This is a genomic window from Pseudomonas sp. 8Z, assembly GCF_902506535.1.
Taxonomy (GTDB): domain Bacteria; phylum Pseudomonadota; class Gammaproteobacteria; order Pseudomonadales; family Pseudomonadaceae; genus Aquipseudomonas.
Window position 1 is genome coordinate 1,466,575 of record NZ_LR733827.1, and the last position, 57,671, is coordinate 1,524,245.

Here is a 57,671-nt window from a genome sequence, read left to right on the forward strand (position 1 = left end):
ACGGCGAGAAACAACTGGGCATCAGCCACGGCCTGATCCTCAGCTTCCTGCGTCACCTGCCCGAAGAAGAGGCGTTCAAGACCCTGGAACAGGCCATGCCGTTCCGTGATTCCTTTATCGGCGTCGGCCTCGACAGCTCGGAAAAGGGCTTCCCGCCTCGCCTGTTCGAGCGCGTGTTCGCCAAGGCGCGCAGCGAAGGCCTGCACGCGGTGGCACATGCCGGCGAAGAAGGCCCGCCCGAGTACATCTGGGAAGCGCTGGATCTGCTCAAGATCAAGCGCATCGACCACGGTGTGCGCGCCATCGAGGACGAGCGCCTGATGCAGCGCATCATCGACGAACAGATCCCGCTGACCGTCTGCCCGCTGTCCAACATCAAGCTGTGCGTGTTCGAGCACATGGGCCAGCACAACATCCTCGAAATGCTCGAACGCGGCGTGAAGGTGACGGTGAACTCGGATGACCCGGCCTACTTCGGCGGCTACGTCGGCGAGAACTTCGAAGCCCTGCACCAGCACCTGGGCATGACCGAAGCACAGGCCAAGCGCCTGGCACAGAACAGCCTGGACGCCCGCCTGGTATGACCCTGCAATCATTCCGGTAATTACAGGCGCGCAAGGCGGTGGCACAATACTGGCTAGGAATACGAAATAACCGTTACCTGCCACCGCCGAGCTGCTGCATGTACTCAGCCTTCTTACGCCGCACCCTCTTCTGCTTATTTCTACTGCCTTGGCCACTGTATGGCTCTGAGCCACTGCGCATCGTGACCGAAGAGCTACCGCCCTACAGCATGACCGTCAACGGCAAGCTAGGCGGCATGGCGACCGAATTGGTGCAAGCCGTGCTCGATGAAATCGGCGAGAGCACCCACATTCAGGTGATGCCCTGGGCGCGTGCCTATGACACCGCGCTCAACGGCCACAACGTGCTGATCTACTCCATCGCCCGCACGCCAGCGCGCGAAGCCCTGTTCACCTGGGTAGAACCCATCGCGGCAGGCAACTGGAAGCTTTACAGCCTCAATCCGAACCTGCGCCTGAACAGCCTTGACGAGGCGCGCCACTACCAGATCGCCACGGTCAAGGACGATGTCGCCGAACAGTTCCTGCTTGATCACGGCTTCGAAATCGGCAAGAACCTGCAGTCGAGCAACCGCTACGACCTCAACTACGAAAAACTGCTCATGGGCCGGGTCGATCTATGGATCGTCAATGAAACCAACGCCAACTATATCGTCCGACAAGTGGGGCAGAATCCCGCGCAGACACTATACCCAGTGCTTGACCTCGATAACCTCGGGGGCAGCGGACTGAACATGGCCTTCAGCCGCAATACCAGCGCCGAGACCATCTCGCGCTTCCGCCAAGGCCTGGAAAAGGCTCGTGCCAACGGCAAACTTCAAGCGATCTACGCAAAATGGCAATAAACGCCAGGCAAGCGGCTCCGGTGCAACACTCATTGGGCCGACGCCTGGTACTGGCAACGCTGTTGTTTTGCGTGCTGTTTATCCTGATCAGTACTTCGCTACGCACTTACCTGGCCTGGAACAGCAACCTGGACAACATGCGTAGCGAGCTGCAATTGATCGATCAGGTACTGAGCGCCACGCTGTCCAAGGCGGTCTGGGAAATGGATCGCGACACGCTGCAAACCCAACTCGACAGCGTGACCCAAGCAGAAGCCGTGGGTCTGATCGAATTACGCATCCTGCGCGAGGGGCGTAAAGCTGAAATCATCCACTATCGAGCACCGGGCTATGAAGCCAACACCCATGCCCCTGAGCTGCGCCAGTTACTGACCTACGAGCCCTACCCCGGCGCCCAGGAACACATCGGCGAGCTGCGCCTGGTGGGGCGTGAGTCGCGGCTGTGGCAAGAATTGATCGACGATGTCGCGTCGATTCTGCTGGCCCAGGTGCTGCAGAGCCTGATGATCGCCGGGCTGATCATGTGGCTGTTCAATCGCTCGGTCACCGTGCATGTCCGTCATATCGCCCAACACCTGAGCCAAGTGTCGCCCACCACGCTGACCAAGCACCTGCGGCTGCTGCGCTCACCCCGCCATGAAGATGAGTTGAACATGCTGGAGAGCGGGATCAACGCGCTGCAGGACAAGCTCGCCACCTACCTGGAACGGCAGAATCACGCCGAACAGGCGCTGGCCGCGCACCGCGACAGCCTCGCCGAGCAGGTCGAGGAGCGCACCGCCGAGCTGCGCGCCGCCAACGAACGCCTGAACGACCTCAATCGCCGCGACCCGCTGACCGGCCTAGCCAACCGTCGTCATTTCGACGAAACCAAGGAGTTGGAGTTGCGCCGCGCCCGCCGCCAGAGCCAGCCGCTGGCGGTCATGATGTGTGACGTCGACCACTTCAAGCTCTACAACGACACCTACGGCCATGGCGCGGGGGATCGTTGCCTGTGCCAGATCGCCGATCTGCTCAGCAGCCTGTTCAATCGCAGTGGTGAGCTGGTCACCCGTCTGGGCGGTGAAGAATTTGCCATCCTGCTGCCTGGCATCACCGCCGAACAGGCACTGGAGAGTGCTCAACGCCTACAGGAGGCGCTGCGCGCCCTGAACATCAGCCACCGCGCCTCCGAAACCGCATCTCAGGTGACCATGAGCATCGGCATCGCCCAGCTCGAAGACGAACCGGATGACTTCGAAGCGCTCATGCAGCGCGCCGATGACGCCCTCTACCGGGCCAAGCGCCTGGGCCGCAACCGCATCATCTACTTCTGACCAAGGAGGCTGCCATGAATCTAAATCGCGCCATCTGGCTGATGATTCTGTTATCGAGTATCGCCACTGCGCAGGCGCAGAGCATAAGAGCAGTGACCGAAGACAGCCGCTATGCCCACATCATTGATGGCAAGGTCGCAGGCCCGGCAACAGCCGTGGTGGAGGCAACGCTCAAAGAAGCCGGGCTGGAGTATCAGCTCTCCCTTTACCCCTGGGCCCGCGCCTATGACCTGGCGCAGCAGCAACCCAACGTACTGATCTACCTCATCGCCCGCACGCCGGAGCGCGAAGCGCAGTTCAAATGGGTCGGTGAGGTCATCGACTACCAGTTCAGTTTCTACAAAATGCGTAGCCGCCAGGACATTCAGGTCAACTCGATAGAAGATGCCAAGCGCTACCTAATCGGCGTGGTGCGTGACGACGTACGCCACTCCTACCTGATGTCTAAGGGCTTCACCAAGCTCGCACTGGCCTCGCAGAATCTCGACAGCATGCGCCGCCTTGTCAACGGGCAGATCGAACTGCTGCCGTTGATCGAAGCCGACGCCCGGCGCCTGAGCGTGGAAGTCGGCAAACAGTTCAGTGATCTGGAAAGAGTCGCCACGCTGGAGGTCGGCAGCGGCGGGCTTTACCTGGCCTACAGCCTGGCGACAGACGATGCCATCGTCGAACGCACCCGCCAGGCCTTCGCGCGGATTCGTGACAGCGGCCAACTGCAACGCCTGATGAACGCCCCGGTTGAGTAACCGAGGCGTCAGTGAGGCAGGCGCCGCCGTTTACCGGTGATCATCGACAACGGCAGGTTCTCACGCAGCCGGTGACTCTCGTACAGGGCTGCGGCGATATGCAGGCCCACCAGCGCCATCAAGGCATTGGCGCAAAATTCGTGAATTTCCAGCGGCAGATCAGCGCCCCAGAAGTAGTCGACCTCCTCCATCAAGAAGCCGGTCAGCCCCAAGCCGAGCATCAGCGTCATCATCAGGATCATCACCAAAGCGCCCAGCGGGGAATGGCCGAGGCGATGGTGGGGCTGCCCAGCGATCAGCGCACGAATGTGCGCGCCCAGGCGCGCAGGCGTCGGCCAGAAGTCCGCCCAGCGCGCCGCAGGTGCACCGATGAAGCCCCACACCAGACGAATCGCCAGCCAGGCCACGGCGTAGTAGCCGAACCAGCGATGCCAGTTTTCTCCCTCTTCGGTGAAGAAGTAATTGGCCAGGAAAGCGCCGGCCAGGGACCAGTGAAACAAGCGCACCACGGGGTCCCACAAGCGCACGGTCGAGGCGCTCATCAGCTTTCCACGTTGCTTTTGACCGGCTTGCCGCTGACCGGATCGAAGTAGATCTCGACCTTCTTGCCAGCCTTATCATGGCCGTAGATTTCGTAGCAGTTGCCGCTGGTGACCTTGAACTTCTTGATTTCGTAGCCCTGGCCCTTGAGGTCAGCCTGGAACGTGTCCTGATCCTGCCACTGGGCCTTGTCGGCGGTGGTGCATTCGGTGGCAGCGAAGGTCAGTGGGCTGGCCAGAATCAGAGACAGCAAAAGCAGTTTACGCATGGTGGAGTCCTCGTCGGTGCAGGGGAAAGTGGGTCTACGGGGACCACTTTCGCGCCACAACCTTAAGGCCGTATTAGCGCGTGAAAAATCGTAGCCGGATGCAATCTGGGGAGGTCGGCAGAACACTCCCGGATTGCATCTGGGCTACAAGCCCGTCGCCAACACCTGTTCTACGCAAGGCGCCAGGGCAATGAGGGTGTACCCGGCGCCAGAGTATCGCCATAGATCATCAGTGCTTGTGCGCGCCGTCGTCGTGCTCCATGCCCTGCTCATGCCCGGCTGGCGCCTCTTTCTGCACGGCCACCTGCACCTCGACGCTGCCGGCTTTCTCGAAGTTCAGGGTCATCGGGAAGCGCTCACCGTCCTTGGCCTGCTGCTTCAGGTTGAACAGCATGACGTGATAGCCCATGGGCTCGAACTTGACCTCGCCACCGGCGGGGATCGCCACGTCCTGCACCTGCTGCATCTTCATCACGCCACTTTCATGCAGGTGCTGGTGCAACTCGGCCTTGCCGGCCACCGGGGTGCTGACACTGAGCAGACGATCCGCCTCGCTGCCCTTGTTGTGCACCACGAAGTACGCGGCAGCGGTCGGCGCCACCGGAGGCATCTCGCGCGACCAGGGGTGGTCGATATGCAGTTGGCCAACTTCGTATTCATGCGCCTGGGCCAGCAGTGTCGGCAGCAGTATGGTCAGGCCTAGCAGGGTTTTCTTCAGGGTCATGGGGGTTACCTCCTTTGGGGAAACGAAAATTCAGAAATCCAGGGTCAAACCGGCATATAACGCACGACCATCGCCGGGTGCATGCAGCGAATCCTGGGCGCCGTCCGGGTCGTACCACACATATTCGTAGTAGCGGTTGGTGACGTTCTTCATCTGCACGTCGACGCTGACCGTCTCGCTGATGCGGTATTCGGCGCCGAGGTTGAGCAGGGTGTAACCACCATACTTGCCTTGAGTATTTTCTCGCTCCAGGTAGTAATCGCTCTGACCGTTGACCCAGGCGCTCAGTTTGAGCTTGTCGCTGGCCTGGTAATCGGCGCCCAGAGCATAGAGATGGTGCGGTACGTGATCCATCTCCTTGCCCTTGCTGGTGGGTAAGCGTGGCCCTGGCGTGAGGATTTCCGAGAACTGCCGCGAGTATGACAACCAGATGCGCGCTGGATCGCTCGGATACAGGTTGAGCTGCACGTCATACCCACGGCGCAGGGTTTCGCCGACGTTCTCGGTATCCCCGGACGGCGCATTGAGTCGGCGCTGCACTTCATCGGTCGCATGCTGCTCCCAGTACGCCACACGACCGTCGAGCCAGGTTACCGGGTTGAACTTGATACCGGTTTCCCAGCCTTCGTTGATCGAGGGCTTGAGGTCATCCTGCAGGCTGGCCAGTCGATAAGCCCCCGAGCCGACGCCAATCTGGAAGGTACGCCCCCAGTTGGCGTAGAAGCTGGCTTCTTTCCAAGGTGAGTAGACCAGGCTGAATTTCGGCTGCTTGATGGTGCCGAAATCGTTCACGGTGGCGCGCTCACCGGAAAGCTGATCGTGGTAGTCGCCCTCGATACGGTCGACGCGATAGGCCGGGATCAACTTGAGGCTTTCCCAGGGCTGAATCACGGTCTGCACATAAACACCGGTGGTGGTCAGGTCGAACACCTGATCGCGGGTCTGCGCAGCACGTACGCGATTGACGGTGCGATAACGCTCGCTGACCACTTCCTGACGCTGGATATCGGCGCCGCCTTCCAGGGCGAAGTCATACAGGCCCTGCACTTCGGGGCGCCAGGTCAGGCTGCTGATGGCGCCGTACTGGTCTTCATCGTTGAAGCGCTCCTGCTGCGACGAGGTAATCCAGTATTGAGTCCAGCGGCGATCATTGAAGCGGTTGTAGTAGGCCTTGCTCGACCAGGCCAGATCCTCGGCCACGTCCGTATCCAGGTGCAGACTGAGCTGATCCATGCTGCGCTCGCCCTTGTCGGTGGCGTTGTTGGCGTAGGACTGACGTGGATCGTCATGGGCATCGTCGCGAGTCAGATAACCGGCCTCATCGGCATCGCTCTCGTAGTGACGGGCGATCAGCCCGGCGCGCCAGCCGGCATCGGAGGTGTAGAACCATTTGCCAGCGAAGCTTTGGCGCTCAGCATCGGCGTGATCGCGATAGCCGCCGCTCTTCTGATAGGCGACGAAGTAGTTCTGCGACCAGTTGCCTGACTCGATGCCCTTGACCGCCTGCAGCTCCTGGGTGTCGAAGCTGCCGCTGCGCAGGCGCAGCTTGCCCTCGTTGCCGCCGATGCGGGTGTTGATGCTGGCGTTACCGGCAATGTTGTGCAGGCCGTAGCGCGGATCGTTGGTGCCGCGCACCACTTCGATGTCCTCGATATCCAGCGGGAACATCATGTCGATAAACGGCATGTTGCCGTCGTTGGTGTTGCTCGGGATGCCGTCGATCAACAGTTTCACCGCGTTGACCTCGCCCTCGCCGTTGAAGCCGCGAAACGACAACTTGCCGGAGGTGGTGCCCTGGTTGAACTGGGTCAGCATCACCCCTGGAACACGGTTGAACAGCTCCCAACTGTACTGCACGGGTTGTTTTTCCAGCACGTCGCTGCCGACGTAATCCACCGAACTGAGGATGCTCTGGCTGGACAGCGGGCCTGTTTCCTCACCGGAGATGGTGACGGTGCCCAGGGCCAGAGAGCTGTCGGCCAGGGCAGGAATGGCCTGCAGGCCGAGGGCCAGTGCGGCCAGGTGAATCGAGTGTTGCAGCGTTTTTTTCGTCACTTGCATATGTTGAATTCCAGTTGCGGCCGCCCGCCTCGGCAGGCGCCGCTAAAATCGGTCACGGCCAGGTATCCGAGTCGCACCCGGCCATATAAGGAGGTCAGGCCGACGGTGCGCTGGCTGTCGACTGCCGACGCCACAGGCCAAGCAGCCCATCCAACGCCCAGACCAGCAGCAGCGAGGCGCCGACCAGGGGGAAGATCACGCCGAGCACGACCATCAGGCTGATGGCGGTCTTCCAGCGCAGCTGGTCGTGGCGCAGCGGCGGCACGCCTAAGCGGCCAGCCGGGCGGCGTTTCCACCACAGCACCAGGCCACTGATCGAGCTGAACAGGATCAACAAACAGATCGCCGCCATCAGCAACTGGTTGGGCAGGCCGAACATGCGCCCTTCATGGATCATCACGCCGGTCTCCACGGTTCTGGCGACTGGGCCGTAGTGCCGCCAGCGCACGTCGGCGAGCACTTCGCCGCTGTACTGGTCGACATGCAGGGTGGCGTCGTTGCGTGGGTCGCTGGCGAACAGAGCGACGGTGTACACGCCCTGCTCACCCTTGGGCAGGGTGATGCTGTAACCGGGCTGCACGCCACGTGCCTCGGCGGTATCGACCACGTGCTGCAGCAAGTGCCCGGTGCTGTTCATCGGCATGCCATGGTCGCCATGACCAAGATGCGCAGCATGCGCGTCGGAGGTCGGTAGCGGCGCCGTTTCCACCGCCCAGGCCACGGTCTGCCGCGCGCTGTTGTTGAGGCTGCCGGTCAGTTGCCCTGACTTGGGCACGTCGTTCCACATGGCATCGGGAAACTTGTTCCAGACAGCAGCGAACTGCGCGCCCCAGAAGCCGGTCCAGGTCATGCCGGTCATCAGCATCACCAGCAGAATCGCACTGCCCCAGAAGCCGGTCACCGCGTGCATATCGCGCCACCACAGGCGCCCCCGCGCACTCAGGCGCGGCCAGAGAATGCCCGCGCCGCTGCTGACGCGCGGCCACCACAGGTACAGGCCGGAAATCACCAGGACGATGCCCCAGCCCGCCGCCAGCTCGATCAGACGGTCGCCGACAGTGCCGATCAGCAGGTCGCCGTGCAGCTTGCGCGTCGCCGCCTGCAGGTTCCACAGGGCATCCTGGGTGCCGAGCACGCTGCCGCTGTAGGGGTCGAGGAACAGGTTGAGGTCGCGGCCTGCCTCGGTGAGAACGAACTGCGCACTGCGATCAGCTCCCTCCGGCGGCAGGTACTGCTTGATCGCTGCCTGCGGGTAAAGCTCGCGCACCCGCGCCAGTTGCTGGTCGGCGCTCAGGCGCTGCTCGGCCACTGGCACCTGCAACAAATCGGCGTACAAGAGCTGATCGAGCTGCGGCTTGAACAGGTAGATCAGCCCGGTGATCGACAACAGGATCAGGAACGGGATGACGAACAGCCCGGCATAGAAATGCCAGCGCCAGGCCAGGTTGTAGAACGAAGGTTGCGGGCGCACGGCTGCACCTGCGGGGGTGTCGAAACGCGACGACATGAAGCATCTCCCAAGTCGGCTGCGAATATGCAGACGACGACTGCGCATGATGGAAACGCCCAGTTGCGGGCGAACGGATCAGGCAGTCAGCGGGGAGGCGCGAGGGTTGGCCGGCGGCCAGCGATAGCGGGTAAGGCGGGGAATGTGCAGCGTCGGCAGGGGCCGTACGCTGTCGCTGCTGAGCAGCCCCAGCAGGCCGAAGAAGGCGGCGAAGATGATGGCGCTGAACAGGCTGCCCAAGGCGCAGCCGGTGCCGGTGGCCGGGTTCGGCGGGACAATGCCGGAGCCATCGAGATCAGCGCCAGCACCGAAGTTGCCATCGAAGGAGCAGTATTGGCTATCCAGCCCACTGAGCTGCATGCCGGCCATCTGGCCGTGGCTGATCGCACAGACGAGCGCACTGAACAGGATGCTGAAGTACAGCAACCAGGCAGTCAGCGAGCGATGTGTGCGAGCCAGTTTCATGGGGCGCGACTCTAAACAGACGGTGGCGGCGCGACACTGCGGTCAATTGCCGCAGCCGGTCGAAAGCCAGTCAGGCAGAACCCAGGCGAACTATCCGACCAACGGCAATGACCTTATCGAACAACCTTTTACAAGCCGTGCACGCTTCACGGTGACAGCTAAAGCACCATGCGCTTGATACAAGTCAGGAAAGAGTCATCAACCCGTTCTACCATGGCGTCTCTTCCAGCAAGCGTCAGTTCGCCTAGGGGGGTTGCCCACATGAAGATTGTCATTGAGCAAGGTAACAAAGGCGGCGAATGCCGTTGGCAGGTCAAGCTTGATCAGCACTGCGTGAGTTTCCGCAGCGAGACTGACGCGCAAGCGTTCGTCGCCACCCTGCAGACTCGCTTACAGGCGCCGCACTCCCTGCCCTGGCACACGTCACAACGTCAGGCTGGCTGATCGCCCAAGGCGCAGCGCCGGACTGTTGCGCAGCATGTCCAGCATGGCATCGACCAATGCCGGAGCCTGAGCGGCCAAGTCGTAGTTCGGCACCAGCAGCCAGTTGGCCTCAAGGCCCTCAAGGTAGGCATGCAGGCCTATGGCGGCCCGCGAGCAATCCAGGTCGATAGGTAGCTGCCCCTTGTTCACCGCGTTGCCAAGCGCCTTGGCGATGCGCTGATCGCACTCGATGCTCAGCGCCTGCATGCGCTCACGCAGCCCCAGCAGTTCGCCAGTGTGTTCGCACTTGTAGCGCAGAATGTCGTGCATGCGCCGGGTCTGCGGATCATCAGCCAGTCGAGTGAGTGCAATGATCAGCAACTCGCGCATACAACCGAGCGGATCCGGCTCATCCTCGTGCTCGCTGGCACGCGCCAGCTCTTCAAGCGGTAGGCGCAGGCGTTCGAGCATCGCCTGAAACAGATCGATCTTGTTCTCGAAGTGCCAATAAATGGCGCCACGGCTAACACCGGCGGCCTTGGCCACCTCTGCCAGCGAGGCACGAGACACGCCATGAGTCTGGAACACGTGCTCAGCTGCATCGAGAATCTGCAACCGCGTCGTTTCCGCGTCCTCTTTGGTTCGTCTGGCCATCTCGTAACTCCGTGTTGCATGAAACCCAATGGTCAAGCGGCCATCTAAAGCGGATCATGCCGCCTAGATGCCCCCGCACCCTCGCTGAAGCGGCTGGATACGCCGCTATCGTCCAACTACGCCCGGTCATGCATTGATACCTGCGCATGCCCAAAACTGTGGAACGGGCGAGAGTATGAGGGCAGCTTTAGGCATTTACAAACATTCACGCATGTAAGTATATTTCACCATCGTTTTTCCCTGCCTGCGTCCCCCCTTCGCCCTTCGGGTATAGATTCAATTAGAACGAGGTTCCTTCAGATGCACACGAAGCCAGCCTTCGCCGTCTTGGTTTCCGCCGTCACTCTGGCTCTGGTTAGCCTGAGCGGATGCAAGGAAGACAGCGCCCCTCCACCTCAACAAGCGCCTCAAGTTGGCGTGGTCACGCTCAAGGCTCAACCTTTCGCCCTCACCACCCAACTGCCCGGCCGTACCGCTGCCTATCGCATTGCTGAAGTGCGCCCACAGGTCGACGGCATCATCCAGAAGCGCCAGTTCACCGAGGGTAGCGAGGTGAAGGCCGGTCAGCAGCTCTACCAGATCGACCCGGCCACCTACGAAGCCACCTACCAGAGCGCTCAGGCTGCGCAGATCTCTGCCAGCGCCATGGCTGAGCGCTACAAGCTGCTGGTTGCCGACAAGGCCGTCAGTCAGCAGTCTTATGACGATGCCCGCGCCTCGGCGCTGCAGGCTCAGGCGGCGCTGGAACAAGCCCGCATCAACCTGCGTTACACCAAAGTGCTGGCCCCGATCAGTGGCCGCATTGGCCGCTCGGCAGTGACCGAAGGTGCGCTGGTGACCAATGGCCAGACCACTGCACTGGCCACCATCCAGCAACTTGACCCGATCTACGTTGATGTCACCCAGTCGAGCAAGGAATTGCTGCGCCTACGCAGCGAACTGGCCGAAGGGCGTCTGCAGAAGGTCGGTGACAACGCCGCCAAGGTGCAATTGGCACTGGAAGATGGCAGCCACTACGCCCATGAAGGCACGCTGGAGTTCTCCGAAGTCGCCGTCGACGAAGGCACTGGCTCGGTGACGCTACGCGCGGTCTTCCCCAACCCGGATCACTTGCTGCTGCCTGGCATGTTCGTGCATGCCGAACTGCAAGCCGGTATCAAGCAGCAAGCCATTCTCGCTCCGCAGCAAGGCGTGACCCGCAACCAGCGTGGTGAGCCGACGGCGATGGTGGTCAATGCCGAGAACAAGGTCGAGATGCGCGTACTCAAGGCCAGCCGCACTGTCGGCAGCGCCTGGCTGATCGAGGATGGCCTCAACGAAGGCGACCGCCTGATCACCGAAGGCCTGCAGTTCGTCCAGCCCGGCATCGAAGTCAAGGCCGCGCCGGCCAGCAACGTCAAAGGCGATGAACCGGCCCAAGACGCCAAGCAAGACAACGGCAAGGGCTAACGGAGAAATACGGAATGTCCAGATTCTTTATTGATCGGCCCATTTTCGCCTGGGTGATTGCCCTGGTGATCATGCTGGCTGGTGGCCTGTCGATCCTCAAGCTACCGATCAACCAGTACCCGAGCATCGCCCCGCCAGCGGTGTCAATTCAGGTCGCCTATCCGGGCGCCTCGGCGCAGACCGTGCAGGACACCGTGGTGCAGGTGATTGAGCAACAGCTCAACGGTATCGATGGCCTGCGCTACGTCAGCTCGGCGAGCAACTCCGACGGCAGCATGGAAATCATTGTGACCTTCGAACAGGGGGTCAATCCAGATATCGCCCAGGTGCAGGTGCAGAACAAACTGCAACTGGCCACACCACTGTTGCCGCAAGAAGTGCAGCAACAGGGCATCCGCGTGACCAAATCCGCGCGTAACTTCCTTATGGTGATCGGGGTGGTCTCCACCGACGGCAGCATGAGCCGCGAGGATCTGTCCGACTACATCGTGTCCACCCTGCAAGACCCGATCTCGCGCGCCAAAGGCGTGGGCGACTTCCAGGTGTTCGGTGCCCAGTACGCCATGCGTATCTGGCTCGACCCGGCCAAGCTCAACAGTTTTCAACTGACGCCAGTGGATGTGCGCAGCGCCATCCAGGCGCAGAACGTGCAGATTTCCTCCGGCCAGTTTGGCGGCCTGCCTGCTGCACCGGGCAACCAGCTCAACGCCACCATCATCGGCAAGACCCGCCTGCAAACCCCAGAAGAGTTCCGCAAGATCCTGCTCAAGGTTCAGCCCGATGGTTCTCAGGTACGCCTGGCGGATGTCGCCAAGGTCGAACTCGGCGGCGAAAACTACTCGATCAATGCCCAGTTCAATGGCCAAGCGGCGTCCGGTATGGCGATCCGCCTTGCCACTGGGGCCAACGCCCTGGAAACCGCCAAGGCTGTACGCGAGACGGTAGATAACCTCAAGCCGTTCTTCCCGCCCGGCATGGAGGTAGTCTTCCCCTATGACACCACGCCGGTGGTTTCGGCCTCCATCGAAGGGGTTGTACAAACCCTGTTCGAAGCTATCGCACTGGTGTTCCTGGTGATGTTCCTGTTCCTGCAGAACCTGCGGGCTACCATCATCCCCACCCTGGCTGTACCCGTGGTACTGCTGGGCACCTTCGGCGTGCTGGCAGCGTTCGGTTTCTCCATCAACACCCTGACCATGTTCGCCATGGTGCTGGCCATCGGCCTGCTGGTGGACGACGCCATTGTGGTGGTGGAGAACGTCGAGCGGGTGATGCGCGAGGAAGGGTTGTCACCCAAGGAAGCGACGCGCAAATCCATGGGGCAGATCCAGGGCGCGTTGGTTGGTATCGCCCTGGTGCTGTCGGCGGTGTTCTTGCCGATGGCGTTCTTCGGCGGCTCCACTGGGGTGATCTACAAACAGTTCTCCATCACCATCGTCTCGGCCATGGCCCTGTCGGTGCTGGTGGCGCTGATCTTCACCCCAGCGCTGTGCGCCACGCTGCTCAAACCCATCGATAGCGACCACCACGAAGCCAAACGTGGCTTCTTCGGCTGGTTCAACCGTTCCTTCGACCGCACCACCGACATTTACCAGCGCGGCGTTGCCGGCATGATCAAGCGCAAGGCCCCCTACCTGCTGCTGTATCTGGTGATCGTCGGCATCATGATCTGGATGTTCACGCGTATCCCCACCGCCTTCCTCCCCGAGGAAGACCAGGGCGTGCTGTTTGCCCAGGTGCAAACCCCGGCGGGCTCCAGTTCAGAACGGACCCAGGCAGTGGTCGACGAGATGCGCCAGTACCTGCTCGAAGACGAAGCCAGCACGGTCAAGTCGGTCTTCACCGTCACCGGCTTCAACTTCGCCGGTCGCGGGCAAAGTTCCGGTATGGCCTTCATCATGCTCAAGCCCTGGGGTGAACGCCCCGGTGAAGAGAATGGCGTAGCCGCGCTGGCGCAGCGTGCGCAGATGCACTTCTTCAGCTTCCGCGACGCAATGGTCTTCGCCTTCGCGCCGCCGGCCGTGATGGAGCTGGGTAACGCCACCGGTTTCAACCTGTTCCTGCAGGATCAGGCGGGTGTCGGTCATGAGGTGATGAACCAGGCCCGCGACAAGTTCCTGCAGTTGGCCAACCAGCATCCGGTACTCAGCCAGGTGCGCGCCAACGGCCTGCGCGACGAGCCGCAGTTCCGCCTGTTGATCGACGATGAACGCGCCCGAGCCCTCGGCCTGTCGCTGTCGGACATCAACAGCACCCTGTCGATCAGTTGGGGCGCCAGCTACGTCAACGACTTCATCGATCGCGGTCGCGTCAAGAAGGTGTACCTGCAAGGTACTGCCGACTCGCGTATGACCCCGGAAGATCTGAAGAAGTGGTACGTGCGTAACGACCAGGGACAGATGGTGCCGTTCAGCGCCTTCGCCAGTGGCGAGTGGGTCTACGGCTCGCCCAAGCTGTCACGCTACAACGGCGTGTCGGCCATGGAGATTCTCGGTGCCGCCGCACCGGGTTACAGCTCCGGTGACGCCATGGCCGCAGTCGCTGAGATCGCCAAGCAACTGCCCAAAGGGGTCGGCTACGCCTGGACGGGTCTGTCCTACGAGGAACGCTTGTCCGGGTCTCAAGCGCCGGCGCTGTATGCCATCTCGCTGCTGGTGGTGTTCCTCTGCCTGGCGGCGCTGTATGAGAGCTGGTCGGTGCCGTTCTCGGTGATGCTGGTGGTACCACTGGGGATCATCGGTGCGCTGCTGTTCACCAGCATGCGCGGCCTGTCCAACGACGTGTTCTTCCAGGTCGGTCTACTCACCACCATCGGCTTGTCGGCACGTAACGCCATCCTTATCGTCGAGTTCGCCAAGGCGCAATACGAACAGGGCATGGACCTGGCAGAAGCCGCCATCGAGGCCTGCCGCCTGCGTCTGCGCCCGATCGTGATGACCTCGTTGGCGTTCATCCTCGGTTGCTTGCCGCTGGCTATCGCTAGCGGTGCCGGGGCCGGCAGTAAGCACGCCATCGGTACCGGCGTGATTGGCGGTATGCTCAGCGCCCTGATACTGGCGATCTTCTGGATCCCGCTGTTCTATGTAGTGATCTGCTCGATGTTCCAGAGAAAGAAAACCGAATCGACCAGCGACAATGACAAGGAGGCACTGCAATGAGGCAGTCCCTGTTATCCCTGGCCGTCGCCACGGCCCTGCTCAGTGGCTGCAGCCTGATCCCCGACTACCAGCGCCCCGACGCGCCGGTGGCCGCTGACTGGCCGCAAGGCGAGCCCTACGGCGGTGCAGCCCAAGAAGGCAAAACGGCGGCTGCCGATCTGCAGTGGCAGGCGTTCTTCCGTGATCCCGCTCTACGTCAGTTGGTGCAGACGGCGCTGGAGAACAACCGTGACCTGCGCGTTGCCGCGCTGAATGTCGAGGCCTTCCAGGCGCAGTACCGCATCCAGCGCGCTGACCTGTTTCCTTCAGTTGCAGCCGATGGCAACGGCACGCGCCAGCGCATGCCGGCCGACCTGAGCCAAACCGGGCAGGCGCGCACCAGTGGCCAGTACAGCGCAACCCTGGGCGTCAACGCCTGGGAGCTGGACTTCTTCGGCCGTATCCGCAGCCTCAGCGAGCAAGCGTTGCAGCAATACCTGGCCACCGAACAGGCGGCGCGCAGCACGCAGATCAGCCTGGTGGCCAGCGTCGCCAACGCTTACTTGCAATGGCAGGCCGATCAGTCCCTGCTCAAACTGACTCAGGACACCCTGGAAACCTACGAAGCCAGCTACCAGTTGACCCAGCGCAGCTTCGACGTCGGCGTCTCCGACGCCCTGGCCCTGAGCCAGGCGCGCACCGCAGTGGACAGCGCCCGCGTGACCCTGGCGCAGTACCAGCGCCGCGTTGCGCAGGATCGCAACGCCCTGATCCAGTTACTCGGCACCAATCTGCCGAGCGACTTGCCGCGCGGACTGGCGCTCAATGACGAGGTACTGGAAAACGTCCCGGCGGGTCTGCCGTCCGACCTGCTACAACGTCGCCCCGACCTGCTGCAGGCCGAATATCAGCTCAAGGCCGCCAACGCCAATATCGGCGCAGCACGTGCCGCGTTCTTCCCCAGCGTCAGCCTCACGGCCAACGCGGGTACTGCCAGCAGCCAGTTGTCCGGGCTGTTCGACGGCGGCTCGGGCACCTGGCTGTTCCAGCCGCAGATCAGCTTACCGATCTTCAACGCCGGACGCCTGCGCGCCAACCTCGACTACGCCGAACTGCAAAAGGACATCCAGATCGCCCAGTACGAGAAAGCCATCCAGACCGCCTTTCAGGAAGTCTCCGATCGCCTGGCGGCGCGCACCACCTATCGTGACCAACTCCAGGCGCAGCGCGCACTGCTCGACACCACCGAGACTTACTACAACCTGGCCGAGCGCCGCTACCGCACGGGCGTGGACAGCTACCTGACTCTGCTCGATGCGCAGCGCCAACTGTTCAGCGTGCGCCAGCAACTGATCAGCGATCGCCTCGCGCAACTGACCAGTGAAGTCGAGCTGTACACCGCACTCGGTGGCGGCTGGAGCGCTGACCAAAGCAGCCAGGCAGGTAACTGATTACGCCTGAAGTAAACGCCGCATACAAAAATCCCCCGCCATCTGGCGGGGGATTTTTTTTTGCAGCACCGTCACACCACGAAGCGCCGACTCCACCAAGCGCAGCCAACGGCAATCGCGCCACAACCAGCAATCACCAGCGCCATCGGCACGGCAGAGCCATCATGCAGATAAGCGACCAACGCCGACGCACAGGCGGCGACGCTAAATTGCAGACTGCCCAGCAACCCCGACGCACTGCCAGCGTGCTGCCCCTGCCCGGCCATGGCACTGGCCGTGGCGTTGGGCAGCACGCAACCCAGGCTGGCCACACAGACAAACAGCGGGATCAACAACGGCCAGAGCTGCGCCGGTTGCCAAGCCGCCAGCGCGAGCAGGCACAGGCCGCTGCACAGGTAGACCAGCACCATGCGCCGCAGCCATATGGCAGGCCCGCCACGGCGCACCAGGCGCGCATTGACCTGCGCCATCAGCACGAATCCCGCCGCATTGCTGCCGAACAGCCAGCCATAATGCTCGGCCGGCACACCATAGAGCTCAATGAAGATAAAAGGCGAACCCGCGATGTAAGCGAACATTCCGGCCATTGCCACACCACCGGCCAGGCTATAGCCCATAAATGCAGGCGAGCTCAGCAGTGCCCGATACTGGCCAAATGCACCACTCAACGGCGCAGGCGGCATATGCGTTGGGCGCGTCTCAGGCAGCCAGAGCACAACAGCCAACAAGCACAGCCCGGCGAACAGCGCCAAGCTGAAGAAAATCCACGGCCAGCCCAGGGTGCCCAGCAGCAGCCCCCCGCCTAACGGGGCTAGAATCGGGGCCAGCCCCATCACTAGCACCAACTGCGAAAACACCTTGGCCGAGGCCAAGGGGTCGCACAGATCACGCACCACCGCACGGGTAATGACCATACCGGCGCAGCCGCCCAAGGCCTGCACGAAGCGCGCACCGATCAACCACTCCAGGCTTGGCGCCAGGGCACAGGCCAATGAGGCAACGGCAAACAGCATCACCCCAATCAGAAGTGGCACACGCCGCCCATAACGATCAGCCAACGGTCCGTAGAACAGTTGGCCCAGCGCGATACCGATGAAGTAAGCCGCCAGCGATAACTGCACATGCTCGACATCGGTGGCGAACTGGCGCGCCAGGGTCGGAAAGCTTGGCAGGTAGAAATCGATAGCCAACGGGCCGAAGGCGCTCAGTGCGCCGAGGATAAGCAAAATTCGCAGAGGCATGATGATCCAGAGGTTTTGTTAGCTGGCTAATCATCTCATTGCGCTGAGCCTTGTTAAACCCCGAGAACGAACAGCATCAGCCACTATGCCAGGCGAATAGCGCACGATTCAGCGCACATGCGGCTGCCTTTCGGCGACGCAAAATCGGTAAAATGCCGCATCGCACACCAACCACAACGGATTTCATGCGCAGAACCAAAGAAGATGCGGAGAAAACCCGTGTCGCCCTCCTGGAGGCCGCCGAGCATCTGTTTCTCGAACGCGGCGTCGCTCACACCAGCCTCGATCAAATCGCTCGTCAGGCTGGCGTGACCCGTGGTGCGGTGTACTGGCATTTTCAGAACAAGGCCCACCTGTTCCACGAAATGCTCACCCAGGTACGCCTGCCACTGGAGCCGCTGGCGGAGCAGTTGGCGGCGGTCGATGGCATGGCCTCGCTGCAACTGCTGCGTGATCTGTGTGTAGAGGCCGTGGCCAATTTGGTGCTCGACGAAAAACGCCGACGCATTCTCACCGTACTGCTGCGGCGCTGCGAATTCACCGAAGAACTGCGCGACGCCGAAGAGCGCCATGAAGCCTTCATCAATCAGTTCATCGCCTTGTGCGAGCAGCAGTTCGCCCAACCCTCCGTTCAGGAGCAATTGCGCCCTGGCATCAGCCCGCGCCTGGCCTCGCGCGCACTGCATGCTCTGCTGGTAGGGCTGTTCAGCGACTGGCTGCGCGACCCGGCGCTATTCGATGCACAGACCGATACGCCTGCAATCGTCGATAGCTGCTTGCGCGGCCTGTTACTGCGCTGGCCGTAAGGTCGGCGGCTCAGGCTGGCTCGACGACGTAACCTTCCTCGCGAATAGCCGCCTGCACCTGCGCAGCGTCGAGCCCTTCACTGACACGCACCAAACCGCTGGGCAGATCCACTTCCACCTCGGCGTTCTCCTCCAGTGCCTTCACCGCCAGGGTGATGGCACGCACGCAGTGCCCGCAAGACATACCGCTAACCTTGAATGTTTGCATTGCCTGACTCCTTGCTCCATTGCTCGATGGGTGTAGTCTCGACCTTGCCACGGCGGCAAGGTCAAGCCTCCACGCCACTTATCCGCCTGCACATTCGAGGATCGTCGCCATGCGCCTGCACCACCTGCTGCTTGCCGCCGCCCTGAGCACCAGCGCTCAGGCTCAGCCCACGGCTCCACTGGTCAGTAGCGCGCAGGGCGAGGGATATGCTGTGCTGATCATCTCCCGCGAGCGGCTGGAGGTCGCCACCACCTGTGAGGTGGCGCTGTACCTGCACGATCAGATGGCCGCACGTCTGTTTCAAGGGCAGTCGGTCTCGTTCAACCTACCACCGGGCGAGGTTTCGTTGCGCCTGGGCCTGACCGGCACCGGTTCATGCCAGGACGGCATCGCCCAACTCAGCAGTCAGACCCTGCAACTGCAGGCTGGCGAGGTGCGCCGCTATCGCATCGCCATGGAAGGCGACGGCCTGCGACTGCGTGACGCGCCACCGCTGAACTGAAGACTTGACCTTGCCACTGGGTCAAGGTTGATCCTGTGGAGCATCACTCGACAGGATATCGACCATGACCACCTTCGACCTCCCCATCCAGGGCATGACCTGCGCCAGTTGCGCAGGCCGCGTCGAGCGCGCCTTGCGCAAGGTAGCGGATGTGCGCAGCGCCAGTGTCAACCTGGGCAACGAACAAGCCCGTGTTGAGGCGCCAGCCAACAGCCTGCCAGCGCTGATCAGTGCCATCGAAGGCGCGGGCTACAGCGTCCCCAGCCAACCACTGGAACTGACGATCGAAGGCATGACCTGCGCCAGTTGCGTCGCTCGTATCGAGCGCGCCCTGGCCAAGGTGCCGGGCATCACCCAGGTGGCCGTCAATCTGGCTGACGAGAAGGCACGCCTGCAGGTACTTGCGGGCTTCGACACCCAGCAGGCACTCAAAGCCATTGCCAGCGCCGGTTACAAGGCCATGGCGCAAGCAGCAACAAACAGCGATCACAGCGAACGCCGCCTGCAGCGCGAGCGCCTGATTCTGCTCGCGGCTCTGGCACTGAGTATGCCGCTGGTGCTGCCGATGCTGAGCGCTCCCTTCGGCCTGCACTGGATGCTACCGGCCTGGGCTCAGCTTGCACTGGCGACGCCGGTGCAATTCATCTTCGGCGCACGCTTTTATCGCGCGGCCTGGCAGGCGCTCAAAGCCCGTGCGGGCAATATGGATCAACTGGTGGCCATCGGCACCAGCGCCGGTTACGGCCTGAGCCTCTACCAATGGGCGACGACACCCGCCGGGCAGATGCCACACCTATACTTCGAGGCTTCGGCGGTCATCGTCAGCCTGATCCTGCTCGGTAAATATCTGGAAAGCCGCGCCAAACGCCAGACCGCCAGCGCCATTCGCGCCCTCCAGGCGCTGCGACCGGAGCACGCGACACGCTGGCTAGATGGCCACGAAGAGCGTGTCGCGATCAGCGACCTGGCCTTGGGCGATTGCGTGGTGGTCAAACCTGGCGAACGCTTCCCGGTCGATGGCGAGGTGCTGCAAGGCGCCAGCCATGCCGACGAAGCACTGATCAGCGGCGAGAGCCTACCGGTGGCCAAGCAGCCGGGCGACAAGGTCACCGCAGGCGCGATCAACGGTGAAGGGCGCCTGCTGGTCAACACCACCGCGCTCGGCGCGGAAACCGTGCTGGCGCGCATCATCCGCCTGGTCGAAGACGCCCAGGCAGCCAAGGCGCCAATCCAGAAGCTGGTGGACAAGGTCAGCCAGGTGTTCGTCCCAACCGTGCTTCTGTTGGCATTGGCTACGTTGCTGGGCTGGTTGCTGCTCGGCGCGCCGCTGGAAAGCGCCCTGCTCAACGCCGTTGCCGTGCTGGTAATCGCCTGCCCCTGCGCCCTTGGTCTGGCGACGCCCACGGCAATCATGGCTGGCACAGGTGTGGCTGCGCGCCACGGTATTCTGATCAAGGACGTCGAAGCACTGGAAGTGGCGCATGCGGTGCAACACGTCGCCTTCGACAAGACCGGCACCCTCACCGAGGGTAAGCCACGCATCGTCCATATCGGCCTGGCCGAGGCAGGCGAAGAAGAATTGCTGCGCCTGGCCGGCGGCCTGCAACAAGGCAGCGAGCACCCACTGGCCAAGGCGGTGCTGCAGCGCTGCAGCGATCAGCACATTACCCTACCGGCGCTGATGGCCAGCCAGGCGTTGGCCGGGCGCGGCATCGCTGGCGAGGTCGAAGGCCGCGCCCTGCAACTGGGCAGCAGTCGCCTGCTGGAAGAAAACCAGTTGCAGGCAGGCACGCTGGCCGAATCGGCGCGGGATTGGGAGGTGCAGGGGCGCACCCTGTCCTGGCTGATCGAAACCGGCAACAGCCCACGCCTGCTCGGCCTGCTGGCCTTCGGTGATCAGCTCAAAGAAGGCGCTAGCGATGCCATCGCCGCACTGCGCGCACAAGGCATCACCAGTCACCTGATCAGCGGCGACAACGCCGGTAGCGTGGCGGCGGTGGCCAACGCGCTGGGCATCGACGAGCCGCACGCCCAGGTGCTGCCCGCCGACAAGGCGCGCCTGATCAACGCGCTGCGCCAGCACGGCACGGTGGCCATGGTCGGCGACGGCATCAACGATGCCCCGGCCCTGGCCGCCGCCGATGTCGGCATCGCCATGGGCGGTGGCACCGATGCGGCCATGCATGCTGCAGGCATCACCCTGATGCGCGGCGATCCGCGCCTGGTGCCCGCCGCGCTGGACATCAGCCGCCGCACCTACGCGAAGATCCGCCAGAACCTGTTCTGGGCCTTCGTCTACAACCTGATCGGCATTCCGCTGGCCGCCGCCGGCCTGCTCAACCCGATGTTCGCCGGCGCCGCCATGGCCCTGTCCAGCGTCAGCGTGGTGAGCAACGCCCTGCTACTCAATCGCTGGAGACCTAAAGCATGAACATCGGCCAAGCTGCCAAACACACCGGTCTGAGCGCCAAGATGATCCGTTATTACGAGGCCATCGACCTGCTGCCACACGCAGGGCGCTCGGAGAGTGGCTACCGGCAATACAGCAGCAGCGACCTGCACCGTCTGGCCTTCATCAAGCGTGCACGAGATCTGGGCTTCTCACTGGAGGAAGTCGGGCGGCTGCTGGCGATGTGGCAGGACAAACAACGCGCCAGTGCCGACGTGAAGGCCCTGGCCGAGCAGCATATCGCCGCGCTGGAACGCAAGATCGCCGAGATGGCCGCGCTGCGCGATACGCTGGCGGAATTGGCCGCTACTTGCCAAGGCAACGACCGCCCGGACTGCCCGATCCTGCAGGGGCTGGAGCACGGCACCTGCTGCGCTGGCAGCCCGTAGCCCGGTGGCATCCGGGCTAAGGGCCAACACACCGATGCAGGCGCTTAGCGCATCCAGGGTGGCGTCGGCTCAGCGTCCTTGGGCTCGTCCTCAGCATTGCGCAGGGCTTGCTTCTTGGCCTCCTCGGCCAGGGCCGCCTTGATCTCACGCATCACCGCGTCGATATCGGCAGCATCCTCCGGCTCGCTGAACTCGCCGGTAAGCTGGCTATCCGGTTGCAGTTTGCCGGCTTCGAAGAGTGCCCACATTTCCTTGGCGTACTTGGTGTACTTGAGCTCCGGGGCGAACTGGCCAAAGTATTCGGCCATGTTGCGCACATCGCGCTCAAGCATGCTGAAGGCGTGATTGTTGGCTGCGGCATCCACCGCCTGCGGCAGATCGATGATCACCGGGCCATCGGGGCCAAGCAGCACGTTGAACTCCGACAGATCGCCATGCACCAAGCCGGCACAGAGCATCTTGACGATTTCCTGGATCATGAAGGCATGAAATTCGCGGGCGTCGTCCGGGTGCAGCTCGACATCGTTGAGACGCGGCGCCACATCGCCTTCGCCATCGTCGACCAGCTCCATCAGCAACACGCCATCGAGAAAGTCATAGGGCTTGGGCACCCGTACGCCAGCACTGGCCAGACGAAACAGCGCCGCCACTTCGGCGTTCTGCCAGGCCTGTTCCTGCTCTTTGCGGCCATACTTGCTGCCTTTGGCCATGGCCCGCGCCTGGCGGCTACCGCGCACCTTGCGGCCTTCCTGATACTCGGAAGCCTGGCGAAAACTGCGCTTGTTGGCCTCCTTGTACACCTTGGCGCAACGCAGCTCGTCGCCGCAGCGCACCACATAGACCGCCGCTTCCTTGCCACTCATCAGCGGTCGCAGCACCTCGTCCACCAGGCCATCCTCGACCAGGGGTTCAATACGTTTGGGCGTCTTCATCGGTGTAAATGACGAGTCCTTTTCTAGCGGGGTTCTCTTGAGAGGCACATCCTCTCACAGCCTGTTTTCGCTGCCGACTGTTGATCGGCCCAAAAAGGCTAGGATGCCCTCGCGCAGCGTTTGGTACAGGCCAAAGCGTTGCGACAACGACGGCTAAGCAGTCTACACAACGATGGCGGGCTCGCCCTGCCCAATGCTGGCAATCACGTTACACAGGTGAAAAAAAACCGCCAACCCGGAGGCTGACGGTTTTTTCACGACGAGCAAACGCGCGGGGCGCTGCTCAAGTCGCTTATAGGTAGTAGGACTTCAGCGGCGGGAAACCGTTGAACTCGACCGCGCTGTAGCTGGTGGTGTAGGCGCCGGTGGACAGCCAATACAGGCGGTCACCGCTGGAGAGGTTCAGCGGCAGGCCGTACTTGTAGTTCTCGTACATGATGTCAGCGCTGTCGCAGGTCGGGCCGGCGATGACCACTTCTTCCATCTCGCCCTTCTTCTCGGTCCAGATGGGGAACTTGATGGCCTCGTCCATGGTTTCGATCAGACCGCTGAACTTGCCCACGTCGGCATACACCCAGCGCTCGACGGCGGTACGCGACTTGCGCGCCACCAGCACCACTTCGGAGACCAGCACACCGGCGTTGGCGATCAGCGAACGGCCCGGTTCGAGGATGATTTCCGGCAGTTCGTCGCCGAAATCTTCCTTGAGGAAGCGGGTGATTTCCGCGGCGTAGGTTTCCAGGTCGTTGGTGCGCTGGATGTAGTTGGCCGGGAAGCCGCCGCCCATGTTGATCATCTGCAGGGTGATGCCGTCTTCCTCTTTCAGACGCTCGAAGATCACCTTGACCTTGGCGATGGCGGCGTCCCAAACGTCGATATCACGCTGCTGCGAACCCACGTGGAAGGAAATGCCATACGGCACCAGACCCAGTTGCTTGGCCAGAATCAGCAGATCCAGGGCCATGTCCGGCTGGCAGCCGAACTTGCGGCTCAGCGGCCAGTCGGCGCTGGTGGAGCCTTCGGTGAGGATACGCACATAGACCTTGGAGCCTGGCGCGGCCTTGGCGATGTTACGCAGGTCAGCCTCGGAGTCGGTGGCGAACAGACGCACGCCCTTTTCATAGAAGTAGCGGATGTCACGCGCCTTCTTGATGGTATTGCCGTAGCTGATGCGCTCGGGGCCGACGCCTGCGCCCATCACTTTGTCCAGCTCGTAGATCGAGGCGATATCGAAGTTCGAACCCTTGTCGCGCAGCAACTCGATGATCTCGATAGCCGGGTTGGCCTTGACCGCGTAGTAGGTCTTGGCGAACGGGAAGCAGGTGCCGAGCTGGTCGTAGGCGTCGGCGATGATCTGCCGATCAATCACCACGAACGGGGTTTCGTGCTGATCAGCGAATGCTTTCATGCGCTGGAACGTGGCGGGTGCGTAGTAGTCTTCGACCTTAATCGACATGCTAGGAACTCCAATGGCAAAACCGGGAACACATGAATTCGGGCAGCGAAACGCCTGACAGGTTCCGCTGCATGTAGGGGTTGGCCGCACATCGCGCGAGCCTGAACGTCTGACAGTTTCCCCACTTTGGTTCGCCTACTTCCCAAGGCATGTCGCCGAGCATCACTGATCGCGGTGGGCCACCAGCGATCTCTCGTCGTCAGTACTTGAGCCGGATGGATCGTTTCCAGCATGGACGTTCGGGCGCGGACTTTAAGACCATGCGCCACTCAGATCAACCGGAAATTACCCCTAATTTCGCCTCGACAGGCGAATGTTCCGTATATCGCACAAAACAGCCTGAAATGCTGAACGGGCGCGGCTTTCAGCCAGTTTGCAAGAGGCAGATTACAGCGCCATTTCAGTCCCTTTCTCAGTACACATCACGGCGATAGCGCCCGGCCTCGATCAATCCCTGCACCGCTGCCTCACCCAGCAGTTCGTGCAGGGCAGCATCAACGCCACCCGCCATGCCCTGCAAGCTGCCGCACACGTAGAGCGCCGCGCCCTCGGCCAGCCAGGCGTGCAGACGTTCGGCCTGCTCACGCAGCAGATCCTGCACATAGCGCTTCTCGGCCTGATCGCGGGAGAAGGCCAGATCCAGATGCTGCAGCTCGCCAGCAGCCAACGCCGCTTGTAGCTCGTCGCCACAGAAGAAGTCCTGCGCGCGGCTGCGCTCGCCAAACAGCAGCCAGTTGCGTGAGTGCCCGGCCAAAGTGCGCGCCCGCAGCAAAGAACGCAGACCGGCCAGGCCGGTGCCATTGCCAATCAGGATCAGCGGGCGGTCATCCTCCGGCAGATGGAAGCCGCTGTTGCGCCGCACCCGCGCCAGCACCTGACCATCAGCGGGCAAATGCTGCGTCAGCCAGCCGGAACCCAAGCCCAGACTACCATCGGCTTGCAGCGCTTGGCGCACGAGCAGCGTCAGCACACCATCGGCAGCGACCGAGGCAATCGAGTATTCACGCGAGCCCAAGGGCGCCAACGCCTCGACCAGCGCTTGCGCGTGCAGACCAACCAAATGGGCGAAGCTGTCCGGCAACTGGCGCTCGACCAAGGCCTCGGCAAGGCTCAGGGTGCGTGCGTCGACCGTCACCGGCTCATCGCCCGCAAGCCCATACCGCTGCAGCCAGGCTTGCACGCGTGCGGGCGCATGGCGCGGCAGCACCTCCAGAATGTCACCGGCCTGCCAGGTGCACGACGGCGGCGGCAGCAGATCGAGACGATAGACCGGCGCACCCTGGCTGCCGGGATTGAGCAGCATGCGCTGCACCAATGCCCAACTCTGCCAGGGAGCAGCCTCGAAGCGAATCGGCGCGGCGCCAGTCAGCTCGCTCAGGTGCTGCTGCCAGCGTTGCAGCGCGGCCTGATCGTCACCGTCCATCTCCACCGGCGCGAACATCGAGCGCGCGCCCTGTCGGCCGAGCCAGTCATTGACCCGCCGCGCAAAACCACAGAAGTGCTGATATTGCCGGTCGCCCAAGGCCAACACCGCATAACTGAGCTGATCGAGCGCAGCGGCGCCACCGAGCACCTTGCGCTCGAAACTCTGCGCGGCGTCCGGCGCCTCACCATCACCGAAGGTACTGACCACGAACAGCGCTTTGTGCGTCTGACGCAGACTGTCGGCATCCAGACGCGCCAGCGGCTCGACGCGCACCGGGATACCGGCGGCCTGCAATTGCCCGGCGCTCTGCCAGGCCAATTGCTCGGCGAACCCGCTCTGGCTGGCAAAACCCACCAACCAGCCCTCGCCCTCACCCGGCTGCGCCAACGCACCACGGGCCGCCAGCGCCGCGCGCTTCTTGCGCCGACGATCCAGATACAGCAGCCAGCCGGTGATAAAGAACAGCGGCATAGCCGCCGACGCCACCATCATCAGAATGCGCCCTGGTAGGCCGAAGTATTCACCGACGTGCAGCGCATAAACGCTGGCGAGCAACTGCGCCTTGAACGGTTTGTCGGCATAACGCTGATCGCTCAGTAACGCGCCGCTCGTGGGGTCGATCCGCAGCTCATTGAAAGCACGCACGTGCTCGGCGTCGTCGAGCAGATAGAACACCGTCGCAGGCTGACCAGCTACCGACGGTAGCCGCAGATTCCAGGCAGTCAGACGCGGCCCGGCAGTGCGTTCGATCGTCTGCCAAAGCGCAGCGTAATCCACCTCCGGCAGCGGGCCCGCAGGCGCCGCACGCCCGCCACGTCTCTCGCCACGTTGCTCGGCAGGTGCATCGGAGAGTAGGCGGGTGAGGCCCTCGCGATACCAGCCATAAGACCAGTACAAGGCCGTCAGCGCAGCGCAGAGATAGAACAGCAGCGCCCAGGTACCGACGACCGCGTGCAGATCCCAATTGAAGCTGCGGCCTTTCTTTTTCCAGTCGAGCGTCAGCCAGGCGCGCCAGCTACGCACCTGTCGCGGCCAGCGCAGGTAGAGCCCGGATAAGCAGAAGAAAATCAGCGCCAGGGTGCTGGCAGCGGTGATCTGCTTACCCACCTCACCCATCGCTAAAAAGCGGTGCAACTGCAGCGCCAGCATGAAGAAACCCTGCCCCACCGGCGCGCCCAGAACCTTGCCGGTGTAAGGGTCGAAGATGATGCGCGGCCCACGCCGCTCGCCCGGCTTAGGCGCCAGAAAGGCCATGCCTGGGCCATCATGGCGGCTGTCGAGCCATAGGCCTGTGACGCGATCAGCGGTCGCCGACTCGATCTTCGCCACCAGCTCTACCGGAGCGAGCGGCCCCTGTTCAAGCGCCTGAATCTGCCAACGCTCGGCGTTCAACGCCCGCAGAAGCTCCCCTTCGAAGCTATACAGCGCGCCAGTGATACCCATGATGGCCAGCACCAGACCAGCAGTGATGCCGAGTAACCAATGCAGTTGGAACAGGACTTTCTTGAACACGTCGATCACTCTTGCATCACGATGGAGAATGCCGCCCAGGGCAGACGAGAGCGGATTCTATTTGAGAGTTATTTTCAAGGAATAGCCTTTACATCTTTTTTACCCGCTTGCGGACGCACGAAATCCCCGGCACAGCGAACTGCACCGGGGATTCGACAAAAGGTCAGAAGCTGTAGTCAGCCGTCAGGATCGCCGCGCGCGCATCACCGGGGGTCGCCCAGCCGTTGTTACGGATGCGGGTCAAGTACTGCTTGTCGAACAGATTGTTGACGTTCAGACGCAGGTTCAAATTGCGGTTGACCTTGTAGCCGAGCATCGCCCGGTGCACGGTGTACCCCGAGGAGGTCGGCGCGTTGTCGGCGCTGGCCAGGTACTGCTTGCTCTGGGTGGTCAGGCCATAACCGACCTGCAGGTTGTAGGGCAGGTCATAGGTGGTCCAGATGCTCGCCGCATGCTTGGGGGTGAAGGTCAGGGGTTTGCCTTTTTGCGCGTCGATGCCGCCAGTCTGCAAGGTAAAGTCGCTCACGCTCTGCAGCACTTCAGTGTGCAAGTAGGTGTAGTTGGCGAAGACCTTCCAGCGGTCGGTGATCGCCCCTGTCGCCCCCAGCGTTACGCCATCGACACGCGCCTGACCATCGAGCGCCTGCTCGCCGGACAGGTTGCTTGGGTCGTTGCTGGCGACTTTGTAGTTGGTGCGGTCGTTACGAAACACCGCCGCTGTCAGCGACAGGCGCTCATGGAACAGATCCCACTTGGTGCCGATTTCATAGCTGACGGATTTTTCCGGCTCGGCGTCGCAGTTATTGCTGCTTGCACTACCTCGACGACCGGTATTGAAGCAACTGCCGTTGACCGTGGCCTGTGAGGCGGTCTGGCTGTTGCCGTAGGCCACGTAAATGCTGCCGTTTTCCGCTGGTTTGTAGACCACGCCCAGGCGATAGGAGAGCAGATCGTCGCTGTTGTGATAGCGCGTACCGCGCGTCACGGCGCCGCTGATGGCATCGATCGCATCGGTTGCCGAGCTCCCCTCGTTGCGCTCGTAGCGCAGGCCGCCGTTGAGCGACCACTGCTCGTTGAACTTGAGGGTGTCGAAGGCGTACACGGCGCGGTTGTTCAGCTCACCATCGATTTTCGCCGTCTTGATGAAGTTCACCGGGCCATCCCAGTGCGAATCCGGGTCGCTGATGCTCACCGGCGGCGGGGTCACCTGGGTGCCCGCGGCGTTATAACGCCAGTTACCGGTACCGGCCTCGTACTCCTCGCGGGTCAGCGCGATACCGGTGACCAGGGTGTGGTCGATAAAGCCGGTGGCGAAGCGGCTGGTCAGGTCGGTCTGATTGATGAAGATGCGGTTCTCGGTATCACGCGCATTGCCCAGCGAGCCACCGCTGGGCTGGAAGAAGCCCGGCGTCAGACCAGCGGCGCAGGCGGCACCGGTCGGCGTCACGCCGCTGGCCAAGCAGGCAGCGGACGCCCCTTCCGGCCCGGACACCCAGGTTTCCTGGCGCACGCGCGCTACCCGGCTGAAGTTGCGCAGTGACAGCGCGTCATTGAACTCATGCTCCAGCTTCAGGCTGAAGGCATCGGTGGTGATTTCCTGCTTGTTGACGTTGTGATAGCCGTAATAGTTATCCCAGTCCGCCCCCGGCAGCAGCTTGCCGTCATAGATCGGCACACCGAACTGCGGCAGGTTGTCGTCTTCCTGATGCTCGAAGGCGAGGGTCACACGGGTCGGCGTGCCCAGACCGAAGGCGATCGACGGAGCGATGCCCCAGCGCTCGTAATCCTCGTGATCGCGCCCTGGCGCATCGTTGCCATGGGCCATCAGATTGAGGCGCGCCGCCGTGGTGTCGTTGAGCTTCTGGTTGGTGTCCAGGGTGATGCGCTTGTAGTTGTCGGTGCCGACCGCCGTGCTGATCTTGGTGAAATCACGCGTCTGCGGCGCCTTGGTCACCAGGTTGATGGTGCCGCCCACCGAGCCGCCACCGGAGTAGACCGAGCTGGCGCCATTGACGACCTCCACCTGCTCCAGATTGAACGGGTCGGTACGGCTGTACTGCGCACTGTCGCGCACACCATCGATCTGGATATCGTTGCTGGCCGAGAAGCCGCGCAGGTTGATGCTGTCGCCATAACCACCGCCGCCCTCCCCGGCGCCGAAGGTGATGCCCGGTACGGTGCTGAGAATATCGCGCATGGTCAGTAGGTTCTGATCCTCGATGACCTGCTTAGGCACCACGGTGATGGTCTGCGGAATGTCACGCAGCGGCTCGGTGTATTTCGGAGATGAAGGCGCCTGCGGCTGGTAGCCATCATCTTCTTCGGACTCGCCGGTTACTGACAGGCTGTCGAGTTCCAGCGGCGAGGTTTTCTGGGGGTTCGTCTCGGCAGCGACCACCGCGCCACCGTGAGAGACGATGGCAAGACCAATGGCGGAAACCAGCAGCGTTTTTTGCGAGGGGGCGACAGACAGGGTTGGTTCGTTATTGTGCATGAACTGTGCTCAGAAAAAATGCGAGCGGATCTTATTTGCAACAAATTGTATTTTTCAATACAAATGCGAATAATTAGCAAACAATTTCACATTTACGCGCAGCACCCCTGATTCGTCGCCACCTCGCCAGCCGGATACCTACATGCTTCTGCACATCCCCCAGCTTTTCACCCGCGAAGAAGTTCTACACATCCGCCAAGCACTGGAAAGCACCGAATGGATGGACGGCAAGGCCACCGCTGGCTATCAGTCGGCCAAGGCCAAGCACAACCTGCAACTGGCCGACGACAACCCGCTGGCGTTGGAACTGCGCGAAGCCATCGTCCAGCGCCTGCAGCGCAATGCCCTGTTCATGTCGGCGGCGCTGCCACGCAAGATCTTCCCGCCGCTGTTCAACTGCTACCGCACCGGTGATGCCTTCGGCTATCACATCGATAACGCCGTGCGGGCAGTGCGCGACAGCGGCGAGCGGATTCGCACCGACCTGTCCTCGACCCTGTTCTTCAGCGACCCGGAGGATTACGACGGTGGCGAACTGGTGATCCAGGACACCTACGGCACCCGCGAAATCAAGCTGCCGGCCGGTGACCTGGTGCTCTACCCGGCCACCAGCCTGCACCGCGTGCAACCGATCACCCGGGGCAGGCGCCTGGCTTCATTCTTCTGGACGCAGAGCCTGGTGCGCGAAGACAGCCAACGCGCCCTGCTGTTCGAGATGGACGTGGCGATCCAGACCCTGACCCGCGACGTGCCCGACCACCCGTCGCTGATCCAGCTCACCGGCACCTACCACAACCTGCTGCGCCGCTGGGTGGACGTGTGAGCACGAGCAATCCACGCGCCACCGCCAGCGCGCTGATCGCCGCCGCAGGCCGTGGCGAGACGGAGGCTCAGACGATGCTCGGACAGATCCTGCTCGAAGGTCATGGCATCGTTCGCGATGCCAAACTGGCCTTCACCTGGTTCGGCATCGCTGCGCGACAAGGCCATGCCATGGCGCTGAACATGCTTGGCCGCTGCCTGGAGCACGGCTGGGGCTGCCACCTCGACCTGCCCGCCGCCGCCCAGCACTATCAACGCGCGGCGGCGCTGGGGCTGGACTGGGGCATGTATAACCTGGCCAATCTGCTGGCCACCGGACGCGGTGTGACGCAGGATCATGCGGGCGCCTTCGCCCTATACCAGCGCGCGGCGCAGTTGGGGCATGCGAAGTCGATGAACCTGCTGGGGCGCTACCTCGATGAAGGCGTGCTGGCCGCCCCCGATCGCCAAGCGGCGCTGCACTGGTTCGAGCGTTCGGCGCAGGCCGGCGACTTTCGCGGTCAGTTCAGTTATGCCCTGCGCCTGCTCGAACAGGGCGAGGCGCAACACGCCCGGCACTGGCTGCAACAGGCACTGGTAGGCGGCAACCTGAACTTCCTGCGCGCCGCGCGCGCCCGCGTTATGGCGCTGCCAGGCTGCGCCGACCTGGGCCTGGCCTACCACCGGCGCGCAGCCGAACTGGGTGACACCGACGACCAGGCAGCCCTGGCCGCCCTGCCAGCATGAAAGCACGTGCCAGGCGGCCAACGCCTCGGAGCATTTTGCCGGTATAATCGCGGCTTTTTTCGACAGCTCGACCGAACGTCGACAGGACATCTCCGCCATGACCACCCAGGCCGCCGAAGTCGCCAAGCGCCGTACTTTCGCCATCATTTCCCACCCGGACGCCGGTAAGACCACCATCACCGAGAAGCTGCTGCTGATGGGCAAGGCCATCGAAGTGGCCGGTACGGTGAAGTCGCGCAAGTCCGACCGCCACGCCACCTCCGACTGGATGGAGATGGAGAAGCAGCGCGGTATCTCCATCACCACCTCGGTAATGCAGTTCCCCTACCGCGAGCACATCGTCAACCTGCTCGACACCCCCGGCCACGAAGACTTCTCCGAGGACACCTACCGCACCCTGACCGCCGTGGACAGCGCGCTGATGGTGCTCGACGGCGGTAAAGGTGTTGAGCCGCGCACCATCGCCCTGATGGACGTGTGCCGCCTGCGCGACACGCCCATCGTCAGCTTTATCAACAAACTCGACCGCGACATCCGCGACCCCATCGAGTTGCTCGACGAGATCGAGGCGGTACTCAATATCAAGGCTGCGCCGATCACCTGGCCGATTGGTTGCTACCGCGACTTCAAGGGCGTGTACCACCTGACGCAGGACAAGATCATCGTCTACACGCCGGGCCACGGCCACGAGCGCACCGAAGCCAAGATCATCGACAAGCTCGACTCCGACGAAGCCCGCGCGCACCTCGGCGACATGTACGAGCGCTTCGTCGAGGAGCTGGAACTGGTGCAAGGCGCCTGCCACGCGTTCGAGCCCGAGGCCTTCCTCAAGGGCACGATGACCCCGGTGTTCTTCGGCACCGCGCTGGGCAACTTCGGTGTCGACCATGTGCTCGACGCCGTCGTCGACTGGGCACCGCGTCCGCTGGCGCGCGTGGCCAACGAGCGCAACGTGGAGCCGACCGAGGAGAAGTTCACAGGCTTCGTGTTCAAGATTCAGGCGAACATGGACCCGAAACACCGCGACCGTATCGCCTTCATGCGGATTTGCTCGGGCAAGTACACCCAGGGCATGAAGATGCGCCACGCGCGCCTGGGCAAGGACGTGCGCGTCGGCGATGCGCTGACCTTCTTTTCCAGCGAACGTGAGCACCTGGAAGAAGCCTACGCCGGTGACATCATCGGCCTGCACAACCACGGCACCATCCAGATCGGCGACACCTTCACCGAAGGCGAGAACCTCGGTTTCACCGGCATCCCGCACTTCGCCCCGGAACTGTTCCGCCGCGTGCGCCTGAAAGACCCGCTGAAATCCAAGCAACTGCGTCAGGGCCTGCAGGAGCTGGCCGAAGAAGGCGCCACTCAGGTGTTCTTCCCCGAGCGCAACAACGACATCATCCTCGGCGCCGTCGGTGTGCTGCAGTTCGACGTGGTCGCCAGTCGCCTGAAGGAGGAATACAAGGTGGAGTGCGCCTACGAGGCGATCAACGTCTGGTCGGCGCGCTGGATCGAATGCAGCGACGAGAAGAAGCTCAAGGAGTTCAAGGACAAGGCCTACGAGAACCTCGCCGTCGACGGCGGTGGTCACCTCACCTACCTGGCCCCCACCCGCGTCAACCTCAGCCTGATGGAAGAGCGTTGGCCGGAGGTGAAATTCCGCGCCACCCGCGAACACCACTGATGGAAAAACGGCCCGCTAAGCGGGCCGTTCTTTTAGTAGCGAAAGCGCCCGACGATGCCTCGCAAACGCTGCGAGTTCTCACCGGCATGCCGCCCGCGCTGCAGGGTGTTCTCTGCCAATTCCACGCTACGCCCTGCCTCCACGCCCAGATTCGCCACGCGCTGACTGATCTCGTCACTGACCTGCGACTGCTCACGCGCTGCCTCGGCGATCTGCAAACTGCTACGCGATACGGTTTCCACCAGACCGCCGATGCTGCCCAATGCCTTGCCCGCGGTTTCAGCCTGGGCCACACCATTGTCAGCGTGTTTCTGACTGGCCTGCATGGCGTCCACAGCCTGCCGAGAAGTGCTCTGCAAGCGCTGGATCATGCTGTCGATTTCGGCGGTGGAAGCCTGCGTGCGACTGGCCAGGGTACGCACCTCATCGGCGACCACGGCAAAACCACGGCCCTGCTCGCCGGCACGCGCCGCTTCGATGGCGGCATTGAGCGCCAGCAGGTTGGTCTGTTCGGCGATGGTACGAATCACCTCCAGCACGCCGCCGATTTCCTGAGAGTGGGTTTCCAGCTCACCGATTACCCGCGCCGCACTGGCTACCTCGGCAGCCAACTGGCGAATGTCATGGACTGTGCTGTCGATCACCATGAGCGCCGAGCGTACTTCGCGATCCGCCTCCGCGGTCTGTTCCGAGCTGCCACGGGCGTGTTCGGCAACACCCTGCACGGTCACCGTCATCTGGTGCACGGCGGTCACCACCTGATCGATCTCTTCGCGCAATACACCGGCACTGCGCTCGGAGGCCTGGGCATCGCTGATCAATTGCCCGGAAGAATGCTCCAGGGTGCCGGCCACCTCGCCAACACTGGCAATCTGCTCGCGCAGGTTACGGCTGAACTGATTGAAGGCATCAACCACCGCGCCGATTTCGTCTTCGGCCTCGCGATTGATCACCCGCGTTAAGTCTCCTGAGCCCGATGCCAGATCCTGCAGTGACTGTTTGAGACGAGCAATCGGCGGCAGCACGCGGCGGCTGATCAGCAACAGTACGCCAAACACCACAGTAACGATGCTAACAAGCGCCACTGTGGTCACCGTATGCAGCTCCTCCAGCAGTTCCGCATTACTCTCGCGTAGCTGTGCGAACTCCTGGCTCAATGGCTGCTGCAACTCGCCGAAGCGGGCAATCACGGTGGCAGACTGTTCATCGAAAGCCTTCATCACCACATCCCCAGCCTGTTTGCCCTGCTGGCTGTAGGCCTGGAACATGCGCTGACCGGTCTGATCAAGACGATCCACAGGCTCATTGAGTGCTGCGAGCTGGCCCGCATAAGTCGGCAGCAACTCACGTAGCTTAACCAGCAGCGCCTTCGCCTCACGATAATTCTGCGCGGCCTCGGCGGCAGGCTCGTTCTCCTGAGTGAGGCTGGCATCGGTGTAAAACTGCTGCACCTGAGCTAAGTGGTAGCGCAGCTCCTGAGTACTCTCACGCGCCTGGCTCAACTGCACCGCACGGCTCTCACCGTCTTCCAGCGCAAACACCTCCAGTGTGACCCACCCAGCCAGGCCCAAGGCAGTGAGCAAAATGAAAACGGCCCCCCCCCCCAAATCAACCGCGCAATACTGATGTTCACCTTGACTCTCCTGTGAGCTGAGCTGGCAATGCTATCGGCAGGCATTGCCAAAGTCTGAAGCGGCGCATTCCATGTTATTCGCCACCACCAACACTCTGCGACAATAGCCAAGTCGCTGGCAAGCGTACATATCTCGATACAATTGAGCGTACACTTTGCCTCTGTACTTCCAGCCCAGAGGGAACGAACACGTGGCTGCCCCGAGCGACACAACCGCCTCAGCCCAGCATTCGCACAAACTCCGTCACCGCCTACGCCATCGGCGCCAGCGCACCTTGCGCCAGCGCGCGGCCTTCTGGCTCGGCGCTCTGCTGGTCGGTCTCGCCGCCCTGGCCTTCGCCTGGCTCGCCGACCACGCCTACGCCCTGTTCACTCGCCTGCTCGCGCATAGCCAGTGGTGGCCATGGCTGGTCACCCCGGCTGGTTTTGCCCTGCTCGCCTGGGCCACTCAGGGCGCGCTCAAGGAAGCTAAAGGCAGCGGTATACCTCAGGTGATCGCCACCTTGCAGAAATCGTCGAGCCGCTTTCGCAATCGCGCTCTGGCCCTGCCGATTGCCGCCGCGAAGATGCTGATGACGGCTCTGGCCCTGCTCTGCGGCGCCTCGGTCGGGCGCGAAGGGCCCACGGTTCACGTCGGCGCGGCGTTGATGTACACCTTCGGCAGACGCCTGGGCCTGCAGGCCAAGAGTGCGGGCTCTGGATTGATCATCGCCGGTGGCGCCGCCGGTATCGCCGCCGCCTTCAACACGCCACTGGCCGGGGTGGTGTTCGCCATCGAAGAACTTAGCCCGCGCTTGGAGCAGAGCCTCAACGGCGTGATCCTCACCGCCGTGCTGATCGGCGGTATGCTCACCCTTGGCTTGGTTGGCCCGTACAGTTATTTCGGCGCGCTCAGTGCCAGCCTGCCGTTCGACGAGGCCTGGGGAGCGGTGCTGGCCTGCGGCCTGTTCGGCGGCCTGCTCGGCGGCGCCTACTGCCGCCTGGTACTGCCCGCCAAAAGCGGCCCGCTGGCCGTGCTCGGCCAATGGCGGGCGCGCTGGCCGGTGCGCTTCGCCGCCGTCTGCGGCCTGCTGCTGGCCTTTTTCGGACTGTGCTCAGGACAACATGTATTCGGCACTGGCTATGAGCAAACCCGTGCCCTGCTTGAGGACACCCCGCAAACCGACGGCGCCTTCATCGTCTGGAAGTTTCTCGCCAACGTGGTGTCGTACTTGGCTGGCATTCCTGGCGGGCTGTTCTCGCCGTCGCTGAGCGTGGGCGCCAGCATCGCGCCGTGGCTGGTCGAATGGATTCCCGGCATCGCTTTGCACACCGCCGGTCTGCTCGGCATGGCCGCCTACCTGGCAGGTGTCACGCGCACACCGCTGACCGCCACGGTCATCACCATCGAACTGTCGCACAGCCAGGACATGGCGCTGCCGATTCTCGCCGCCAGCCTGCTGGCCAGCGCGGTATCGGCTCGCATTTCACCGGTGCCGCTGTATCAGGCCTTTGCCCAGCAACTGCTGGACAACCTCAACCGCCCGGCCCCGCCCAAACCTGCCGCGAAAACAGCCGATTCGCCTGGATAGAACTCAGCCAAACCCAGAGCAGCGTAATCCTGGGTTTCGCTGCGCTCTAGCCAAGCTACGGCGCTAGCGTCTCGGCCAACGGCTGCGCTTCGGGCTGCTTGATCAGCGCGTAGACCACGCCCGTCAGCAGGCTGCCGGCAACGATGGCCAGCAAATACAGCAGCGCATGGTTGATGGCGTTGGGGATCAGCAGCACGAACAGGCCGCCGTGCGGTGCCATCAGCTTGCAGCCAAAGTACATCGACAGCGCGCCGGTCAGCGCGCCACCGGCGATGCTGGCCGGGATCACCCGCAGCGGGTCTTTGGCGGCAAAGGGAATCGCCCCCTCGGAGATAAAACACAGCCCCAGCACCCCAGCGGCCTTGCCCGCCTGACGCTCGCTGTCGGCGAACTTACGCCGCGCCAGCACGGTGGCGATGGCCATGCCGATGGGCGGCACCATGCCGGCGGCCATGGTCGCAGCCATCGGTGCGTAGCTGCTGGAAGCCAGCAAGCCGACAGAGAAGGCGTAAGCGGCCTTGTTGATCGGCCCGCCGAGATCCACGCACATCATCCCGCCAAGCAACACGCCAAGGAGGATGGCGTTGGTGCTGCCCATGCTGTCGAGGAACGCGGTCAGCGACTTCAACACACCCGCCACCGGGCTGCCGACCACATAGATCATCACCAGGCCGGTGACCAGGCTGGCCAGCAGCGGAATGATCAGGATGGGCTTGAGTGCTTCCAGACTTTCCGGCAGGCGCACCCAGCGGGCAATGGCCTTGGCCGAGTAGCCCGCCAGGAAGCCCGCGACGATACCGCCGATAAAACCGGCGCCCAGCGTACTGGCCAGCAGACCACCAATCATCCCTGGCGCCAGACCGGGACGGTCCGCGATGGAGTACGCGATGTAGCCGGCCAGCACCGGCACCATCAGCTTGAATGCAGCGTCGCCGCCAATCTGCATCAAGGCCGCGGCAAAGGTGCCCTCCTGCTTGAACGCCTCGATGCCGAAAACAAACGACAGGGCGATCAGCAAACCACCGGCCACCACCATCGGCAGCATGTAGGACACGCCGGTGAGCAGGTGCTTATAAGGCCCGCTCTTTTCACCACTGTTGGCCTGTACGCTGCCTTCGGTAGGCGCCGCCTCGACCAGCGGACGCGCCTCGCTCAGCGCACGTTCCAGCGTTTGCTGCGGTTGCTTGAGCGCCACACCAGTGCCACAGCGGTAAACCTTCTTGCCGGCGAAGCGGCTGGTGTCCACCTCAATATCGGTGGCCAGCAGTACGGCATCGGCGGCAGCGATGGCGGCCTCGTCGAGCAGGTTGCGCGCGCCCACCGAGCCGCGGGTTTCCACCTGCAATTCGATGCCCGTACGCGCGGCGGCTTGTTGCAACGCTTCAGCGGCCATAAAGGTGTGCGCCACGCCGGTCGGGCAGGCGGTGATGGCGACCAGTCGGCGCGTGCCACTTGCCACTGACTCGGCAGACGCCTGATAAGGTTCGGCGCGTTCGGCCGCCTCACGCAAAAAGCGCTGCGGGTCGGCCAGCGCCTCGGCAGGCGAGGACTGCACCAGGCGTTTACCGACAAAACGGTTCAGCGCCAGGTCGCCAGTCTTGACCACCAGCACCCAATCGGCGGCGGCGATATCGGCCTCGCTCAACGGCGAGCCAATGGCGCGGGCGTCATGCACTTCGACCTGGGCTTTCCAGCCCAGGCGCTCGGCAGCGGCCTGCAGCAAGCGCGAACAAAGCACGCTGGTGACCTGACCATTGGGGCAGGCGGTGACGATCAACAGATTCATGGTCGGGGCCTCTTATTCTTGCAAGGGCTGTAGCTGGACGGCGGCCTGCAGCCGCGCCAGTTGGTCGATGTCGTGGATGCCGAAGCCGATCTGCGTCACCGCTTGTGCGGCCACCGCCGTGGCCAGGCGCAAGGTGCGCTCGGCCGACCAGCCTTCGAGCAGGCCATGCAGGCTGGCAGCCAGCAGCGAATCGCCGGCGCCCACCGTGCTGGCCACCTCGACCCGTGGCGGCACGGCGCGCAGGGCGATGTTCGGGCCGTGCCAGTCGACACCCTCGGCGCCGCGCGACAGCAGGATGTGCTCGACGCCCTGCTCACGCAGACGCGCCACCGCTGCTTGCAAATCAGCACCGCAAGCTTCGGCCAGTTCCTCTTCGTTGGGTTTGATCAGCCAAGGCGTGGTGCCCAATGCGGCCTGCAAGGCAGCGCCGCTACTGTCCAGAGCAAGCGGCACGCCAGCGCCCTGGATGCGTTTGAGCAGGCTGGCGAACCACTCGGGCGACACGCCGCGCGGCAGGCTGCCGGCCACCACCACGGCGTCATGCCCGGCCAGCAGCGGATCGAGGGATTCCAGCAATTGCTGCAGATGGCTTTCCTCGATCTGCGGGCCAGGGCCGTTGAGGTCGGTGATGCGCCCATCGACTTCGGCCAGTTTGATATTGCTGCGCGTCTCGCCCGGCACGCGGACGAACAGATCACGGAAGCCGCGCTTGTGCATCAGCGTCTCGAACGGCGCGGCATTGGCGCGGCCGAGAAAACCGCTGACGCTCAGCGTATGGCCGAGGTCGGCCAGCACCTGGGCGACGTTCAGCCCCTTGCCGGCGGCATGGCTGGCAAAGTCTTGGCAGCGGTTGACCGTACCGAGCTGCAACTGGTCGAGACGCAGGGTCAGATCCAGCGCCGGGTTCAGGGTCAGGGTCAGGATGCGCGCCATCAGTGCAGCCCTCCAGCCAGGGCGCGCACGGCAGCGGCGCTTTCCAGATTCAACGCCTGTTGCGCCAGGGTGCGTACCTCACGGCTGTCCAGCTCGCGCACGCGCGCCTTGACCAGGCCGATGCTGCGCGGCGACACGCTCAACTCGTCCACGCCCAGGCCCACCAGCAGCGGCACAGCCAGGCGGTCGCCGGCCAGCTCGCCGCACACACCGACCCACTTGCCATTGGCGTGCGCCGCCTCCACGGTCATGGCGATCAGGCGCAGCACCGCCGGGTGCAGGCCATCGGCCTGGGCCGAGAGCTGCGGATGGCCACGGTCGATGGCCAGGCAGTATTGCGTCAGATCGTTGGTGCCGATGCTGAAGAAGTCCACCTCGCGCGCCAACAACGGTGCTAGCAGAGCCGCCGAAGGCACTTCGATCATGATGCCCAGTTGCAGATCCTGCACCGGGATTTCCTCGCGCAGGCGCTGCGCCAGGTCGCGTGCGGCGCGCCACTCTTCCATGGTGCCGACCATGGGGAACATGATGCGCAACGGGCGCCCTTCAGCCGAGGCCAGCAGCGCACGCAACTGGGTTTCGAGGATCTCCGGGCGCTGCAGGCTCAGGCGTATACCGCGCACACCAAGGAAGGGGTTCTCCTCGGCGGGCATCGGCCAGTACGGCAGCGGCTTGTCACCACCGACATCCAGGGTGCGAACCACCAGCGGGCGCCCATCCAGGGCTTCGAGCACACGGCGGTATTCCTGCTCCTGCGCGGCCTGACTCGGCGCCTGGGCGTGCTCCATGAACACCAGTTCGGTGCGCAGCAAACCCACGGCCTCGGCGCCCAGTTCGACGGCATCCGCCGTCTCGTTGGCCGCACCGATATTGGCGGCCACTTCCACCTGTACGCCGTCGCGGGTCAGCGCCGGTTCGAGGCGCGTGGCGTGCGCCTGCTCGCGGCGTTGCTGCGCCGCCTCGCGCTCGCGCAGAGCCTGCTGGCGGGTGGCGTCATCGGGGGCGATACGCAGCAGGCCGCTGTCGCCATCGAGCAGCAGCGGCGTGCCCTGCGCCAACGCCAGAATCGCCTCGCCAGCGCCGACCACCGCCGGGATGCCCAGGGCACGGGCGATGATCGCGCTGTGTGCAGTGGCGCCGCCGTTGGCGGTGAGAATGCCGGCCACGCGCTGGCGATCCAGCGCGGCGACATCCGACGGCGCCACCTCGCTCATCACCAGCACATAGGGTTCGTTCGGCTCGCTGGGCAGGTCAATGCCGCACAGATGCGCCAGCACACGGCGGCCAATATCACGCAGGTCTGCCGCGCGTTCGGCCAGCAAGGCGTCATGCAGCGCTTCCTGGCGCTGCGCGGCGGCTTCGATCTCCTGCTGCCAGGCGGCTTCGGCGCTGGCGCCGGCTTGCAGGCGGGCGTCGACATCCTCACGCAAGGCCGGGTCGTCGAGCATGGCCAGGTGCGCGCTGAAAATCTCGCGAATGCTGGCCACGCCTGCACCATCGACCAGACGCTGAATCTGCGCGGCAATGGCGCTCAAGGCCTCGTCCAAACGCTGGCGCTCGCTGGCGGCACCAGCGCCCTGTTCGGCGAATTCGAATGTCGGCATCACCCGCACCAACGCCGGGCCCATGGCGATACCGGGGGACGCCGCCACCGCTTGCACACGACTCCCAGCAGGCGGCGCCAACACAGGCGCCTCGACCACGACCGAAGGCACCTGCGCGGCCTCGTTCAACAGTGGCTCGACCGCCTCGCCGAGGCCGCTCTCCAGCGCGGCACGCAGCGCTGGCAGGGCATCGTCGGCAATCACCGGCTCGGCGCTGAACTCCAGCACCTGACCACGGCGCGCGCCCAGCGCCAGCAGACGGCTGAGGCTCTTGGCGGAAACCCCGGCGCCCTCGTCGCCGCGCAGGCGCACGCGTATCTCGCCCGCAAACTGCTGCGCCAACTCGCTCAGCGCCTTGGCTGGGCGGGCATGCAAGCCATGGGCATTGAGCAGCGGCAGCGCCACGCTCGGCCAGTCTGGCGCCACCTCGCCGCCGAGCGCTTCGATCACCCGGCGGCTGTCATTGGCCTCGCTCAGCTCAGCGGCGCGGCCACCGATCAACACGTCACACAACCGCTCCAACGCCTGACGATGAGCCTCGCCCTGGCTCGCCAGGCAGAACAAACCTTTGAGGGTTTCCCCGCGAAAGCTCAGCGTCTGCGCCGGGGTCACGAAGGCCAGCCCTGGGCGTTCGACGCTTTGCTCACTGTGCAACCACCACAGGCCATCGCCCAGCGGCAGCGGTTCGCTACGCGCCAGGCCGAGGGCGAAACCACTGCTGGCGCAACCGGCCTGGCGCAACAGGCGCGCCCCCTGCCACAGCAGTTCGTCGAAATCCTCGGCATGCAGGCCCAAGCCCACCAGTTGCCCATCGAGCGCCAGCTCTTGCGGCGCGCCCTGCAGCAACTCGACGATCTGCGCGGGTTCACGCGCCTCACGCAGCGCCTGACTCAGATCGCCCTCGCCGAGGGCGCGGGTGAGCAATTGCAACAGGTGCAGGTGTTCATCCGACTGCGCAGCAATGGCAATGGCCAAGTAGACCTGCTGGCCGTTGCCCCAGTCCACGCCTTCGGGAAACTGGATCAGGCGCACGCCGGTGTTGAGCACCTGATCGCGGGTCTGCGGCGTGCCGTGGGGAATGGCGATGCCCTGGCCAAGATAGGTCGAGCCCTGCGCCTCGCGCGCCAGCAATCCATCGTGGTAGGCCGGCGTGGCCAGCCCCCCGGCGGCCAAGGCCTCAGCGAGCATGGCCAGCGCCGTGGCCTTGTCCGCCGCCTGGCGGCCCATCTGGATCTGGCTGGCATCGAGTTCGAGCATGGGAACACACCTCCGGCAGCATCGACCGGCTGCGAAACGACATCGCGCCGGCAAGGGCATCTTGTTATGAAAGGGCTAACGATCCGATAAGACTAGGCGGCATGCAGAAAAACCTGCAGCCGGTAGCAGACAGACCAAGCGACTGCTGAATCGTTTCACCTAAGTCTGGCACCTTAGCCGATAATGCGTAATCCTTGAAGCCTGACGCATCGTGCAGCGCCGAGCTGCATGCCCATCGATCTGCAGGATTTGCCCGTGAAACTCAGCGACATCGCCCGCCTGGCGCAGGTCTCGGTTACAACCGCCAGCTACGTGATCAACGGCCAGGCCAGCAAACGCCGCATCAGCCAGGCCACCGTCGAGCGCGTACTGGCCGTGGTCGAGGAACATGGCTATCGCCCGGATCAACAGGCTGCCAGCCTGCGCCGCGGGCAAAGCCGCTGCCTGGGTTTCATCCTCCCCGATCTGGAAAACCCCAGCTATGCGCGCCTGGCCAAACTGCTGGAGCAGAAGGCCCGCGCCGCCGGTTATCAAATGCTGATCGCCAGCTCCGACGATGACCCGCAAAGTGAGCGGCAGTTGCTTGAGCTGTTCCGCTCGCGCCGCTGCGATGCCCTGATCGTCGCCAGTTGCCTGCCGCAAGACGACCCACTCTACGCCGAGCTGGTGGCAGGTGGCCTGCCGATCATCGCGGTGGATCGCGCGTTGTCGCCGCAGCATATTCGCTCGGTGGTCAGCGATGACGAAGGCGCCGGCGAGCAACTCACCCGCAGCCTGTTGCAGAGCAAACCCAAGCACATCGCCTTGCTCGCGGCGCGCCCCGAGCTGGTGATCAGCCAGGCGCGCGAGCGTGGCTTTCGCCAAGCACTGGAGGGTTTCGAAGGCCGCGTGAGCATCTACTACGGCGAGCAGTTCAACCGTCGCAGCGGCCTTGAGCAGATGCAGGCGCTGCTCGCCGATGGCGGCCCGCCCGATGCCCTGGTGACCACCGCTTACGTGCTGCTTGAAGGGGTGTTCGATCTGCTCCAGCAACAGCCGCAGTCGCGCTGGAATGCCTTGCGCCTGGCCACCTTCGGCGACACCCAGTTGCTGGATTTCCTGCCCCTGCGCGTCAACGCCATGAGCCAGCAGCACGAGCGCATCGCCGAGCGCGTGCTGGCCTGGACGCTGCTGGCGGTGGAGCAGAACGATTACCGCCCCGGCATCGAGGCCATCGCTCGCAGCCTCAAGGCGCGCGCCTGATCAGCGCCCCTGAATCTGCCGCAGCAACGGCGCGCACTGATCCGGCGCAGCCCCGGCACTTGGCGCCACCAGCGCTAGCAAACCGGCAGCCGGCGCCACTGCCACCCCCAGGGCCACCAGCCCCAAACCACGTAGCGCCAAGGGCGTAGCCTCCACCCCCGGCGCGGGCTGCTTGAAGGTGCCACGCACGTACAGCGGCGAACGCAGGGAGAAAATGCGCAAACCTTTAGTGGCCGGGGTGACGGTGAAGTCCAGCCGTTCGCTGGCGAAATTGGCATTACCGTCGACCTTGATCACCGTGTTGTCGGTGTCGATGACGAACAACCGCGTACTCATCAGCCCCTGTTTGATGCCCAGGTCAGCCGCCGCGCAGTGGATCTTCACCTCATCGTCACCGAACAACTGCCCGACCAGATAATTACCCACATTCAGCCCGGCAATCTCCATCAGGCTGCGGCTGACCGCGCCGTCGTTGATCAGCATTTTCAACTCACCGTCAGCACTGCCCAGCAACGCCGCCACCGAGTTGCCACGGCCACTGATCTGGCTGTCACCGTTAAGCTCGCCAAGGCTGGTCTGCATCGGTGCGAAGTCGGGAAACAACTCTTTGAGCTGCAGATCACGCGCGCGCAGACGCATTTGCCCTTGCAGCGGCGTGGTCGCGCCATTGAGGCGAATCTGCGCATCCAGGCTGCCACCGGCCATGCCGAAACGCAGGGGCTCCAGACTGAGCTGGCCGTCGTTGAGCACCACATGGGTGTCCAGATCGGTAATCGGCAAGCGCTCACCGTGCACGATACGCTGGCCGACAAAACGCACATCGGCATCCATGGCGCGCCAGCGCTCGGTGCGAAACTCGGCCACCGGCAGCGCCTTGCTTTGTGGCTGCACATCACGCTCGCCACGCTCGCGCTTGTCCGCACTGGAGTCGGCGCCAATCAGCGGCGCCAGGTCGCTGAACAGCAACTGCTTGGAGGTGAGCTGACCAGACAGCTTAGGCCGTGGCTGACGCGCCACGAAGGTCAGATCGCCCTGGATGTCGCTGTCGCCGATACGACCGTTGAAGCCGAGGTAGCGGAAGATCGCGCCGCCTGCATCGCGCAGATCAGCCTGCAAGCGACCATCGGTACTGTAGGGCGGCGTGTCCGGCAGGGTCACGCCGGTCAGCGGATACAGATGACCAAGACTGGCGCCGGACAACCGCAGGCGCAAATCCAGCGCGCCGAGGTTCTGCGGATCGGTCAGGCTGCCAGCCAGCACGATACGGGTCGTGCCGATACGCACATCGGCCTGCAAGGGGAAGGGCTGCGCGGCATCACGCAGCGCCAGCAGGCCACCGACCTTGCCACTGGCGTTCAATGGCTGGCCACGGAAGTCGCCCTTGGCCTGCCAGGCAAACGCGTAATCCTGCGCATGGGCGTTACTCGCAGCCAGCCGCTCGGCGCTACCCTTGCCGACGATCTCGGCGAAGGGAATCGGCTGGCCCAGCGGCTCGATAACGGCCTCCAAGCGGGTCTTGCCCGGCTGGTCGTCCAGCTTCACCAGGCCCTTGTCGAAGGCGATAGTGCCGATATCCAGCGTCCAGGGGCTGGGCTGCTCGGTTTCATCGGCCTGCTGCGGGCCCAGATCGAACAGCCAGCTGGCCCGACCATCGGCCAGGCGCTGCAGATCAGCCTGCGGCGCGCCGAGTTCGATACTCGGGATGCTGACGGTCTTCCACAAAAGCGGCAGCGGCGACAGACGAAAGCTCACCCGCTCAAGGCTGACAAAGGTATCGCCCTGCGCCCAGTCGGGATTGCCCAGGCGCAGCTTCTCGGCGACAAAATGCGGCCAGGGCAGCCAGGCGCTCAGGCCCTGCTCAGCCGCCTCACGCTGCCAGACAACACGCAGATCACCTTCGATGGCAAACGGGCGATTCAGCGCCGCAGAGACCTGCTCATTGATCAGCGGCCTGGCCCTATTCCAGTCGAATAGCAGCAAAAACAGCATAAGCGCCGCCACCAGCAGCAACACCAGAGCAAATGACCAGGCCAAGAAACGACGAAGAATGAGCAAGCGGTGAATCTCCAGTCAGACACTCGGTGTATGGAGTCTAGGACTGAAAATAATCGCCAATTCTCCCCGGCGCTGGCAGTAAGCTGAGCGCTCGCCATCTGCCCTCTGCCAGCCCATGCGCCTGATCGACACCCATACCCACTTGGATTTTCCCGATTTCGACCCTGACCGCGCCGAGGTGCTGGCCCGCAGCCGCGCCGAGGGCGTAGAGCAGCTTGTGGTACTCGGCGTGCACCAAGGCAACTGGCAACGGCTGTGGCAATTGGTCGAGACAAGCGACAACCTGTACGCGGCCTTTGGCCTGCATCCGGTTTACCTGGACGCACACCGCCGCGAACACCTCGACGAATTGCGCGACTGGCTCACCCGGCTGGCAGGGCATCGCAAGCTGTGCGCCGTCGGCGAATTTGGCCTGGACTATTACCTCGAACAACTGGATCGCGAGCGCCAGCAGGCGCTGTTCGAAGCGCAACTGCAACTGGCCTTAGAGTTCGACCTGCCCGCCCTGCTACATGTGCGCCGCGCCCATGCCGCGACCATCGCCACGCTCAAGCGTATTCGCCTGGCGCGCGGCGGCATCATCCACGCCTTTGCCGGTAGCTACGAGCAAGCCCGTGAGTACATCAAGCTAGGCTTTCGCCTGGGTCTGGGCGGCGCGGCCACCTGGCCGCAGGCCAAGCGCCTGCGCCAGGTGGTGGCAAAGCTGCCGCTGGAGGCCATCGTGCTGGAAACCGACGCCCCCGACATGGCGCCGGCCATGCACCCCTACCAGCGCAACAGCCCACAATACCTGGCAGACATCTGCCGCGAACTGGCCGAGCTGCGTGGCATCAGCGCCGAGCAACTGGCGAGCGCCAGCAGCCGCAATGCCCGCGAGCTGTTCGGTTGGGCATAACGCCTCTAAACGCGAAACGCGCCGATCAACTGCCGCAAGCGCGCCACCAGCACACTCAACTCGCGACTGGCCTGCTCGGTCTGCCCCGCGCCCTCGGCGGTACGCTCACCGGCCTGATTGATCTGCACGATGTTGTGGTCGATGTCATGCGCCACCGCCGTCTGCTGCTCGGCAGCGGCGGCAATCTGCTGGTTCTGGTCGACGATCATGCCCACCGCGCCGAGGATGTTCTCCAGCGCCTGCTGCACCTTGGCCGATTCGCTGACGGTGCTGTCTGCCTGCGCGTGGCTGGCGTTCATGGCCTTTACCGCAGCGCCCACGCCACTTTGCAAGCGGGCGATCATCGCCTCGATCTCGGCTGTGGACTGCTGGGTGCGCTTGGCCAAGTTGCGCACCTCGTCCGCCACCACCGCAAAGCCTCGCCCCTGCTCGCCCGCGCGAGCCGCCTCGATGGCCGCATTGAGCGCCAGCAGGTTGGTTTGCTCGGCAATGCTCTTGATCACATCCAGCACCTGGCTGATCGACGTACTGTCACTGGCCAGTTGATTGACCACCGCCACCGCCTGATCGATCTCATCGGCCAGACGCTGAATGCTGCCAACCTGCGCTTCGACCAATGCACGCCCGCTCACGGTCTCTTGATTGACGCTCTGCGCGCTGCCGACCGCAGCCGCAGCGCTGTGCGCGACCTCTTGCGCGGTCGCCGACATCTGATTCATCGCCGTGGCCACCTGCTCGATCTGCCCACGCTGGCTGGCGACCGCCTGATTACTCTGGCCGGAAACCAACTCGACACGACCGGCCTGCCCTTCCACCTCGCCAACGGTATGGCCGACACGCTCGATCAAGTCATGGATGCGCGCCACGGTCTGGTTGAAGCCCTGCCCCAGCTCGCCCAGTTCATCACGGCTCTGCACCTTGAAGCTCGCCGTCATGTCACCCGCAGCAACGCGCTCCATCACCTGCCCAAGGCTCTTGAGCGTCTGCCGCGTGGCCACATAAAAACCGCTGTAGAGGTAGACGATGGCCAGAAACACCAGCGCCAGCGCCACGATCAGCAGCACCATCTGCGCCCGGTTGGCCTGCAAACGCTCGGTCAGTTGCGCATCGAGAAAGGCTAGCAAACCATCGTTGAATGCGTAGGTTTTGGCCATCGCCTGACTGACCTGCTCGAAGAACTGCGTCCAGGGCATGTCCAGGCTGTCGGCAATGATGACGCTGTCCTCGAACAGCGCAGCACTGTCCTTGAGCGTCTGCTGACTCGCCGCGGCGAGGCCGCCCAGACCACTCTGCGCGGACAAATTGCCGGCCAGTGCTTCCTGCAGGTTTAGCCCGTATTCGGCATGCAACTTTTCCAACTGCTGCAGCAGCTCCTCGAAACGCGTACTGGCCGCCGAGTTGAGAAAGCCCTGCCCCAGTGAATAGGCGCCGATAGCCCGCCCCTGGCTAAGCGCGTGGGTCACCTGCGGCGTGACGGTAGTAATCAGCTCGGTAATCTGCCGCACTTCACGCTGCGGGTCCTGACTGAGCCCAGCCTGACCGGCGATCAGCTTGATGAACACCTGGGCATCGGTGAGCAGCTTCTCGACCATCGCCGTCTTACTCTGCAATGACGTTTGCGCTTCGGCTTGCTTGAGCTCATCCAGCAGTTTGTCGCGCATGGCCACGAACTCAGCGATCTGCTCGCCGTCACGGGCCACCGGCTCAAGCCCCTGCACAAGGCCGGCAAGACCGTTGTGCAAGCCATCGATACGGGCCTCAAGGTCACCAGCCTGACCAGACTGGCCGATCTGCGCATTGATCTGCACCAGGTCATTAAGGCTCTCCAGATCACGGCGCAACTGCAGGCTAGCGCCCAGCAGTTCGAGGCTCTCAAGCTCACTTCGCGTGGCCACGAACTGACGGTAGGAATCGCGCACCAGATAGAAGTTGGTCACCAGCATGGGCAGAAAGAACAGCACACTGATCAAGCTGAACTTCATGCCAAAACTAAGGCGGTTCATCAGCGCAATGGCGGGATACAACACGGTCTTCACTCGACGCCTCCTACAACCATTATTCTTATTCGAATCACGGAAGGCGCCCGGCCTAGACAGGCAGAGCGTCGCTTAGCAGCACGCCGTGTAAACGACCAGCCAGCAGGCAGGTGATAACAGCGCAATGGGTTCCCTTATAACCCTTATCGGCGACGCTCTCTGTAATTTAAGGTTAAGGCACGGCTGGCGGGCACTGCCCAGTGCTCAGAGCAACAACACCCACACGGCATACCCGGCATACCAGACCACCGCTGCACGAATCAGCAATTGCCAAAGCTGATCCAAAGTCGTCACCGCCTGCTCCCCCAATACCGGCTCAGGTACTTCGCCTGCCGCGCGCCCAGCTTTGCTCACCAGTTGAGCAGCGGAAATGTCCCAGCTCAGCAACTCATGCAGCAGAGCACGACTGACCGCAACGAAGTTGCCCACCAGCGCGAAGCTCGAAGCCAGCACCCGCACCGGCAGCCAGTCGAAGGCATGCCGTAGTTGCCCTGCGCGCTCACGCAGGGACGGCAGTTCGGCGTGCTCGGCAGTCAGCGCCAGCAGGCGATAAGCAAGCGCCGCCACCGGCCCCAGCAGCACGTACCAGAAAATCACCGCGAAAAAGCTCTGATAGGCCTGCCACAACAAATACCCCTGCACCTGGGTAAGCAACTGCACGCCCTCTTCGGGTTGCAACGCGAGATCACGCTCGACCACGTGATAGGCCGCCTGGCCATCCTCACGGCGCCAGGCATCGCGAAACGGCCCCAACGCCTGCAACAGATCACCACGCCCGAGGCTGTATATCAGCACCAGCAGATGGATCGGTAATGCCAGCAAGCCATAGAACACCGGCTCCACAGCCAGCAGGAGCACACCGACAACGACCACTGGCAGTAAAACCATCACCCCCAGAACTAGCCATGGGAACTGCCGTAAATCACCGCGCTGCATCGCCTGCAAAGCCGCCAGCCAGGTTGCATCACGCTGGATACGCTGGCGTAGCGCAGAGAACTTCTCGACCCAGAGCACCAACAGGATCACCAGAAAACTCATGCGTTCACTCCTTCACAACCACGTATTTCAGTATGCAGCCGAGCCCAATCGAAGGCGCGCCCCGGATCAGTCTTACGCCCCGGCGCGATGTCGCAGTGGCCGGTGATGCGCGAAGCACTCAACGCCGGGTAGGCGGCCAACAAATGGCGCGTCAGTTCACCGAGGCTGGCATATTGCGCGTCGCTATATGGCAACTCATCGGTGCCTTCAAGCTCCACCCCAAGGGAAAAATCGTTGCAATTCTCCCGCCCCTCGAAGCATGACACGCCGGCATGCCAGGCCCTGTGCAGGCAGGAAACAAACTGTGTCAGGGAACCATCGCGCTCAATGAAGAAATGCGCAGAGACGCGCATGGCGGCGATTTCGGCGAAAAAGGGATGCTCGTCGGCGACAAGCCGGTTCTGGAAGAACTGCAACACCTTGCCCGTACCGAACTGGCCCGGCGGCAGGCTGATGTTATGCACCACCAACAGCGAAATCTCGCCGTCCGGGCGCTCATTGAAGTTGGCTGAGGGGCAGTGGCGAATACCCTGAAACCAGCCGGTTTGGGGATCAAGCTGCATGGATGGCTCCTGAACGAGCCATCACTCTAGAGCAGCAACGCCAGGCGGCCAAGCGCCACGGGCGTACCGATGGGTTTGCCACGGTGCATACACGCCCATGACGGGCGCCTGGCAAGTGCAACACAGCCAGCGCAAGACACCTGCGCTGACGCTCGGCATCTAGGCTTGGCAGGCCGCGGCCAAACGGCCGGTCAGGCGTTCTTCAACCGCCGCAGGTTACCGATCACCGACTCCAGGGCTCGATCGAACAACAATGCGTCATCGAGCAAACGAATGCTGTTACGGCGGAACTCCACAGCCAGACCTGTGCGAGTTTTCTCCAGCACCTTCATGCCCGTGCGGTTGACGAACACGTACTTGCCGGTCGGCTTGATGATCGCAGCCAGTTTGCAACGCAGCTTGTGCTCTTCATCTTCCTGGAACTCGACCCAACTGCCGACGCGCAGATTGTCGACCTGCTGCACGGCGTCATCATCCTCATCGAGCAATGCTTCTGGCTCTTGCGGACGACTCTGCCCTGGCGCCAGCAGCACGATTTCCTCGACCACCTCGACCATCACCGGCTCGCCAGTGGCCTGCTCGGGCTCGCTGTCGAGCAGCGGCACATCGAGCAAATGCTCGCCACCCTCTTCAACGACAGCCGCATCGCCTACCTGCTCAGGCATCGGCCGCTTGAAGCGCTGGAAGGCCTGCACATGCAGCACCTCCAGTTGGCTGAAAAACTCACTGGTAGAGAACGGATCGAACGCTGCGCTGCTCATCCCCTCACGTAGCGCCTTGAGCAAGCTCGGCACCAACTGCAGCAGGCGCTGACGATCTTCCGGCTCTTCATGCGGCTCCACACTCCAGACCAGATCGTCCATGGTCTGCAGAGCGGCCTGCCATTCAGGCGAGCTCACCCCATGCTTGAGGTACGTCAGCATCAGCACCTTGCTCCAAGCCTCACGCAACAGGCGCACGACCACTTCGGGCAACGTCTTGCCCAGCAGCCGTTCATTCAGAGCACGCTCAACCTCTCGGCGGGCCAACTCGGCCTTGGCGCTGCCCTCTTCAGCATCGCGAGTGCGCTGCTCCAATAGCTCACTGCGCCGCCGCTCGTCACCGGTAAAGGCCATGAAGTCAGCCAGCAACTCGGAGAAAATCGCCGGATCATCGACGAAATCATTGAGCAAACGCTGCACCACCTGCTCAATACGCTGATAGAGGCTGTCACGCTGCACATCATCACGATCGACCCAGCCCAGCGCAGCGGATGCAATCTCATTGAGCAAGCGACGCGCGGGATGACTGCCACGACTGAAGAACGTCTTATCCAGCACGGCGACCTTGAGCATGGGGATCTGCAGACGGGCAATCAGCGCCTTGAGCGAATCGGGCAGCGTGCGATCGTCAAGAATGAACTCGAACAGCATCGACACCAGATTGATGACGTCTTCATCGACCTCGCCAACCACGCGGGTCTTGCCGGTCTTGGCACTGGCACGCGCCAGCAATTGCTCAAGCTGAGGGCGTAGATCGAAGTCATCGACGGCAACTTGCGCCGGAGCACGCTGCTGAATATGCGACAGCAGGCGCATCAGATCATTAGTCGAAATGGGCAAGGCATCGTTAGCATTGGCCCGGCGCGGCATGGCAGTACCACGCACCTCGGCCAGCAACTCCTGCAGCACACCAAAAACCTCCTGCACCCCCTCATCGGCACCCGCCAACAAAGGAATCCCGCCCTCAGCGTTAGCTTGAGCGGCCATTGCGTTCGTGGAATGCGACTGGCGACGCGGCGGAGCAGATTTAAGCTCAGGCAATACGCCCACATTCACCAGCACCTGGTTGGCTTCGGCGTAGAGGTTGTCGCAACTGCCCAGTACATATTTCTCGAACAGCTTGAGGATGATCAGCTTGACCTTGATCTCCACCCCCAGACCACTGCAGGCATCGAGAAAATACTCACAGAGCAGGTGTGGGCCGAGAGGGTTGCTCTTGTCATCAAGCTTGCGGCTGATCACCGCATTGAGACGAGTGCTCAGGTGCCCGAGTGCTACACCGTCGCGGCTGATGACCCGCGCAACCATGCTATCCATAGCCACGGTTTCTTCCAGATCATCGTTCTGCACCAGGCTCAGGCTATCGAAAGAAACCGTATCGAGCGTCGGTTGCGGCTTACCGATCTCATACTGATTCAATGTGGCGAACGCCTCGAAGACCTTCTGTAGAAAACCACGTTCGATGCTCTTGCGCTTGAGTCGCAAGTCACGCATGGCCTCGAAGAAAGCATTCTGCTCGGCATTACTCGTTGCCCGATCCGCCATCTCGAAGAGGGTGTCGTCGGCATTGTCGAACAGGCTCTGCAGGCTCAGCTTGAGCTGCTGCGCTGCTTTGTCACGCACCTGAATCAGCGCCACGGGCAGTCTTCCTACCGGCGAGGTTGGCGATTGCTCGGCGGCAGCCTTGTTCAAGGGCACCACGTTCGCGTCGGTCTTCATTCTAGTCTCCCGCAGGCTGTCCGATGCTTGGACTTCCTGGCCTGCACAGCGTCAACCGAGCGTCGTCCATAACGTCAAAGGTCTGACGTCAATAATGAAAAAAGTAAGGCCATTATAGGGGGGCCGTGTGACATACCAAGCCCATATTTAGCGCATCCATGAAGCAGATCACAGATAACCGAAAGACAGCTCACAACCGTGATAGTGCCGCTGCGACAAGCAATCAGCCTGCCCGCCCCGCCGACACAGAACACGCATCAATCAGGCCGCATGAAAACGCAACATGACCGAGTGCCGCCGCCTTCACACCGCCTGCAATACACGCCTGAGCACGTATAATCGGCGGCACTCACACTCTGGAGCCACCCATGCCCAACCTGACCCTCGCCGATCTGCACAGTGAAATAGAAACCAATGTTCGCCGCGCACTGGCAGAAGATGTCGGCAGTGGCGATATCACCGCCCAGCTTATTCCTGCCGAGCGCCTGGCCAGCGCCCGCATCATCACACGCGAGGACGCCGTGGTCTGCGGCAGCGCCTGGGTCGACGCCGTATTTCGCCAACTTGACCCAGAAGTCACCGTGCACTGGCGTGTGCAGGACGGTGAGCGCGTCAGCGCCGACCAAACCCTCTTCACCCTGGAAGGCCCGGCACGCGCCCTACTCACCGGCGAGCGCAGCGCGCTCAACTTCCTCCAAACCCTCTCTGCGGTCGCCACCCGCTGCCGCCATTACGCCGACCTGGTCGAAGGCACCCCGGTCAAACTGCTCGATACCCGCAAAACCCTACCGGGCCTGCGCCTGGCACAGAAATACGCCGTCACCTGCGGCGGCTGCCATAACCACCGCATCGGCCTTTATGACGCCTTCCTGATCAAGGAAAACCATATCGCCGCCTGCGGCGGCATCGCCCAAGCCATCACCACCGCTCACAGCATCGCCCCCGGCAAGCCGGTTGAAGTAGAAGTGGAAAGCCTGGAAGAACTGCGCCAAGCCCTGGAAGCGGGCGCCGATATCGTCATGCTCGACGAGTTGTCACTGCAGGACATGCGCGAAGCCGTACGCCTGAACGCAGGCCGCGCCAAACTGGAAGCCTCGGGCGGGATCAACGACAGCACCCTGCGCGTGATTGCCGAAACGGGCGTGGACTATATCTCGCTGGGGACGCTGACCAAGGATGTGAAGGCGGTGGATTTGTCGATGCGCTTGGCACTTTGAACAAAATAGCCTCGGATTTGACCACCTGACTGGATCAGGTGTGCCCATCGCTTGCATTCGACGCAACCGGGGACTGCGTCACACTTGGGCACATTTATCCAGATAGCCTGTCAGTAGGAGTGTGTTTGCACAGGTATCGGGCCTTTACACTGCGCTCGATTCGATCAAGACAGGGAGATGTTCATGGCAACGGACAACCTCAAAGACCCAGCTTACCCCTTCGATCAAGGCTGGAATGCCGAGACGGGCTGGCGGGCCGAGAGTGGCAGCAATCGCGACCTCAGTTGGGGCACGGATCGTGGCTGGGGCCGGCAGGCCGAATCGCCCAAGCTCAAACCCGGTAACGGCGGCGCCTCCTTCGCCGCCTGGGAAGAGAAAGTCGAGGCCAACCCCGAACTGACAAACTGGCCTGCGGCGGACACGCTCAAGCTTCCCGAGCCCTTACCGCCTGGGTTCTACGTGGTGCCACGCAGCATGACAGGTGAACAGGTGCTCGCCAGGTTGTTCGCCGATAAGCCTCATAAAGACCTGGTCAGCCGCATCAGGTCACTTAACCCAACCTTCGCTCAGGGCTTCAAAGCGGGGGAAATGTTCGTGCTGGGCAACCTGCTCAACCCCACCGCCTGTCTGCGCGAAGAAGCCGACCTGATGGCCGCTGCGGCCAAGGTGCATGCGGCCCTGGCCCCACTGAGCGAGAACGAGGCCAATTTCATGGTCGAGCATCAGGCTGAAATCGCCCTGATGGTCGACGGCGCCAGCCAATCGCTGGGCATGGGCACCGACATGCTCAGCAAAGGCTTGAAGCAGATCGAAGCAACGCTACGCGACCTCGAATTTCTCCATCAGCGCGAGTTCGCCGCCCATGGCCACCTGCGTAGCCAGCAATTCTTCGCCTCTCGCCAACAGTTGTACCGCCAGCTCGACAGCCAGTTGAAGGCGACCTTCCTCGGCAAACAATTGGGCCTGGGCAGCTACCCAACGCTGCGCCGTGACCTCGGTATTTCCACGCGCAGCCTGGTGCACCACTGGAGCAGAGGCGGCGCACCCGGCCAGATTCCGGGCTATGCCACTCACATAGACGAAGTCGCCAAGGCCGCCAAGTACCTCAAGTACGGCGGTCATATCGGTATTGCCCTGGGCGGTACGGCCTCCACCCTGAAGGTGCAGGAAGTGTGTCGTGCCGGGGATGCCCAGGCCTGCGAGAAAGTCCGTTTTACCGAGACGGGGAGTTTTGTGGGAGGGGTAGCGGGTGGATCGCTCGCTGTCGCCCTAACAGGCCCCGTAGCCGGTTCGATTTGTGCGGCAATAGGTATTGGCTCGGCTGGCCTGGGGGGTGTTGCTTGTGGCCTGGTTGTGGTTGGTGCTGCTTCGGTTGCCGGTGGTGCTGGTGGTACTGCAGGTGGCGAGTGGATGGGGGAATTCCTTTATGAGAAGACCAAACCATGACAGCGTTCTGGAGCTCATGGTGGGCATTCGCTTTCATGCTGGCCCCTTTCGTTATTGGTCTTAGCGGAGTCTTCATGATTCTTGTAATGTCCTATCGACACCTCGATACCATCCTCGCAACCTTTCCGAACAGCCCATATGTCAAAAGGCAAAGGGTTCTGTGGGGTATCAGCACCTTGCCTGCGCGCTTCATCCTGACCAGCCATCTTGCCGCGGTGGCTTTGTGGCCAAAGGGCTATATCAAACGCGGAGAACTCGATGAGCAGGAAGTGCGCAACCTGCCTGAAACGATCAGGCGCCGCATGGTGCTCGCCTGGTGGCTTTGCGCAATCGGTATGGCTTGGCTGTTTCTGGCGGTAGGCCTGCTCAAACTCACTGGAAGCTGAGTTATGCAGGCGCTAGATATGACCAAGCATGGCTAAGCCTGCGAGAAAGTTCGTTTTACCGAGACGGGGAGTTTTGTCGGGGGTCTAGGTGGCGGGTCAGTTAGCGTCGGGATTGCCAGCCGTCTTGCCGCAGGATCTATTTGCGCAGCTATTGGCCTTGGCTCTGGCGGTATAGGAGGCGTCGTTTGTGGTCTCGTCGTTGTCGGTGGCGCTTCGGTTGCTGGTGGCACGGGTGGCAGTTGGGCGGGTGAAGTGGCGGGCGAGAAAATCTACGAAACGCCCTTATCGGCATCGCCCAGGGCGGTCACTTATCGAGCAATTTTTAGCCAACATCAAGCTAGATAGCCTGCCCCACACATCGCTCATAGAAGGGCACCCCAATGCGTGCGATATGTTCGAGCAAGGCAGGGTTATCGATACGATCCTTGATAGAGGAAGTAATCTTTCATCAGATTCCAGGCCAACTCGAAAACAAACTCGAACGCCTGTATCAACCCTTGCCGCTCAAGCTCCGTCAATGGCCGTGTTCTGGCTAACTCCACAGCCCTGGTCAGCTGTGCGAGAGCTCGCTCATAGTTACTCAGGCGCTGCAACCAGCGAATATCTTGCTCGGCCATACCAATCCCCAACGAGCCAACAGGCGGTCATCATACCCCAGTGAGGCCATAGGCTAAGCCGCCCAGTGAAACGTCAGGAAAAGCTGACCCACATTAAGCCGCCACCTCGGCGCATGAGCCACACCCTGCAGCGAATCCCTATCAAGTCGGCCTCGCGCTCAGAAAGCATTACACCTGAACACTGAGCGGCAACGCCCCCATCAATTCTGCGGGGCGTCTTTCAACAAAACACACCTGGAATAATCGAGAAACTCATCCAGATGCTGGGTAATCACCACCACGGTAATCGGCAGTTGCAACGCCAGGTATTCATGCACAGCGATATTGCGATACCCCACCATGCGTTTGAGCGCCTCGGCCAGGCCATGGTCGATCCAGCCGCCAGCGGCGAGCAGCGCAAACACATCGCGTGCACTCTGTGGAATACCGAGACGCTCACGCCGAATCAGATGCTGCCCCATATCCAGTGCCGCTTCACAAGCGCGCTGAATATTCAAAATGGCCGCATCCTGACGGGTAAAATCCTCGGCAAAACTTGCCGGATCACGCTCGTATTCCTCCCGCGCCCGCCTGACGCAACGCTCGATGCTGGCAGCCTTGTTCAACAGCACATCATCAGCCATATACACGCCCATCTCGTTCGATATCTCGCAGCAGCGCTGCCCTGGCACGATCCAGTTCAAGCTTCTCGCTCAGCGCGGCACACTCGAACAAACCCGCCTCATCCCCAGGCGCAGCCCACCAGCGCTCACCTTTAGTCAGCACCTGCTGCTGCATCACGGTAGAGGCCCTGCGCAAATCCAGCAGATCGACCGGACAACCAGCCATCTCCGCCGCCTCGCCCGCCAGCGCCCAGAGCACCAGCGGGTCAGCATAGCCCTGCACCAACACAGCCAGATCGAGGTCACTGTGCTCATCTGCTGTACCGTGCACGCGACTGCCAAAAGCGTAAACAGCCAAGAGACCATCTAGCCGCGAGCTTAACAACTCAACCAGAGCTGCATCATTCATGATCAGTCTCCCTTTTATCCAGCCAGCGAGCAGTCTATCCCAACCATCCCGGGTTTCGCGCTGCTCTACCCAGGCTACTTGCTGTGGCAAACACTGAGCATCATTGCCCAGTTATCCAGCCCTGCGACCAAAAGCGAGGAAGCACCGCACTGGGATTACGCTCAAAAAAACGCTGAATTATCTCAGGCAAATCTAGAGCGTCCGTAATCAGCACATGCCCCAAAATGCCGACTACCATCACCGCAGCAGACATCATCAGATAAGACTGCTGCCCTACCAAGGGTTGGCACGAAGACCATCTAGCAAGTGCCAGTGCGACGACCATAGCCATCCATGTTTGCGTGTAAGGCATCACGAACACGCCGTCGACCTGAGCGAGCACTAACCCACCTACTAGTGCTGCCCATAAAGCAGCGTCCATTTCAAATGCGGGCTGATGCCGAAGAAAGCGGGCCGCACAGAAAACACCCCAGCCTATAAGACCTAAAACAACAGCAGCAACTGCTACCCCCCACTCAGACGCCCACTGCAACAACATCTGATGCGGATGAGCAGCAACAGAATTAACGTATGCAGAGAAGTGCATCGGACCAACCCCCAACCAAGGGTTGTCAGATGCAAGTTGCCAAGCCTTATTCCAGAGCACTTCACGCGCAGACAATCCAGAACGCAAAACATCTGGCAAAACGGGCACGATATCTAGATAAAAAGGCACAAAGAAAAAAAGCACCCAATACAACAAAAGCCCAGCCAAGGCTGAGCAAACTTGCAGACAAACAAACCGAACAAACTTAAACCCAATTAAAAGCAAAGAAAAATGCGCGACCAACATCGCCAGGATAAAACCTCGCCCCCCCAGCGCATAGGCAATGCTCCAATGACTGGCCAGCACACATACAACCAATATCGAAAGCCCTGGACGTCGCCCCCACAAATGCAAAGCGAGCCCCGCCAACAACGGCACCAGTACGGCCTGAAATTGCCCGAAAAAACGGGGATTGCTGAAACCACTAAATAGCGTGTAAGCATCGAGCTGATGAATGCCCGAAAGGAATGCTGCAGCGTAGCCCACAAAGAACTGAAAGCT

General features: G+C 62.5%; 47 protein-coding genes and 1 pseudogene (2 of these 48 only partly in view). 21 read left to right on the forward strand and 27 right to left on the reverse strand.

Going from position 1 to position 57,671, the window contains the following annotated elements:
- From AERO9A_RS19650 to AERO9A_RS19665, 4 genes are all read left to right on the forward strand, one after another.
- Positions 1-584, forward strand: the 3' portion of a protein-coding gene (locus tag AERO9A_RS19650; protein ID WP_159973591.1) for an adenosine deaminase. It extends 364 nt beyond the left edge of the window; only the last 584 of its 948 coding nucleotides appear in the window; its start codon lies off the left edge, out of view; the stop codon is at positions 582-584.
- 98 nt (positions 585-682) lie between these two features.
- Positions 683-1,429, forward strand: coding sequence for an ABC transporter substrate-binding protein (locus AERO9A_RS19655; protein WP_159973592.1), 747 nt, complete (start codon positions 683-685; stop codon positions 1,427-1,429).
- Between the two features lie 20 nt (positions 1,430-1,449).
- Entirely contained in the window at positions 1,450-2,745 is a 1,296-nt protein-coding gene (locus AERO9A_RS19660; protein ID WP_306109807.1) for a diguanylate cyclase, read from the forward strand.
- A 14-nt stretch (positions 2,746-2,759) separates the two neighbouring features.
- Positions 2,760-3,491: an ABC transporter substrate-binding protein gene (locus AERO9A_RS19665; protein ID WP_256666011.1), complete on the forward strand. Its 732-nt coding sequence runs from the start codon at positions 2,760-2,762 to the stop codon at positions 3,489-3,491.
- Between the two features lie 8 nt (positions 3,492-3,499).
- Here AERO9A_RS19665 and AERO9A_RS19670 read toward each other — a convergent pair whose 3' ends face one another.
- The 6 genes from AERO9A_RS19670 to AERO9A_RS19695 all read right to left on the reverse strand — a co-directional run bounded on the left by AERO9A_RS19670 (position 3,500) and on the right by AERO9A_RS19695 (position 9,056).
- Positions 3,500-4,033, reverse strand: coding sequence for a cytochrome b/b6 domain-containing protein (locus tag AERO9A_RS19670; RefSeq protein ID WP_159973594.1), 534 nt, complete (start codon positions 4,031-4,033; stop codon positions 3,500-3,502).
- The gene (locus AERO9A_RS19675) at positions 4,033-4,299 is read right to left on the reverse strand and encodes a PepSY domain-containing protein (RefSeq protein ID WP_159973595.1); all 267 of its coding nucleotides are present in this window, start codon (positions 4,297-4,299) and stop codon (positions 4,033-4,035) included. Before AERO9A_RS19675 ends, AERO9A_RS19670 begins: the two co-directional genes overlap by 1 nt.
- Before the next feature lie 229 nt (positions 4,300-4,528).
- The gene (locus tag AERO9A_RS19680; protein WP_159973596.1) at positions 4,529-5,023 is read right to left on the reverse strand and encodes a copper chaperone PCu(A)C; all 495 of its coding nucleotides are present in this window, start codon (positions 5,021-5,023) and stop codon (positions 4,529-4,531) included.
- 30 nt (positions 5,024-5,053) lie between these two features.
- A complete protein-coding gene (locus tag AERO9A_RS19685) occupies positions 5,054-7,084 on the reverse strand; it encodes a TonB-dependent receptor (protein ID WP_159973597.1) in 2,031 nt (676 codons plus the stop codon).
- A gap of 94 nt (positions 7,085-7,178) precedes the next feature.
- On the reverse strand, positions 7,179-8,591 hold the full coding sequence (locus tag AERO9A_RS19690) for a PepSY domain-containing protein (RefSeq protein WP_159973598.1): 1,413 nt from the start codon (positions 8,589-8,591) through the stop codon (positions 7,179-7,181).
- Between the two features lie 78 nt (positions 8,592-8,669).
- A complete protein-coding gene (locus tag AERO9A_RS19695; RefSeq protein ID WP_159973599.1) occupies positions 8,670-9,056 on the reverse strand; it encodes a DUF2946 domain-containing protein in 387 nt (128 codons plus the stop codon).
- Between the two features lie 261 nt (positions 9,057-9,317).
- Here AERO9A_RS19695 and AERO9A_RS19700 point away from each other — a divergent pair, with 261 nt between their 5' ends.
- Complete coding sequence (locus AERO9A_RS19700; RefSeq protein WP_159973600.1) at positions 9,318-9,500, forward strand: hypothetical protein; 183 nt, start codon at positions 9,318-9,320, stop codon at positions 9,498-9,500.
- Here AERO9A_RS19700 and AERO9A_RS19705 read toward each other — a convergent pair.
- The gene (locus AERO9A_RS19705; protein WP_159973601.1) at positions 9,480-10,133 is read right to left on the reverse strand and encodes a TetR family transcriptional regulator; all 654 of its coding nucleotides are present in this window, start codon (positions 10,131-10,133) and stop codon (positions 9,480-9,482) included. The two genes, AERO9A_RS19700 and AERO9A_RS19705, sit on opposite strands and share 21 nt — an antisense overlap.
- A gap of 300 nt (positions 10,134-10,433) precedes the next feature.
- On the opposite strand from AERO9A_RS19705, the gene AERO9A_RS19710 reads away from it, so the two are divergent.
- The 3 genes from AERO9A_RS19710 to adeC are packed head-to-tail and all read left to right on the forward strand — an operon-like array spanning position 10,434 to position 16,170.
- A complete protein-coding gene (locus tag AERO9A_RS19710; RefSeq protein WP_159973602.1) occupies positions 10,434-11,582 on the forward strand; it encodes an efflux RND transporter periplasmic adaptor subunit in 1,149 nt (382 codons plus the stop codon).
- Between the two features lie 14 nt (positions 11,583-11,596).
- Positions 11,597-14,740 carry an efflux RND transporter permease subunit gene (locus AERO9A_RS19715; RefSeq protein WP_159973603.1) on the forward strand — a complete coding sequence of 1,048 codons (3,144 nt, stop codon included), beginning with the start codon at positions 11,597-11,599 and terminating at the stop codon, positions 14,738-14,740.
- Positions 14,737-16,170 (forward strand): AdeC/AdeK/OprM family multidrug efflux complex outer membrane factor, encoded by a 1,434-nt coding sequence (gene adeC / locus AERO9A_RS19720; RefSeq protein WP_159973604.1) that lies wholly within the window; start codon positions 14,737-14,739, stop codon positions 16,168-16,170. The genes AERO9A_RS19715 and adeC overlap by 4 nt, the downstream gene beginning before the upstream one ends.
- Before the next feature lie 71 nt (positions 16,171-16,241).
- Here adeC and AERO9A_RS19725 read toward each other — a convergent pair whose 3' ends face one another.
- A complete protein-coding gene (locus tag AERO9A_RS19725; RefSeq protein WP_159973605.1) occupies positions 16,242-17,411 on the reverse strand; it encodes a Bcr/CflA family multidrug efflux MFS transporter in 1,170 nt (389 codons plus the stop codon).
- Between the two features lie 185 nt (positions 17,412-17,596).
- On the opposite strand from AERO9A_RS19725, the gene AERO9A_RS19730 reads away from it, so the two are divergent.
- Entirely contained in the window at positions 17,597-18,217 is a 621-nt protein-coding gene (locus AERO9A_RS19730) for a TetR family transcriptional regulator (protein ID WP_159973606.1), read from the forward strand.
- Between the two features lie 10 nt (positions 18,218-18,227).
- Here the strand turns inward: AERO9A_RS19730 and AERO9A_RS19735 are convergent, their stop codons facing one another.
- Positions 18,228-18,425, reverse strand: coding sequence for a heavy-metal-associated domain-containing protein (locus AERO9A_RS19735; RefSeq protein ID WP_159973607.1), 198 nt, complete (start codon positions 18,423-18,425; stop codon positions 18,228-18,230).
- 109 nt (positions 18,426-18,534) lie between these two features.
- On the opposite strand from AERO9A_RS19735, the gene AERO9A_RS19740 reads away from it, so the two are divergent.
- The 3 genes from AERO9A_RS19740 (at position 18,535) to cueR (ending at position 21,765) form a co-directional block, all read left to right on the forward strand.
- Positions 18,535-18,927: a hypothetical protein gene (locus AERO9A_RS19740; protein WP_159973608.1), complete on the forward strand. Its 393-nt coding sequence runs from the start codon at positions 18,535-18,537 to the stop codon at positions 18,925-18,927.
- 64 nt (positions 18,928-18,991) lie between these two features.
- Entirely contained in the window at positions 18,992-21,358 is a 2,367-nt protein-coding gene (locus AERO9A_RS19745; RefSeq protein WP_159973609.1) for a heavy metal translocating P-type ATPase, read from the forward strand.
- The gene (cueR, locus tag AERO9A_RS19750) at positions 21,355-21,765 is read left to right on the forward strand and encodes a Cu(I)-responsive transcriptional regulator (protein WP_159973610.1); all 411 of its coding nucleotides are present in this window, start codon (positions 21,355-21,357) and stop codon (positions 21,763-21,765) included. The genes AERO9A_RS19745 and cueR overlap by 4 nt, the downstream gene beginning before the upstream one ends.
- 44 nt (positions 21,766-21,809) lie before the next feature.
- On the opposite strand, the gene AERO9A_RS19755 is transcribed toward cueR, so the two are convergent.
- The 4 genes from AERO9A_RS19755 to AERO9A_RS19770 form a co-directional block, all read right to left on the reverse strand.
- Complete coding sequence (locus AERO9A_RS19755; protein WP_159973611.1) at positions 21,810-22,697, reverse strand: PA4780 family RIO1-like protein kinase; 888 nt, start codon at positions 22,695-22,697, stop codon at positions 21,810-21,812.
- Between the two features lie 292 nt (positions 22,698-22,989).
- On the reverse strand, positions 22,990-24,153 hold the full coding sequence (locus AERO9A_RS19760; protein ID WP_159973612.1) for a type III PLP-dependent enzyme: 1,164 nt from the start codon (positions 24,151-24,153) through the stop codon (positions 22,990-22,992).
- 412 nt (positions 24,154-24,565) lie between these two features.
- Positions 24,566-27,091: a sulfite reductase flavoprotein subunit alpha gene (locus AERO9A_RS19765; protein WP_159973613.1), complete on the reverse strand. Its 2,526-nt coding sequence runs from the start codon at positions 27,089-27,091 to the stop codon at positions 24,566-24,568.
- 163 nt (positions 27,092-27,254) lie between these two features.
- Positions 27,255-29,585 (reverse strand): TonB-dependent siderophore receptor, encoded by a 2,331-nt coding sequence (locus tag AERO9A_RS19770; RefSeq protein WP_159973614.1) that lies wholly within the window; start codon positions 29,583-29,585, stop codon positions 27,255-27,257.
- Positions 29,586-29,727: 142 nt separating this feature from the next.
- On the opposite strand from AERO9A_RS19770, the gene AERO9A_RS19775 reads away from it, so the two are divergent.
- From AERO9A_RS19775 to AERO9A_RS19785, 3 genes are all read left to right on the forward strand, one after another.
- Positions 29,728-30,408 carry a Fe2+-dependent dioxygenase gene (locus AERO9A_RS19775; protein ID WP_159973615.1) on the forward strand — a complete coding sequence of 227 codons (681 nt, stop codon included), beginning with the start codon at positions 29,728-29,730 and terminating at the stop codon, positions 30,406-30,408.
- Positions 30,405-31,133, forward strand: coding sequence for a tetratricopeptide repeat protein (locus AERO9A_RS19780; protein ID WP_256666012.1), 729 nt, complete (start codon positions 30,405-30,407; stop codon positions 31,131-31,133). Before AERO9A_RS19775 ends, AERO9A_RS19780 begins: the two co-directional genes overlap by 4 nt.
- A gap of 97 nt (positions 31,134-31,230) precedes the next feature.
- Positions 31,231-32,814, forward strand: coding sequence for a peptide chain release factor 3 (locus AERO9A_RS19785; RefSeq protein WP_159973616.1), 1,584 nt, complete (start codon positions 31,231-31,233; stop codon positions 32,812-32,814).
- 32 nt (positions 32,815-32,846) lie between these two features.
- Here AERO9A_RS19785 and AERO9A_RS19790 read toward each other — a convergent pair whose 3' ends face one another.
- Complete coding sequence (locus AERO9A_RS19790; protein WP_372239711.1) at positions 32,847-34,082, reverse strand: methyl-accepting chemotaxis protein; 1,236 nt, start codon at positions 34,080-34,082, stop codon at positions 32,847-32,849.
- Positions 34,083-34,638: 556 nt separating this feature from the next.
- Here AERO9A_RS19790 and AERO9A_RS19795 point away from each other — a divergent pair.
- Positions 34,639-36,018, forward strand: coding sequence for a chloride channel protein (locus AERO9A_RS19795; RefSeq protein ID WP_159973618.1), 1,380 nt, complete (start codon positions 34,639-34,641; stop codon positions 36,016-36,018).
- 55 nt (positions 36,019-36,073) lie between these two features.
- Here the strand turns inward: AERO9A_RS19795 and AERO9A_RS19800 are convergent, their stop codons facing one another.
- From AERO9A_RS19800 to ptsP, 3 genes are read right to left on the reverse strand one after another with little or no spacing between them, the layout of a single operon-like run.
- Positions 36,074-37,804 (reverse strand): fructose-specific PTS transporter subunit EIIC, encoded by a 1,731-nt coding sequence (locus tag AERO9A_RS19800; protein ID WP_159973619.1) that lies wholly within the window; start codon positions 37,802-37,804, stop codon positions 36,074-36,076.
- 12 nt (positions 37,805-37,816) lie between these two features.
- Positions 37,817-38,737, reverse strand: a complete 921-nt coding sequence (gene pfkB, locus AERO9A_RS19805; protein ID WP_159973620.1) for a 1-phosphofructokinase — start codon at positions 38,735-38,737, stop codon at positions 37,817-37,819.
- Positions 38,737-41,598, reverse strand: a complete 2,862-nt coding sequence (gene ptsP, locus AERO9A_RS19810) for a phosphoenolpyruvate--protein phosphotransferase (protein ID WP_159973621.1) — start codon at positions 41,596-41,598, stop codon at positions 38,737-38,739. Before ptsP ends, pfkB begins: the two co-directional genes overlap by 1 nt.
- Positions 41,599-41,853: 255 nt before the next feature.
- Between ptsP and cra the strand changes: the two genes are divergently transcribed.
- Entirely contained in the window at positions 41,854-42,840 is a 987-nt protein-coding gene (gene cra / locus AERO9A_RS19815; protein WP_159974113.1) for a catabolite repressor/activator, read from the forward strand.
- Here the strand turns inward: cra and AERO9A_RS19820 are convergent, their stop codons facing one another.
- Positions 42,841-44,895, reverse strand: a complete 2,055-nt coding sequence (locus tag AERO9A_RS19820; RefSeq protein ID WP_159973622.1) for an AsmA family protein — start codon at positions 44,893-44,895, stop codon at positions 42,841-42,843.
- Positions 44,896-45,010: 115 nt separating this feature from the next.
- Here AERO9A_RS19820 and AERO9A_RS19825 point away from each other — a divergent pair, with 115 nt between their 5' ends.
- Positions 45,011-45,790: a TatD family hydrolase gene (locus tag AERO9A_RS19825; protein ID WP_159973623.1), complete on the forward strand. Its 780-nt coding sequence runs from the start codon at positions 45,011-45,013 to the stop codon at positions 45,788-45,790.
- A 5-nt stretch (positions 45,791-45,795) separates the two neighbouring features.
- Here the strand turns inward: AERO9A_RS19825 and AERO9A_RS22975 are convergent, their stop codons facing one another.
- From AERO9A_RS22975 to AERO9A_RS19845, 5 genes and pseudogenes are all read right to left on the reverse strand, one after another.
- Entirely contained in the window at positions 45,796-46,509 is a 714-nt protein-coding gene (locus AERO9A_RS22975) for a methyl-accepting chemotaxis protein (RefSeq protein ID WP_372239712.1), read from the reverse strand.
- Positions 46,510-46,650: 141 nt separating this feature from the next.
- Positions 46,651-47,793: pseudogene (locus AERO9A_RS22980) on the reverse strand (HAMP domain-containing protein); the annotation flags it as partial.
- 237 nt (positions 47,794-48,030) lie between these two features.
- The gene (gene ampE, locus AERO9A_RS19835; RefSeq protein WP_159973625.1) at positions 48,031-48,864 is read right to left on the reverse strand and encodes a regulatory signaling modulator protein AmpE; all 834 of its coding nucleotides are present in this window, start codon (positions 48,862-48,864) and stop codon (positions 48,031-48,033) included.
- Positions 48,861-49,427, reverse strand: a complete 567-nt coding sequence (gene ampD / locus AERO9A_RS19840) for a 1,6-anhydro-N-acetylmuramyl-L-alanine amidase AmpD (RefSeq protein WP_159973626.1) — start codon at positions 49,425-49,427, stop codon at positions 48,861-48,863. Before ampD ends, ampE begins: the two co-directional genes overlap by 4 nt.
- 191 nt (positions 49,428-49,618) lie before the next feature.
- Entirely contained in the window at positions 49,619-51,907 is a 2,289-nt protein-coding gene (locus tag AERO9A_RS19845) for a DUF1631 domain-containing protein (protein ID WP_159973627.1), read from the reverse strand.
- Between the two features lie 368 nt (positions 51,908-52,275).
- On the opposite strand from AERO9A_RS19845, the gene nadC reads away from it, so the two are divergent.
- The 3 genes from nadC to AERO9A_RS19860 all read left to right on the forward strand — a co-directional run bounded on the left by nadC (position 52,276) and on the right by AERO9A_RS19860 (position 54,956).
- Complete coding sequence (gene nadC, locus AERO9A_RS19850; protein WP_159973628.1) at positions 52,276-53,124, forward strand: carboxylating nicotinate-nucleotide diphosphorylase; 849 nt, start codon at positions 52,276-52,278, stop codon at positions 53,122-53,124.
- A 183-nt stretch (positions 53,125-53,307) separates the two neighbouring features.
- The gene (locus AERO9A_RS19855; protein WP_159973629.1) at positions 53,308-54,570 is read left to right on the forward strand and encodes a hypothetical protein; all 1,263 of its coding nucleotides are present in this window, start codon (positions 53,308-53,310) and stop codon (positions 54,568-54,570) included.
- A complete protein-coding gene (locus AERO9A_RS19860) occupies positions 54,567-54,956 on the forward strand; it encodes a hypothetical protein (RefSeq protein ID WP_159973630.1) in 390 nt (129 codons plus the stop codon). Before AERO9A_RS19855 ends, AERO9A_RS19860 begins: the two co-directional genes overlap by 4 nt.
- A 410-nt stretch (positions 54,957-55,366) precedes the next feature.
- Here AERO9A_RS19860 and AERO9A_RS19865 read toward each other — a convergent pair whose 3' ends face one another.
- The 4 genes from AERO9A_RS19865 to AERO9A_RS19880 all read right to left on the reverse strand — a co-directional run.
- Positions 55,367-55,573, reverse strand: coding sequence for a nucleotidyltransferase substrate binding protein (locus tag AERO9A_RS19865; RefSeq protein ID WP_256666014.1), 207 nt, complete (start codon positions 55,571-55,573; stop codon positions 55,367-55,369).
- A 200-nt stretch (positions 55,574-55,773) separates the two neighbouring features.
- Positions 55,774-56,196, reverse strand: a complete 423-nt coding sequence (locus AERO9A_RS19870; RefSeq protein WP_159974114.1) for a DUF86 domain-containing protein — start codon at positions 56,194-56,196, stop codon at positions 55,774-55,776.
- A complete protein-coding gene (locus AERO9A_RS19875; RefSeq protein ID WP_159973631.1) occupies positions 56,189-56,584 on the reverse strand; it encodes a nucleotidyltransferase domain-containing protein in 396 nt (131 codons plus the stop codon). Before AERO9A_RS19875 ends, AERO9A_RS19870 begins: the two co-directional genes overlap by 8 nt.
- A gap of 100 nt (positions 56,585-56,684) precedes the next feature.
- A protein-coding gene (locus tag AERO9A_RS19880) for an O-antigen ligase (protein WP_159973632.1) crosses the window boundary here: on the reverse strand, positions 56,685-57,671 show its 3' portion. 396 nt of this gene lie beyond the right edge of the window; 987 of the gene's 1,383 nt are visible here — the last part of the coding sequence; its start codon lies beyond the right edge, outside the window; its stop codon occupies positions 56,685-56,687.

Bases quoted from the DNA above. Each gene is read 5' to 3' on its own strand.
- AERO9A_RS19825 (WP_159973623.1), top strand. From the start codon at position 45,011: ATGCGCCTGATCGACACCCATACCCACTTGGATTTTCCCGATTTCGAC.
- nadC (WP_159973628.1), top strand. From the start codon at position 52,276: ATGCCCAACCTGACCCTCGCCGATCTGCACAGTGAAATAGAAACCAAT.
- AERO9A_RS19665 (WP_256666011.1), top strand. From the start codon at position 2,760: ATGAATCTAAATCGCGCCATCTGGCTGATGATTCTGTTATCGAGTATC.
- AERO9A_RS19860 (WP_159973630.1), top strand. From the start codon at position 54,567: ATGACAGCGTTCTGGAGCTCATGGTGGGCATTCGCTTTCATGCTGGCC.
- AERO9A_RS19730 (WP_159973606.1), top strand. From the start codon at position 17,597: ATGCGCAGAACCAAAGAAGATGCGGAGAAAACCCGTGTCGCCCTCCTG.
- AERO9A_RS19700 (WP_159973600.1), top strand. From the start codon at position 9,318: ATGAAGATTGTCATTGAGCAAGGTAACAAAGGCGGCGAATGCCGTTGG.
- AERO9A_RS19785 (WP_159973616.1), top strand. From the start codon at position 31,231: ATGACCACCCAGGCCGCCGAAGTCGCCAAGCGCCGTACTTTCGCCATC.
- ptsP (WP_159973621.1), bottom strand. From the start codon at position 41,598: ATGCTCGAACTCGATGCCAGCCAGATCCAGATGGGCCGCCAGGCGGCG.
- AERO9A_RS19735 (WP_159973607.1), bottom strand. From the start codon at position 18,425: ATGCAAACATTCAAGGTTAGCGGTATGTCTTGCGGGCACTGCGTGCGT.
- ampE (WP_159973625.1), bottom strand. From the start codon at position 48,864: ATGAGTTTTCTGGTGATCCTGTTGGTGCTCTGGGTCGAGAAGTTCTCT.
- AERO9A_RS22975 (WP_372239712.1), bottom strand. From the start codon at position 46,509: ATGAATCAGATGTCGGCGACCGCGCAAGAGGTCGCGCACAGCGCTGCG.
- AERO9A_RS19845 (WP_159973627.1), bottom strand. From the start codon at position 51,907: ATGAAGACCGACGCGAACGTGGTGCCCTTGAACAAGGCTGCCGCCGAG.
- AERO9A_RS19745 (WP_159973609.1), top strand. From the start codon at position 18,992: ATGACCACCTTCGACCTCCCCATCCAGGGCATGACCTGCGCCAGTTGC.
- AERO9A_RS19695 (WP_159973599.1), bottom strand. From the start codon at position 9,056: ATGAAACTGGCTCGCACACATCGCTCGCTGACTGCCTGGTTGCTGTAC.
- AERO9A_RS19760 (WP_159973612.1), bottom strand. From the start codon at position 24,153: ATGTCGATTAAGGTCGAAGACTACTACGCACCCGCCACGTTCCAGCGC.
- AERO9A_RS19755 (WP_159973611.1), bottom strand. From the start codon at position 22,697: ATGAAGACGCCCAAACGTATTGAACCCCTGGTCGAGGATGGCCTGGTG.
- AERO9A_RS19725 (WP_159973605.1), bottom strand. From the start codon at position 17,411: ATGCCTCTGCGAATTTTGCTTATCCTCGGCGCACTGAGCGCCTTCGGC.
- AERO9A_RS19705 (WP_159973601.1), bottom strand. From the start codon at position 10,133: ATGGCCAGACGAACCAAAGAGGACGCGGAAACGACGCGGTTGCAGATT.
- AERO9A_RS19685 (WP_159973597.1), bottom strand. From the start codon at position 7,084: ATGCAAGTGACGAAAAAAACGCTGCAACACTCGATTCACCTGGCCGCA.
- AERO9A_RS19855 (WP_159973629.1), top strand. From the start codon at position 53,308: ATGGCAACGGACAACCTCAAAGACCCAGCTTACCCCTTCGATCAAGGC.
- cueR (WP_159973610.1), top strand. From the start codon at position 21,355: ATGAACATCGGCCAAGCTGCCAAACACACCGGTCTGAGCGCCAAGATG.
- ampD (WP_159973626.1), bottom strand. From the start codon at position 49,427: ATGCAGCTTGATCCCCAAACCGGCTGGTTTCAGGGTATTCGCCACTGC.
- AERO9A_RS19790 (WP_372239711.1), bottom strand. From the start codon at position 34,082: ATGTTCCAGGCCTACAGCCAGCAGGGCAAACAGGCTGGGGATGTGGTG.
- AERO9A_RS19740 (WP_159973608.1), top strand. From the start codon at position 18,535: ATGCGCCTGCACCACCTGCTGCTTGCCGCCGCCCTGAGCACCAGCGCT.
- AERO9A_RS19710 (WP_159973602.1), top strand. From the start codon at position 10,434: ATGCACACGAAGCCAGCCTTCGCCGTCTTGGTTTCCGCCGTCACTCTG.
- AERO9A_RS19865 (WP_256666014.1), bottom strand. From the start codon at position 55,573: ATGGCCGAGCAAGATATTCGCTGGTTGCAGCGCCTGAGTAACTATGAG.
- AERO9A_RS19670 (WP_159973594.1), bottom strand. From the start codon at position 4,033: ATGAGCGCCTCGACCGTGCGCTTGTGGGACCCCGTGGTGCGCTTGTTT.
- AERO9A_RS19775 (WP_159973615.1), top strand. From the start codon at position 29,728: ATGCTTCTGCACATCCCCCAGCTTTTCACCCGCGAAGAAGTTCTACAC.
- AERO9A_RS19800 (WP_159973619.1), bottom strand. From the start codon at position 37,804: ATGAATCTGTTGATCGTCACCGCCTGCCCCAATGGTCAGGTCACCAGC.
- AERO9A_RS19715 (WP_159973603.1), top strand. From the start codon at position 11,597: ATGTCCAGATTCTTTATTGATCGGCCCATTTTCGCCTGGGTGATTGCC.
- pfkB (WP_159973620.1), bottom strand. From the start codon at position 38,737: ATGGCGCGCATCCTGACCCTGACCCTGAACCCGGCGCTGGATCTGACC.
- AERO9A_RS19870 (WP_159974114.1), bottom strand. From the start codon at position 56,196: ATGGCTGATGATGTGCTGTTGAACAAGGCTGCCAGCATCGAGCGTTGC.
- AERO9A_RS19770 (WP_159973614.1), bottom strand. From the start codon at position 29,585: ATGCACAATAACGAACCAACCCTGTCTGTCGCCCCCTCGCAAAAAACG.
- AERO9A_RS19680 (WP_159973596.1), bottom strand. From the start codon at position 5,023: ATGACCCTGAAGAAAACCCTGCTAGGCCTGACCATACTGCTGCCGACA.
- AERO9A_RS19690 (WP_159973598.1), bottom strand. From the start codon at position 8,591: ATGTCGTCGCGTTTCGACACCCCCGCAGGTGCAGCCGTGCGCCCGCAA.
- AERO9A_RS19675 (WP_159973595.1), bottom strand. From the start codon at position 4,299: ATGCGTAAACTGCTTTTGCTGTCTCTGATTCTGGCCAGCCCACTGACC.
- AERO9A_RS19655 (WP_159973592.1), top strand. From the start codon at position 683: ATGTACTCAGCCTTCTTACGCCGCACCCTCTTCTGCTTATTTCTACTG.
- adeC (WP_159973604.1), top strand. From the start codon at position 14,737: ATGAGGCAGTCCCTGTTATCCCTGGCCGTCGCCACGGCCCTGCTCAGT.
- AERO9A_RS19875 (WP_159973631.1), bottom strand. From the start codon at position 56,584: ATGAATGATGCAGCTCTGGTTGAGTTGTTAAGCTCGCGGCTAGATGGT.